The 56,878-nt window shown below is 49.3% G+C and carries 53 protein-coding genes and 1 tRNA gene (1 of these 54 cut by a window edge); 25 read left to right on the forward strand and 29 right to left on the reverse strand.

The genetic code is table 11. The features are described 5' to 3' along the window. The 4 genes from ACOJTG_RS11890 to ACOJTG_RS11905 form a co-directional block, all read left to right on the forward strand. A partial coding sequence (locus ACOJTG_RS11890; RefSeq protein ID WP_420154066.1) for a sigma factor-like helix-turn-helix DNA-binding protein occupies window positions 1-154 on the forward strand: 154 nt, incomplete at its 5' end. Between the two features lie 85 nt (window positions 155-239). Beyond that, entirely contained in the window at window positions 240-1,298 is a 1,059-nt protein-coding gene (locus ACOJTG_RS11895; RefSeq protein WP_420154006.1) for a FecR family protein, read from the forward strand. A gap of 293 nt (window positions 1,299-1,591) precedes the next feature. Then, entirely contained in the window at window positions 1,592-4,936 is a 3,345-nt protein-coding gene (locus tag ACOJTG_RS11900; protein ID WP_420154007.1) for a TonB-dependent receptor, read from the forward strand. 10 nt (window positions 4,937-4,946) lie between these two features. Further along, window positions 4,947-6,620: a RagB/SusD family nutrient uptake outer membrane protein gene (locus ACOJTG_RS11905; protein WP_420154008.1), complete on the forward strand. Its 1,674-nt coding sequence runs from the start codon at window positions 4,947-4,949 to the stop codon at window positions 6,618-6,620. An 81-nt stretch (window positions 6,621-6,701) separates the two neighbouring features. Here the strand turns inward: ACOJTG_RS11905 and ACOJTG_RS11910 are convergent, their stop codons facing one another. The 8 genes from ACOJTG_RS11910 to ACOJTG_RS11945 all read right to left on the reverse strand — a co-directional run bounded on the left by ACOJTG_RS11910 (window position 6,702) and on the right by ACOJTG_RS11945 (window position 15,373). Beyond that, window positions 6,702-7,859, reverse strand: coding sequence for a zinc-dependent alcohol dehydrogenase (locus tag ACOJTG_RS11910; protein WP_420154009.1), 1,158 nt, complete (start codon window positions 7,857-7,859; stop codon window positions 6,702-6,704). A gap of 134 nt (window positions 7,860-7,993) precedes the next feature. Next, window positions 7,994-9,574 carry a hypothetical protein gene (locus tag ACOJTG_RS11915; protein WP_420154010.1) on the reverse strand — a complete coding sequence of 527 codons (1,581 nt, stop codon included), beginning with the start codon at window positions 9,572-9,574 and terminating at the stop codon, window positions 7,994-7,996. After that, window positions 9,567-10,337, reverse strand: coding sequence for a class I SAM-dependent DNA methyltransferase (locus tag ACOJTG_RS11920; protein WP_420154011.1), 771 nt, complete (start codon window positions 10,335-10,337; stop codon window positions 9,567-9,569). The genes ACOJTG_RS11915 and ACOJTG_RS11920 overlap by 8 nt, the downstream gene beginning before the upstream one ends. Then, the gene (locus ACOJTG_RS11925) at window positions 10,334-11,263 is read right to left on the reverse strand and encodes a glycosyltransferase family 2 protein (RefSeq protein ID WP_420154012.1); all 930 of its coding nucleotides are present in this window, start codon (window positions 11,261-11,263) and stop codon (window positions 10,334-10,336) included. The genes ACOJTG_RS11920 and ACOJTG_RS11925 overlap by 4 nt, the downstream gene beginning before the upstream one ends. A gap of 154 nt (window positions 11,264-11,417) precedes the next feature. Beyond that, entirely contained in the window at window positions 11,418-12,527 is a 1,110-nt protein-coding gene (locus ACOJTG_RS11930) for a DegT/DnrJ/EryC1/StrS family aminotransferase (protein ID WP_420154013.1), read from the reverse strand. Beyond that, the gene (locus ACOJTG_RS11935) at window positions 12,524-12,892 is read right to left on the reverse strand and encodes a sugar 3,4-ketoisomerase (RefSeq protein ID WP_420154014.1); all 369 of its coding nucleotides are present in this window, start codon (window positions 12,890-12,892) and stop codon (window positions 12,524-12,526) included. Before ACOJTG_RS11935 ends, ACOJTG_RS11930 begins: the two co-directional genes overlap by 4 nt. A 451-nt stretch (window positions 12,893-13,343) precedes the next feature. Then, entirely contained in the window at window positions 13,344-13,955 is a 612-nt protein-coding gene (locus tag ACOJTG_RS11940; protein WP_420154015.1) for a class I SAM-dependent methyltransferase, read from the reverse strand. A 422-nt stretch (window positions 13,956-14,377) separates the two neighbouring features. After that, window positions 14,378-15,373, reverse strand: coding sequence for an SMP-30/gluconolactonase/LRE family protein (locus ACOJTG_RS11945; protein ID WP_420154016.1), 996 nt, complete (start codon window positions 15,371-15,373; stop codon window positions 14,378-14,380). 88 nt (window positions 15,374-15,461) lie between these two features. Between ACOJTG_RS11945 and ACOJTG_RS11950 the strand changes: the two genes are divergently transcribed. Next, window positions 15,462-16,052, forward strand: coding sequence for an alpha-ketoglutarate-dependent dioxygenase AlkB family protein (locus tag ACOJTG_RS11950; protein WP_420154017.1), 591 nt, complete (start codon window positions 15,462-15,464; stop codon window positions 16,050-16,052). A 2-nt stretch (window positions 16,053-16,054) separates the two neighbouring features. On the opposite strand, the gene ACOJTG_RS11955 is transcribed toward ACOJTG_RS11950, so the two are convergent. Continuing rightward, window positions 16,055-17,137, reverse strand: coding sequence for a catalase family protein (locus ACOJTG_RS11955; protein WP_420154018.1), 1,083 nt, complete (start codon window positions 17,135-17,137; stop codon window positions 16,055-16,057). A 210-nt stretch (window positions 17,138-17,347) separates the two neighbouring features. On the opposite strand from ACOJTG_RS11955, the gene ACOJTG_RS11960 reads away from it, so the two are divergent. Genes ACOJTG_RS11960 through ACOJTG_RS11970 form a run of 3 tightly spaced genes read left to right on the forward strand, consistent with a single transcriptional unit; the run spans window position 17,348 to window position 20,305 of the window. Then, the gene (locus tag ACOJTG_RS11960) at window positions 17,348-18,421 is read left to right on the forward strand and encodes an AI-2E family transporter (RefSeq protein ID WP_420154019.1); all 1,074 of its coding nucleotides are present in this window, start codon (window positions 17,348-17,350) and stop codon (window positions 18,419-18,421) included. Between the two features lie 45 nt (window positions 18,422-18,466). Beyond that, window positions 18,467-19,411, forward strand: coding sequence for a glycosyltransferase family 2 protein (locus ACOJTG_RS11965; protein WP_420154020.1), 945 nt, complete (start codon window positions 18,467-18,469; stop codon window positions 19,409-19,411). A gap of 12 nt (window positions 19,412-19,423) precedes the next feature. Then, window positions 19,424-20,305 carry a glycosyltransferase family 2 protein gene (locus tag ACOJTG_RS11970; RefSeq protein WP_420154021.1) on the forward strand — a complete coding sequence of 294 codons (882 nt, stop codon included), beginning with the start codon at window positions 19,424-19,426 and terminating at the stop codon, window positions 20,303-20,305. 40 nt (window positions 20,306-20,345) lie between these two features. Here ACOJTG_RS11970 and ACOJTG_RS11975 read toward each other — a convergent pair. Together ACOJTG_RS11975 and ACOJTG_RS11980 are read right to left on the reverse strand one after the other, a co-directional pair. Beyond that, a tRNA-Val gene (locus tag ACOJTG_RS11975) sits at window positions 20,346-20,420 on the reverse strand. 128 nt (window positions 20,421-20,548) lie between these two features. Next, the gene (locus ACOJTG_RS11980) at window positions 20,549-21,235 is read right to left on the reverse strand and encodes a M15 family metallopeptidase (protein ID WP_420154022.1); all 687 of its coding nucleotides are present in this window, start codon (window positions 21,233-21,235) and stop codon (window positions 20,549-20,551) included. 133 nt (window positions 21,236-21,368) lie between these two features. Between ACOJTG_RS11980 and ACOJTG_RS11985 the strand changes: the two genes are divergently transcribed. Beyond that, entirely contained in the window at window positions 21,369-22,604 is a 1,236-nt protein-coding gene (locus ACOJTG_RS11985) for a nucleoside recognition domain-containing protein (protein WP_104714116.1), read from the forward strand. A 44-nt stretch (window positions 22,605-22,648) separates the two neighbouring features. Here ACOJTG_RS11985 and ACOJTG_RS11990 read toward each other — a convergent pair whose 3' ends face one another. From ACOJTG_RS11990 to ACOJTG_RS12015, 6 genes are all read right to left on the reverse strand, one after another. Then, window positions 22,649-23,233 carry an N-(5'-phosphoribosyl)anthranilate isomerase gene (locus ACOJTG_RS11990; protein WP_420154023.1) on the reverse strand — a complete coding sequence of 195 codons (585 nt, stop codon included), beginning with the start codon at window positions 23,231-23,233 and terminating at the stop codon, window positions 22,649-22,651. 111 nt (window positions 23,234-23,344) lie between these two features. Further along, entirely contained in the window at window positions 23,345-23,707 is a 363-nt protein-coding gene (locus ACOJTG_RS11995) for a hypothetical protein (RefSeq protein WP_420154024.1), read from the reverse strand. A gap of 94 nt (window positions 23,708-23,801) precedes the next feature. Next, a complete protein-coding gene (locus ACOJTG_RS12000; RefSeq protein WP_420154025.1) occupies window positions 23,802-24,005 on the reverse strand; it encodes a hypothetical protein in 204 nt (67 codons plus the stop codon). A 52-nt stretch (window positions 24,006-24,057) separates the two neighbouring features. Then, window positions 24,058-24,408 carry a dihydroneopterin aldolase gene (folB, locus tag ACOJTG_RS12005; RefSeq protein WP_420154026.1) on the reverse strand — a complete coding sequence of 117 codons (351 nt, stop codon included), beginning with the start codon at window positions 24,406-24,408 and terminating at the stop codon, window positions 24,058-24,060. Window positions 24,409-24,443: 35 nt separating this feature from the next. Then, a complete protein-coding gene (locus ACOJTG_RS12010; RefSeq protein WP_420154027.1) occupies window positions 24,444-25,184 on the reverse strand; it encodes a DivIVA domain-containing protein in 741 nt (246 codons plus the stop codon). Window positions 25,185-25,314: 130 nt separating this feature from the next. Beyond that, window positions 25,315-26,229 (reverse strand): WD40 repeat domain-containing protein, encoded by a 915-nt coding sequence (locus ACOJTG_RS12015; protein WP_420154028.1) that lies wholly within the window; start codon window positions 26,227-26,229, stop codon window positions 25,315-25,317. 106 nt (window positions 26,230-26,335) lie between these two features. On the opposite strand from ACOJTG_RS12015, the gene ACOJTG_RS12020 reads away from it, so the two are divergent. After that, window positions 26,336-26,992 carry a 4'-phosphopantetheinyl transferase family protein gene (locus ACOJTG_RS12020; RefSeq protein ID WP_420154029.1) on the forward strand — a complete coding sequence of 219 codons (657 nt, stop codon included), beginning with the start codon at window positions 26,336-26,338 and terminating at the stop codon, window positions 26,990-26,992. Between the two features lie 461 nt (window positions 26,993-27,453). On the opposite strand, the gene ACOJTG_RS12025 is transcribed toward ACOJTG_RS12020, so the two are convergent. Next, window positions 27,454-28,317, reverse strand: a complete 864-nt coding sequence (locus ACOJTG_RS12025; RefSeq protein ID WP_420154030.1) for a transglutaminase-like domain-containing protein — start codon at window positions 28,315-28,317, stop codon at window positions 27,454-27,456. 256 nt (window positions 28,318-28,573) lie between these two features. Between ACOJTG_RS12025 and galE the strand changes: the two genes are divergently transcribed. The 5 genes from galE to ACOJTG_RS12050 all read left to right on the forward strand — a co-directional run bounded on the left by galE (window position 28,574) and on the right by ACOJTG_RS12050 (window position 34,109). Beyond that, the gene (galE, locus tag ACOJTG_RS12030) at window positions 28,574-29,584 is read left to right on the forward strand and encodes a UDP-glucose 4-epimerase GalE (protein WP_420154031.1); all 1,011 of its coding nucleotides are present in this window, start codon (window positions 28,574-28,576) and stop codon (window positions 29,582-29,584) included. 34 nt (window positions 29,585-29,618) lie between these two features. Next, entirely contained in the window at window positions 29,619-30,677 is a 1,059-nt protein-coding gene (rfbB, locus tag ACOJTG_RS12035; RefSeq protein WP_420154032.1) for a dTDP-glucose 4,6-dehydratase, read from the forward strand. A gap of 102 nt (window positions 30,678-30,779) precedes the next feature. After that, complete coding sequence (rfbA, locus tag ACOJTG_RS12040) at window positions 30,780-31,640, forward strand: glucose-1-phosphate thymidylyltransferase RfbA (RefSeq protein ID WP_420154033.1); 861 nt, start codon at window positions 30,780-30,782, stop codon at window positions 31,638-31,640. A 50-nt stretch (window positions 31,641-31,690) separates the two neighbouring features. Then, entirely contained in the window at window positions 31,691-32,875 is a 1,185-nt protein-coding gene (locus ACOJTG_RS12045; protein WP_420154034.1) for a helix-turn-helix domain-containing protein, read from the forward strand. A 61-nt stretch (window positions 32,876-32,936) separates the two neighbouring features. After that, window positions 32,937-34,109: an acyltransferase family protein gene (locus ACOJTG_RS12050; RefSeq protein ID WP_420154035.1), complete on the forward strand. Its 1,173-nt coding sequence runs from the start codon at window positions 32,937-32,939 to the stop codon at window positions 34,107-34,109. A gap of 74 nt (window positions 34,110-34,183) precedes the next feature. Here the strand turns inward: ACOJTG_RS12050 and ACOJTG_RS12055 are convergent, their stop codons facing one another. Together ACOJTG_RS12055 and ACOJTG_RS12060 are read right to left on the reverse strand one after the other, a co-directional pair. Beyond that, window positions 34,184-34,462, reverse strand: coding sequence for a hypothetical protein (locus ACOJTG_RS12055; protein ID WP_420154036.1), 279 nt, complete (start codon window positions 34,460-34,462; stop codon window positions 34,184-34,186). Window positions 34,463-34,656: 194 nt separating this feature from the next. Further along, on the reverse strand, window positions 34,657-35,067 hold the full coding sequence (locus ACOJTG_RS12060; RefSeq protein WP_420154037.1) for a hypothetical protein: 411 nt from the start codon (window positions 35,065-35,067) through the stop codon (window positions 34,657-34,659). 473 nt (window positions 35,068-35,540) lie between these two features. Between ACOJTG_RS12060 and ACOJTG_RS12065 the strand changes: the two genes are divergently transcribed. Further along, the gene (locus ACOJTG_RS12065; protein WP_094808220.1) at window positions 35,541-35,984 is read left to right on the forward strand and encodes a peptidylprolyl isomerase; all 444 of its coding nucleotides are present in this window, start codon (window positions 35,541-35,543) and stop codon (window positions 35,982-35,984) included. Between the two features lie 62 nt (window positions 35,985-36,046). Here ACOJTG_RS12065 and ACOJTG_RS12070 read toward each other — a convergent pair whose 3' ends face one another. The 5 genes from ACOJTG_RS12070 to ACOJTG_RS12090 all read right to left on the reverse strand — a co-directional run bounded on the left by ACOJTG_RS12070 (window position 36,047) and on the right by ACOJTG_RS12090 (window position 44,559). After that, window positions 36,047-38,890: a prolyl oligopeptidase family serine peptidase gene (locus tag ACOJTG_RS12070; protein WP_420154038.1), complete on the reverse strand. Its 2,844-nt coding sequence runs from the start codon at window positions 38,888-38,890 to the stop codon at window positions 36,047-36,049. Window positions 38,891-39,153: 263 nt separating this feature from the next. After that, window positions 39,154-40,845: a S8 family serine peptidase gene (locus ACOJTG_RS12075; RefSeq protein WP_420154039.1), complete on the reverse strand. Its 1,692-nt coding sequence runs from the start codon at window positions 40,843-40,845 to the stop codon at window positions 39,154-39,156. Beyond that, the gene (locus ACOJTG_RS12080; protein ID WP_420154040.1) at window positions 40,832-41,512 is read right to left on the reverse strand and encodes a hypothetical protein; all 681 of its coding nucleotides are present in this window, start codon (window positions 41,510-41,512) and stop codon (window positions 40,832-40,834) included. The genes ACOJTG_RS12075 and ACOJTG_RS12080 overlap by 14 nt, the downstream gene beginning before the upstream one ends. Window positions 41,513-41,690: 178 nt before the next feature. Next, window positions 41,691-43,223 (reverse strand): glutamine-hydrolyzing GMP synthase, encoded by a 1,533-nt coding sequence (guaA, locus tag ACOJTG_RS12085; RefSeq protein WP_420154041.1) that lies wholly within the window; start codon window positions 43,221-43,223, stop codon window positions 41,691-41,693. A gap of 151 nt (window positions 43,224-43,374) precedes the next feature. Beyond that, window positions 43,375-44,559, reverse strand: a complete 1,185-nt coding sequence (locus ACOJTG_RS12090; RefSeq protein ID WP_420154042.1) for an exo-beta-N-acetylmuramidase NamZ domain-containing protein — start codon at window positions 44,557-44,559, stop codon at window positions 43,375-43,377. Between the two features lie 175 nt (window positions 44,560-44,734). Between ACOJTG_RS12090 and ACOJTG_RS12095 the strand changes: the two genes are divergently transcribed. The 4 genes from ACOJTG_RS12095 to ACOJTG_RS12110 all read left to right on the forward strand — a co-directional run bounded on the left by ACOJTG_RS12095 (window position 44,735) and on the right by ACOJTG_RS12110 (window position 49,051). Then, window positions 44,735-45,961, forward strand: a complete 1,227-nt coding sequence (locus ACOJTG_RS12095; protein ID WP_420154043.1) for an ABC transporter permease — start codon at window positions 44,735-44,737, stop codon at window positions 45,959-45,961. Window positions 45,962-46,376: 415 nt separating this feature from the next. After that, window positions 46,377-47,558, forward strand: coding sequence for a DUF5690 family protein (locus tag ACOJTG_RS12100; RefSeq protein WP_420154044.1), 1,182 nt, complete (start codon window positions 46,377-46,379; stop codon window positions 47,556-47,558). A gap of 50 nt (window positions 47,559-47,608) precedes the next feature. Next, complete coding sequence (locus ACOJTG_RS12105) at window positions 47,609-48,190, forward strand: helix-turn-helix domain-containing protein (RefSeq protein WP_420154045.1); 582 nt, start codon at window positions 47,609-47,611, stop codon at window positions 48,188-48,190. Window positions 48,191-48,508: 318 nt separating this feature from the next. Then, window positions 48,509-49,051, forward strand: coding sequence for an HD domain-containing protein (locus tag ACOJTG_RS12110; RefSeq protein ID WP_420154046.1), 543 nt, complete (start codon window positions 48,509-48,511; stop codon window positions 49,049-49,051). On the opposite strand, the gene ACOJTG_RS12115 is transcribed toward ACOJTG_RS12110, so the two are convergent. Further along, window positions 49,039-49,647, reverse strand: a complete 609-nt coding sequence (locus tag ACOJTG_RS12115) for a Crp/Fnr family transcriptional regulator (RefSeq protein WP_420154047.1) — start codon at window positions 49,645-49,647, stop codon at window positions 49,039-49,041. The genes ACOJTG_RS12110 and ACOJTG_RS12115 overlap by 13 nt on opposite strands. A gap of 149 nt (window positions 49,648-49,796) precedes the next feature. Then, window positions 49,797-50,642: an SDR family NAD(P)-dependent oxidoreductase gene (locus ACOJTG_RS12120; RefSeq protein ID WP_420154048.1), complete on the reverse strand. Its 846-nt coding sequence runs from the start codon at window positions 50,640-50,642 to the stop codon at window positions 49,797-49,799. A gap of 497 nt (window positions 50,643-51,139) precedes the next feature. Here ACOJTG_RS12120 and ACOJTG_RS12125 point away from each other — a divergent pair, with 497 nt between their 5' ends. The 3 genes from ACOJTG_RS12125 to ACOJTG_RS12135 all read left to right on the forward strand — a co-directional run bounded on the left by ACOJTG_RS12125 (window position 51,140) and on the right by ACOJTG_RS12135 (window position 52,897). Further along, complete coding sequence (locus ACOJTG_RS12125; protein WP_420154049.1) at window positions 51,140-51,535, forward strand: PspC domain-containing protein; 396 nt, start codon at window positions 51,140-51,142, stop codon at window positions 51,533-51,535. A 36-nt stretch (window positions 51,536-51,571) separates the two neighbouring features. Continuing rightward, on the forward strand, window positions 51,572-51,859 hold the full coding sequence (locus ACOJTG_RS12130) for a LiaI-LiaF-like domain-containing protein (RefSeq protein ID WP_420154050.1): 288 nt from the start codon (window positions 51,572-51,574) through the stop codon (window positions 51,857-51,859). 72 nt (window positions 51,860-51,931) lie between these two features. Next, window positions 51,932-52,897, forward strand: a complete 966-nt coding sequence (locus tag ACOJTG_RS12135; protein ID WP_420154051.1) for a LiaI-LiaF-like domain-containing protein — start codon at window positions 51,932-51,934, stop codon at window positions 52,895-52,897. Between the two features lie 229 nt (window positions 52,898-53,126). On the opposite strand, the gene mnmA is transcribed toward ACOJTG_RS12135, so the two are convergent. Together mnmA and ACOJTG_RS12145 are read right to left on the reverse strand one after the other, a co-directional pair. Further along, window positions 53,127-54,239: a tRNA 2-thiouridine(34) synthase MnmA gene (gene mnmA / locus ACOJTG_RS12140; protein ID WP_104713258.1), complete on the reverse strand. Its 1,113-nt coding sequence runs from the start codon at window positions 54,237-54,239 to the stop codon at window positions 53,127-53,129. A 160-nt stretch (window positions 54,240-54,399) separates the two neighbouring features. Next, window positions 54,400-55,389, reverse strand: coding sequence for an isopenicillin N synthase family dioxygenase (locus tag ACOJTG_RS12145; protein ID WP_420154052.1), 990 nt, complete (start codon window positions 55,387-55,389; stop codon window positions 54,400-54,402). A gap of 224 nt (window positions 55,390-55,613) precedes the next feature. Between ACOJTG_RS12145 and ACOJTG_RS12150 the strand changes: the two genes are divergently transcribed. Both ACOJTG_RS12150 and ACOJTG_RS12155 read left to right on the forward strand, forming a co-directional pair. Beyond that, window positions 55,614-56,471 (forward strand): helix-turn-helix domain-containing protein, encoded by an 858-nt coding sequence (locus ACOJTG_RS12150; protein WP_420154053.1) that lies wholly within the window; start codon window positions 55,614-55,616, stop codon window positions 56,469-56,471. Window positions 56,472-56,574: 103 nt separating this feature from the next. Continuing rightward, window positions 56,575-56,878, forward strand: partial view of a DUF983 domain-containing protein gene (locus ACOJTG_RS12155; protein WP_420154054.1) — the 5' portion only. Its footprint extends 101 nt past the window's final position; the window shows 304 of its 405 coding nt (coding positions 1-304); it begins with the start codon at window positions 56,575-56,577; the stop codon falls past the right edge of the window.

The raw sequence follows: 56,878 nt of genomic DNA on the forward strand, positions 1-56,878 counted from the left end.
CGAAGGCCTCGATAACGAAGAAATCGCTCAGATCATGGGAATCGAGCGGCAATCGGCGGCCAATACCCTGCATCGGGCCTTGTATCAACTAAAAAATCAGATTCCTATGTTAGTGAGAATCATGCTCTTACCTTTTTTTACTTCGTTTGCTTAAAAAAAGTCAATCCATTTTGAGTAAGATCGCCAAGGCTTGTACTATTTCCTTATAAAACGGGGTTTTACCTAGCCTGCTGCTCGTTATGGTTGATTATGTACACTATCAGGTTGAAGATTTTATCGGAGATGAGGCCTTTCGTCGATGGGTACTAAAACCGACCGTAGCGGATAACCTTTTTTGGGAAAACTGGCTGCAAACGCATCCGCAGCGAGCGGACTTCGTCTGGACGGCCCGGCAATTCATCGAAGCCCTGCGGGAAGCTCAGGAAAACCTCTCCAACAGCGATTTCGAACAACAGATAAACCGGATTACTGATGCTCGTCTCTCCCGTGAAGCCAAAACCTTACCCACTCAACCTCATTTTTGGAAGAAAATTCGCGTAGCCGCTGCCGTTGTATTGGTTGCGGGTATGGGAAGCCTGTTGTATTACGTTTACCAGCCCTTGTTTCGTACGACCCACGTTGAAGCGACGAAGACGACGGAGTTGCGTACAATTACCAATCGCACTTCGTCGCCTCAGTTGCTGACTTTGATGGATGGCAGCCGGGTTAAACTCGAACCCGGCAGTCAGGTCCGGTTCCCGAAAACGTTTGATGAAAAGCAACGTAACGTCTATCTGGAAGGGGAGGCCTTCTTTGAAGTAACCCGCAATCCGGAGCAGCCATTCGTGGTTTATGCTCACGAGCTGGTGGCAAAAGTGTTAGGTACCAGCTTTACCATTCGTTCGTTCGAAAAAAACGTACAAGTGATGGTACGCACGGGGAAAGTGGCCGTATTTACCCGAACGACGCAGCAAAAGGCCAAGCCGGTCATTCTGACGCCCAATCAGCAGGTGGTATTCACGGAAAAGAAACCCGAGCTGAAGCGAACGCTGGTAGAGGCTCCGCAACCTACGCCGGAAGCCATTGGGCAGACGCTTTCATTTGACCAGACCCCCTTACCTCAGGTCTTCGATCAACTACAGAAAACCTATCAAATACCGATAACGTATAATCGTACCGTTTTCTCCGACTGTCAGCTGACGGCTGAGCTAGGCCAAGAACCGCTCTTCGAAAAACTGGATATGATTTGCCGGACCGTAAACGCCCATTACGAAGTTAGAGACGGCCAGATCTTTATTCAGGGAAAAAAGTGCCAGTAACGTTTGAATGACCCCAAAGAGTAGAGGCCGCTGCTGTAGTATATCATCCTTTTTCACTCACTTAACCATGACTCTATGCCCCTGTAGTACACTCACAAAACGTACCTTCTAACTACAAAAAAGGCGGAAGATGTACCACCATCTTCCGCCCGGAAAGTCCCAAATCTTTGCTCAGATCTACTCCGACCTCGCCGGCCGGAAACGGGGCTTGTTATACCAATTTTTTTTCAAACCAGTACAACCACAAATCTATGAAAAACAATAGGAAACCGAATAAGATTTTACTCAGAATCATGCGTTTATCTCTATGTCAGTTTCTATTAGTAATTCTGTGTACGACATTGGCCGCCGCGTTTGACGGCAACGGACAGGAACTACTAAATAAACGAATCACCCTGAACATTAGTAATGAAGAAGTTAGTGCGGCTCTGCGACAGATCGGTAAGCAGGCGGCGGTACAGTTCATGTACAGTCCGCAGGTCATTCAGGCCACCCGAAAGGTGAGCTTACAGGCTCAGAACGAGCGGCTTTCCCATATTTTGGAAACGCTGTTCGGAAATGCTTCGCAGATTCGGTACAAGGTAAAAGGGTCCACCATTATTCTGCACATGGCTCAGCAGGAAGCCCTGACTACGCAAGAAAACAGTGTACTACTGGCGGCGAATGGCGTACAGGACCTGACCATTATCGGAACTGTAACCGACGAAACCAATACCGGTATGCCCGGCGTGAACGTTGCCATCAAAAACACGAATCGGGGGATTACCACCGACGCCAGTGGTAACTACGCCATCAACGTACCCGACCGCGAAGCAGTGCTCGTCTTCAGTTACATCGGTTACGAAAAGCAGGAATGGCCCGTTACGGGTCGCTCGAAACTCAACGTACAGCTCAAGCCCAATACCAACAGCCTCAACGAAGTGGTTGTTGTCGCCTACGGTCAGCAGAAAAAAGCGACCGTTACGGGTGCCGTAGCTTCGATCGGGACGAAAGAACTGGTACAGAGCCCCGTATCTAACCTGACCAACGCTCTGGCGGGTCGTTTGCCGGGTTTGATTACGACCCAACGCAGCGGCGAACCCGGCGTCGATGGCAGTACGCTCTACATCCGGGGTGTAAATACGCTCAACAACGCCACACCAATTGTGATGGTGGATGGGGTCGAACGGAGCATGGATTACCTGGATCCGAACGACATTGAAAGCCTGACTATTTTGAAGGATGCCGCAGCTACCGCCGTGCTGGGGATGCGGGGTGCCAACGGAGCTGTACTCGTCACTACGAAGCGAGGCAGCTCCGGGGCTCCGCAGGTGAGTTTTCGTTCGTCCATCGGGGTACAGGAGGCGACTCGTTTGCCTAAGTATCTCGGCTCGTACGATTACGCAACTCTGTACAACGAAGCCCTGCGAAATGACGGTCAGCAGCCCGCCTTTACCGACCAGCAACTGGAAGGGTACCGCAACGGTACCTTGCCCAACACGGATTTCTACAAGTTTCTGATGCAGCCTTCTCGCGTAGCTCAGGCTAACCTGAACGTGAGCGGGGGAGGTAGTACGGCTCGGTATTTTATCTCGGCGGGATATAACTTTCAGGAAGGAAATTACCGGCATACCAAGGAAAACCAGGAAGGCTATAACGGTAACAACATCATGAAACGCTACAACCTGCGGGCCAATGTAGACGTGGATATTACGTCCACGTTGTCGGCTCGGCTGGATTTAGCGGGGATTCTTACGGACCGTACCGACGGAAACAACTCGGCCGGAGACATCATGAACCTGGCTAACCGGATGCCGCCCATTTACCCGATTTTCAATCCCGATGGTTCGATGTTTGGCAACGGTACGTTTACGCAGAACATTTACGGAGAACTCTCGCAGAAAGGTTACCGCCACTGGTACAACAACACGGTACAAGGCACCTTTGCTCTAACCCGGAAACTTGATTTTATCACGAAAAACCTCAGTGCAAAGGCTTCGTTCTCGTATGACAATACCAATACGCCCAACTCTTCGTTCACGCGTAATTATGCTCTGTTTGAGCCAATTTATAATGCTCAGGGACAAATAACCAGCTACAAGCAGTTCGGCCAGGATACGCGGATTGACCCCAACGGTAGCTTTGGTGGGGGTGATGCCGTACGGAATACCTACTTCGAGGCGACGCTGAACTGGAACCGTCAATTTAAAGACCATGACCTGACGGGCATGTTACTCTGGAATCGCCGCTTGCAGGAGTATCGCTCGCAGATTCCGTACGCTTATCAGTCACTTCTTTTCCGGGGCACGTACAACTACAAGCAGAAATACCTGCTAGAAGTGAGTGCTTCCTATCAGGGTTCGGAGAACTTCCCCCGCGAGAGCCGTTATGGTTTGTTTCCCTCGATCTCTGGTGGCTGGGTAATTTCCGAAGAAGGTTTCCTCAAAGAACACCTGCGGGCGGATGACTTCTTTAAAATCCGGGCTTCGTACGGCGAAGTAGGGAATGATCGTTCCAGCGGGGATCGGTATCCATCGGCGGCTCAGCGATTCCTCTGGTTTACGTCCTGGGGTGGTGGTGGCGACGGCGATGCGTACTACTTCGGTACGAATGCCGCCCGGGCCAACGGCTGGTACCAGCAGGCCATCGGAAACCCCGGTGTAACCTGGGAACGCGGTCGGCAGTTGAACGTCGGTCTGGAATCCCGCTTCTGGGGTGGTCGTCTGGGTTTTACACTCGATTTGTTCCGTCAGCGGCGTAGCAATATTCTCATCAGCCGGAGTACGCTTTCCGATGTGTTTGGTCAGGATATTAAAGCTCAGAACATCGGTATTGTCGATAACAAAGGCTTCGAGTTTGAGCTGACCCATGATAATAAAATCGGTCGGGTGCATTACTTCATTAAGCCCAACGTCACTTTCGCCCGCAACAAAATTGTGTATCAGGATGAAGTGGCCCGGCCGTATCCCTGGATGCGACGTACGGGACGCCCCGTCGGTACGAAATTCGGTCTGATTGCCGAGGGTTTCTTCCAGAATGAAGAAGATGTGAAAAGCAGCCCCTTCCAAAACTTTTCAACTTATGGTCCCGGTGATTTAAAGTACCGCAAGTTGACGGGCGACGAGTACGACCGCGTCCAGACCAGCTTCGATGAAACGGCCATTGGCTACGCCCGCACGCCCGAAATTATCTTCGGTAGCTCCATTGGCGTGGATTACGAGGGCTTCGATGTGTCAGTATTGTTGCAGGGAGCAGCTCACACCGACGTCATGCTCAACAATGAAGCCGTGTATGAATTCTTCCAGAGTGGAAAAGTAAAACCCTTCCACCTAGGTCGCTGGACCCCTGAAACGGCTGCAACGGCTACGTATCCCCGCTTACACGCTTCTACCAACGGTAACAACCACCGAGGCTCCACGTTCTGGATCCGAAGTGCGGACTATCTGCGTATCAAAAACCTGGAAGTGGGCTACCGACTGCCTAAAAAATGGCTGGCACCGATTGGGCTTTCGTACTTCCGGGTGTACGTCAATGGGATGAACCTGTATACCTGGGATAAACTCAAGGATTTTCAGGTGGATCCTGAAATTGGTGATGGTAACGGAGCCATGTACCCCATTCAAAAAATCTGGAACCTCGGTATTGATTTAAGATTCTAAGCCTACTGCTATGAAACATACGCGTATTCTTGCTTTATTTCTGGCTCTGCAACTGGCCACGGGTTGTAAGAGCGACTTTCTGGACCGGGCCGCTGTAACCCAGCAGCAGGACGAAGATATTTTCACCAGCTTCGTCATGACCGATCAGGTTGTCAATAATCTCTACCGCCGCATCCGCGGACCGTATACGTATCTGGGTGGTTACTCAATGTCTTCGGGTACCGACGAATCCAAGGACGCTTCGACCTGGATGGGTTCCATGAGTTTCAACAATGGCTCCTGGTCTGGTAACAATAACCCGATCGGTAATACCTGGCGGGAAAACTACGTAGCCATTCGGCAGGCTAATACATTGCTGGAGGGGATTGAAAAGTACAAAACACCGGATGATGCCAATAATCCCGGCTTTTTGCAAAACCGAATCGGTGAAGTATACTTCCTGCGGGCCTACTATTTGGCCGATCTGATGCGGCAGTTTGGAGGCGTACTGATCGTGAATCGGGTACTGGAACAGACGGACATGGAAGGTCTGAACCAACCCCGCAGTTCGTACGATGCCTGTTTGCAGCAGGTGCTGGCCGACTGTGATGAAGCCTACAAACGCGTGGAAGCTACGTATCCTTCCAATCAGGTCGGACGGGTAACCAAAGGAACCTGTCTGGCCCTGAAAGCCCGGATGCTGTTGTACTCGGCGAGTCCACTGTGGGCCATTGCCGGAAAGACGGGTTTCCGACCCGATATCAGCAGTAATGCGACCGCTTCGGATCCCGAAAAATGGAAAAAAGCCGCCGATGCCGCCAAGGCCGTCATTGACCTTAATTATACGCTGGAACCTACGCTAAAGGATCGGCAGGAGATGTACAAAAGCCGTACGTTGCAGAGTAATGAAGTAATTTGGGTGCGGATGCGTGAATCGAATCAGGATTACGACCGCTATCTGTTCCCATACGGCAGCAACGGTTGGTCGGGGGCATCGCCTACGCAAAACCTGGTGGATGATTACGAAATGGCCAACGGATTACCCATTAGTGATCCGACCTCCGGCTACGACCCAGCTCGCCCTTACGAGAACCGCGAACCTCGCTTCTATGCCGACATTACCTACAACGGATCAACCTGGAAAGGACGTAAAATTGAAACCTACGCGGGTGGAAAAGACGAGCAAAGTACTGCAACCGATCGCACCCGAACGGGGTATAGCAACCGCAAACTGGCCGATGAAAACATCACCATTGGGCAGGGGCAGGGCCGGGATGTACACGGTATTATTTTCCGTCTGGCTGAATTTTACCTGAACTACGCCGAGGCTCTGAACGAGTACGATCCAGGAAACGCCGATATTTTGAAGTACGTAAATCTGATCCGGAAACGGGCGGGAGCGAAGGAATTGACTGCTGGACTCACGCAGGCCCAGATGCGGCAACGCATCCGGAATGAACGACGGATTGAGCTGGCTTTCGAGAATCACCGTTTCTGGGATGTACGCCGCTGGAAAATTGCGGAAAACACCGAGAAAACCATTTACGGCATGAAGCCTGTAGTGGATGCCAACGCTCCCGGCGGGTTCCGGTACGAACGATTTAAGGTAGAAGATCGTCTCTGGCGAAATGCCATGTACGTGTTACCGATTACCACCGACGAAACCCTGCGAAATCCGAATCTGGTGCAGAACGAAGGCTGGTAATTCAAAAGTTAACCTTCAATGTATCGAAAGGGCCGGTAGCGTACTGCTATCGGCCCTTGGTGTTAACACCCATAAAAACGCTTAGGGTTTTAGTACCACTTTCACGCAATCATCTTCTTTATTTTTGAAGATGTCATACGCGTGGGAAGCTTCCGAAAGCGGCAGGACGTGCGAGATAATGTCGTCCAGTACGACGCGATCCTGTTCCACCAGCTGGAATAATTCATCGATGTAATTCTGTACTGGAGCCTGACCAAATCGCATGGAAAGGCCTTTGTCGACCAGACTGTGAATCGGGAAATTATCGTAAGGCGTACCATATACACCGACTACCGAAACAATGCCGCCCCGCCGTACGGCCTTAATGCAAAGTTCGATAACTTTAATGGAACCCTTCTCGAAATTGATCACCGCTTTCATTTTATCGAGGAACGAACGCTCGGCTTCAACCCCCACGGCATCTACGCAAACGTCGGCTCCCCGGCCATTGGTCATTTGGCGGATGGCTTCCACAACGTCTACTTCGTGCGGATTAAGCGTCTCGACTTTGTTTACTTTCTTAGCCCGTTCGAGTCGGTAATTCACCGGATCGATCGCAATCACCCGTCCCGCTCCCCGAATCCAGGCGGCTTTCTGAGCCATAAGCCCTACCGGACCCGAACCGAAAATGGCTACGGTTTCGCCCCCTTTCAGATTTCCCCAGTCAATGGCCGACCAGCCCGTTGGGAAAATATCCGTAAGGAATAAAACCTGCTCGTCCCGCAGCAGATCGGGGACTTTTCGCAGGCCGTAATCGGCGAAAGGCACGCGTACGTACTCCGCCTGTCCCCCGGGATAACCGCCGTATAAATCCGTATAGCCGAATAGAGCACCGCCGCGACCTTCCATCAGGCCGCCCTCGGGACCGTAATGCTCGGGATTGGAATTTTCGCAGTGGGGTTGCAGGCCGTGATTACAGAAATAGCAGTGACCGCAGGCAATGGGAAAGGGAACTACGACGCGATCGCCTTTTTTTAAGTTACTAACACCCGAGCCTACTTCCTCAATAATACCCATAAACTCGTGACCCATGATCTGATCTTTGAGTTGCGGGAAAAATCCATCGTAAATATGCAGATCCGAGCCACAAATGGCCGTTGAAGTGACTTTAATAAGAGCATCGCGGGGATGTTCGATAACGGGATCATCAACGTTATCGACACTGATATCGCCGACTTTGTGAAACACAGCAGCTTTCATAAAGAAGTGTTTAGAGTGAATGACGTATGGATTGTTGAAGGGTGAACGATCCTTCAAAAGAACGTACCAGTCTAAAAACAAAACTTCCCGAACGAATGAACCTTCGGGAAGCGGAATGAAAGAGCCGTTGAAAGCTAGGGATGCAGGCGTTTGTACACCCGTACCCCTTCGATGTCCTGAATCAATCGGTAATGCGAAGCAATATACCGGGCCACTTCAGGGGTGGCTTCGTGCCGTTCGGCGGTAGTACCGTAAAAAGTAAGAGCCGTACCACAGACGTCCACAAAAATCGCCGGTTGGTTTTCTTCCAAATCGTGAATGAAATCTTTGACCCGAACGTCGTGCAGCGGACTGGGCCAGAAAATACCAATGGTATACGGATACCGATAACCCATGGGCCGTTGAGCGTACACGTACAGGCGATCGAACCAACCCCAGAGTACCATCCGTTCTTCGGGTTTACTATTCGCCCGAATGACCGAAGCCACGCGTTGGGTCAGTGGTTCATTCGCCGTAGGCTGTACCGGTCCGCGTTGATTGAGATTATAACCCGCCTGAAATCCAGCGGCCAGTAAGACGATGCTCAGTACCGTTTTCTGCGTACGAATGGGTAAATCCCGGGCCCAGATGCCAAGAGCAACCGGTACCAGAAAAGGGACGTACAGGGCGTAATGGTGAAAATTATTGCCTGACTGCAACATCGCGTAGTAGGTGGTCAGTAACAGAACCAGAGCGAGCCAGTCGTACGTAGTTTTTGTTTTTCGCAGGAAATGGACGAACAACCCGGCTGTTGCGAGCAGGAGACCGGCCGCGTACCAACGCATATCCGGGCTGGCCAGGGTCAGGTACAGAAAGCGTACGGGCGTGAAGCGTTCCCAGGTGGTCAGTTTCGAAAACTCGTCCGTATAGCTGTAGTAGAAATAATATAGGAAGTAGTGATTCCAGAACGTTTCTAGCTGGCCTAAGCCTGCGTAGTACGCCACAAAGCCCAGCGTAGGCAACAAACCGCCAAGGCCCAACAGAACTACGGCCATCCACTGGCGGGACCGCAACCAGGTAAAGCCTGCAAAAGCGGCAACGACCAGTCCCATGGGAGCATTCTGAAATTTGGCGTAAGGCAGTAATCCCAGGAGCACCCCCACTACCAGGGCACCCCAGGTTACTGGGCGTTCGGCCCAGTAAAAAAAGCCCCAGAGAGCCAGGGCCAGCAACCACATACTGGCGACTTCCGAGTTGTAGGCTACGTGGTCGATGTAGCCCGTGGTACCAACAAAAGCCGCTAGTGCCGCCACGAAAATAAAAGCCCTTCCGGATTTCCAGCCGAGGGCTTTGAGTATTCCCGCCAAAGCCACCAGGGTAATGCACCATAAAATCACACTAAGCCATTCGGCTCCGCCGTAGGTGAGGGGTAGGCCCAGAAGACTCGCTAACCAGAGGGGAGCAACCGTGAAGGGCCGTCCGTCCGTATAATTTAGCCAGGTCCAGACCGGATCGGAAGCCCGTCGGATGGTGAGCGTACTCGTTAGCCAAGTACTGGTATCTACGTTAGGTTCGTACTGTACGATGTTTGAGCTACGACTAAGCAGTACCAGGCCGATGAGTACATAGAAAAGCCAGGGAGCATTTTCCGTCCGTTTCTGATTGCCCCAGACGTACAGCAAAACCAGAAACCAGCTGACCAGCAGCAGTATTCGAATCCACACGGGTTCAGCCATGGGTTACTTCCATTACAGTATATACCGAACTACCCAGCGGAGCCAGCGGTAAGAGCGTTTCCTCCAGTTTCATGCAACCATTCAATAGCTGATTAACGGGAGCAGCGGGCAAGTGTACGTCCGAAGACAGCGTTTCTGCATTGACCCAGCCCCTTTTGAGTTGCAGGTTTTGCCAACTCCGAACGACCGCAATGGGAGGAAATAGCAGAAAACTCCAGTAGCCGCCTTTCCAGACGTGAAAACCCGCCTGCTGAGCGTATGCAGTTAATTCCGACAGGACAAATCGCTTGGAGATTTTCAGAGCTACCGCGTGCGTACCACCCAGCCAGGAGAAAGCATTATTGTTGGTAATGAATACACCACCGGGCCGGAGTCGCCGCCGGAATTCCTTCAAAATCTGAATAATTTGCGAATCGTTCAGATAACAGAATACATCGTTGCAGATAATGACATCGTACGTTCGGGTCGGGTGATAACTTTCAACCGCCAGCAGGTTATGGAAGGCGACTTCGAAGCCGCGTTCCCGCGAAAAAGCAACGGCATCTTCGGAAGCATCAAAGCCTTCCAGCCGCTGGTAACCTTGCTGACGCAGACTTTCGAGGAGCCCTCCCGTACCGCAGCCCGCGTCCAGAATAACTAGGTCTTTTCGTTCCCCGAAGCGTTGGGTGAGGGTATGAGCTACTCGCCGGTGGAGACTTCGATACCACCAGAGCGACTGCTCGGTGGCGTGCATCCGTTCGTATTCCTGACGTTTACCAATCATGAAAAAATTTCTTTCGGAAGGATCGTTTTTTTGACGACGAACTGGGGCAGTCCGTTTTGCGTCATGAATATTTTCCCGATGTATTCGCCCACTAAACCCAGCCCGATGAGTTGAATTCCCCCCAGAAAAATGACCGTGAGCCAGATCAGGTGGTCCGTTTCGGGTAAGTGTTTGCTTAAGAACGAAGTTGCCAGTTCGGTTAAACTACCCAGGATGCTCAGGAGAATTAAGACGAAGCCCGTGTTCGTAACGAGCCGAATGGGTCGGGGTGAATAGCAGAAGAGAATATTGAGAAACAGGGAAATGAGTTTCCGTAGGGTGTAACTGGAGCCGCCCTCGCGTTTATGGTGTTCAACGGCTACTTTGCCCACATTACGAGTCACGCGGAAAATAAGTCCGTCGAGGTACGGATACGGTCCTGTATAGCGAATCATCTCCCGTACGACCTCTTGCCGGATCAGTTTGAAACTCGACAAGTACAGATCGCGGGGTTTGTCGAGCAGTCGGGTCGTCATCTGATTAACGACCCAACTGCCCGTATTGCGAAAAAGCGAATGTTGCTTGGTCTGGTAATAGGAATATACGACGTCATACTGACCGCGTTCGGCTTCGGCGACGAGCTTGAGAATTTCGGAAGGCGGGTTTTGAAAATCATCGTCGACCATCACGCAGTAACGACCTGTGGCGTAATGCAGGCCACACATGACGGCGTTGAATTCGCCAAAATTGCGGCGAAGTGAAATGAACTTCACGTGCTGAAAACGTTCAGCCAGTTCCGTACAGATGGCTTCCGAATGGTCCGGACTTCCATCGTTCACCAGTACAATTTCCATCCGGTACGTCCGCAGGGTTGACAGAATCCGTTCGACCAGCGGGGCAATGGTTGTTTCACTCTTATACACCGGAATGATGACACTGATGTCCATGCGTAGAATTTTCAGTTTTGAGTTTCCTTTTCCAGTTTTGGTTTAATGTGTACCAAAAAAGTTACGCCGCTAAGAAACGCCGAAAGCCCAATAGTTAATAGACCTTCAACGGTAGCCTTTCCCACTGAAAACAGTAGACTGAAAATCGAAAATATTATACCTCATTCGCTACCACTAAGCTGTAGGCGTTCACCGCTTGAATAATTTGGTCCACTTCCTGGTCCGTCAGGGTGGGGTACAGGGGTAAACTCACGACTTCACGATGTAATTGTTCCGTTAGCGGCAGCGAAAGGTGGTGGTATTCGGCGTAAGCCGCTTGCTGGTGCGGGGCCACGGGATAGTGAATGGCGGTTTGAATCCCTTGTTCAGCCAGATACGCCATGAATTCCTCCCGTTGCCGGGCCCGTACTACAAATAAATGCCAAACGTCCTGATCGTAGGTTTGAGCCGGGGGCAATTGTAAAAGGGAACTATGGATTTCCGTTAAAAACCGATGAGCAATGTGCCGTCTCCGTGTGTTGTCAGCCTCCAGGTGTGGTAACTTTACTCGCAACAAGGCCGCCTGTATTTCATCCAGACGACTATTGGTTCCCTGTAGCTCATTGTAGTATTTTATCTCCGAGCCGTAATTGCGGAGTAGTCCAACGCGACGGGCCAGCTCAGCGTCATTCGTCGTGACGGCTCCTGCGTCACCCAGGGCTCCCAGGTTCTTGGTCGGATAAAAACTAAAAGCCGCCGCATCACCCAAATTTCCCGCCTTCTGACCTTGATAGAGAGCTCCGTGAGCCTGTGCCGCATCTTCCACAATCTTCAGATTATACCGACGGGCTAGCTCCCAGATGGGCTTCATGTCACAGCATTTGCCGTACAAATGTACTACCAAAATCGCCCGTGTTTTTTCAGTGATCTGGGCTTCAACGGCTTGGGGGTCAATGTTATAGGTAGCAGTATCCGGCTCCACAAAGCGGGGAATAAAGCCAGCATTAGTAATGCTCAGTACGGAAGCCACGTAGGTATGAGCGGGGACAATCACTTCACTACCTGCGGGGAGTTCCAAGGCTTTGAAAATCAGTGTCAGCGCATCCAGTCCATTGCCAACCCCCAAACAGTGAGAGGTGCCACAGTAGGCTGCCCACTCCGTTTCAAAGGCCGCTAGTTCCTTTCCCAGAATGTACCATCCAGAAGTAAGCACGCGTTGAGCCGCGGCTAACAGCTCCGTTTCGTAAGGTCGGTTTTCCCGACCCAAGTCCAAATGGGCAATCATGGTTTTTCGTAGAAATAGTCGTCTAAATCGTAATAATAATTAGAAAGTACTAATAAAACGGAACCTTTCGAAAACTGATCCATCATCAGCCAGTCGGCGGGTTCAACGACTAAACATTTTTGGGGGGAGTTTAAGTCATACTGCGTGGTTCCTGATTGATTCGTAATTTCAATCCGACAGCTACCGTTCAAGCAAACTAAAGCCTGATGGGACTGCAAATGGCCGTGCTTGGCCCGTTGGCGATCCGAAGGAACACCGTACACAAAAAAGGCCCGTTTGATATCTCCTGGTAATATTTTTTCAAATACTCCCAGATAACCGATCTCGGCGGTACCGAATGTCTCCAGCTCTAATAGAGTGGCCATGAAACGAACTTATAAAGTTATAGAGATGTGAATAGAGTGCTTGGGGTAATCGTAGCGGCGGGACGTTCCTCAATAGTTGCCATTTATACTGCAAAATGAAAACAGCATGCATGTTTGCTTGACTATAAAAAATAGCGTCTTACCCTTAGGAAAGACAAGAGAAGTTTGGACTGAGTTATTCACCGGAATTAATTCTTTGGTCGCTTGTTTGAATCGAAAAGTAGCAATAAAATGTCATTTAGTCGAGCGGAATTAGAATTCTATTAAAAAGATTAAATGACTTGTGCGGAAAAAACAAGGCAAAAGAATTTCTGAAACGACCCATCAGAACCGGACGTTGGAGTAAGTTCGATAAAAAGTGTCCCCGTAAGGATGGTTTTAGACGAGTGACCTGAAAGCTCAGTTTTCTAGTACAAACAGGCCGGAAATAGGGACCGTTTCCTTCAAAGTTTTATTTAGGCTCTATTTTAAAAAGCGTCGATGTGTCAATGGTGGAATCTTCGACCGTCGTCGCTTCCGTATACCCGATAAGCTTGAAAGGCATGTAATCGATGTATTCCTGAAGGGTAGTGAAATACTCTCGGCCAAAACGCTGCGTACCCTTGTAAAATACCTGATTATTAAGCAGGTATTTGCCCGCGTAATTTTTGTAAAGCAGCTCAATAATTTCGTCCAGATCCTGAAGGATATACCAGCCAATTTCAGCCAGTAGTATGGCATCAACGGGCAAGGGTTCCTGAAGCACTTTTACGATGTCACCCGTGCGAAAATCCAGCGTAGGAAACTGCTGGCGAGCTTTAGTAATAGCCGTTTCGCTGATATCATACGCCATCGGGATAATACCCGTTTCTTGGTGAATCCAATTACTGTAATACCCTAAACCACAGCCAAATTCAATGAGTGAGTCAATGCCAAAGCGTTTCAAATTGAGAATAGCACATTGACGGCCGTAGGGATTGGGCTGACTGGACTGCCTCCAGGGATCATCGAATCGCTGGTACATCTCTTCAAATTTGCCAATAAATTCTCCGTTGTGAATAACATACTCATGATAAGTGTTCATAGTGGTTCGGTCTGACATTAAATCAGTTGAGAATATACGTGTTTTGGTATTCGGGTAAGGAAACGGGCGGAGCTGTCAGAGGAGCGAAGAATTGCTCCAGGAAAAGTAGAGACAGCCTAATTCAAAGAAAGTCTGATCGGCGGGGAAATCCAACGGTAAACCTATAAAATTTTATTGATTACCAGTTAGTTACTTGCTTTCAAGGAAGGGTTTGGGTAGATATACTTAGGATACTAAGGAGTCCAAGTCTATAAAACGGGAATAAAAGTAGTTGTACGCGGCAGCTCTATAAACCCTTTTATTGAATAAGGGGCTCTTAAAATCAGGGATTTAAAGGATAGTTTACGATGATTTAGAAGCCAGAAATAGGGTCTCATTCGTAGAGTACCGTTTTAAACTATACGTTATAAACACTTACGCTCTTACTGCTCTTTTGTAAGTGTTTTGATACGACATAGGTAGTTTTCTGCGGTTATGTACAGATATCCGTCCGGACTAAAGGAACAATTGGACGTAGCAGTACTCAGCTCCAGACGGCCCAGAAGCTTGCCTTGGGGACTCAAAATCAATAAGCCGCCGCCCCCCGTGGTGTACACATTTCCATGAACATCCGTACACAAACCGTCCGGAGCCCGGGATAAGCCCTGGCGATTCAGTGCGGTAAGATCGTAGAAGATTCGGCCCTTACCCAGGGAGCCGTCGGGCTGAACGGGGTAGGCCATCACGTACGGCTGCGTATCATCCGACTGACCGATGTACAGGGTTTTTTCATCGGGGGATAAAGCCACGCCGTTCGGCCGTTTTAAATCGTTGATAACTTGCGTAACGGTACCCGTAGGATCGATTCGGTATACCCCGAAGGCTTCAATTTCGCGGGTTTTATCCTTTTCTTTCTGAGGAAGGCCATACGGCGGGTCGGTAAAATAGTAAGCTCCGGAAGAATGCTGACAAACATCGTTAGGCGAATTCAGGCGTTTGCTCTGCCACTGATCGGCCAGGGTACGCTTTCCGCCACCCGATAGAGGCATAACCGACAGGCGTCGATCCCCGTGCTCGCAGGCAACTAGTTCGCCTTTACTATTGAGAATCAATCCATTGGATCCGGGTTCGTCCCCGTAGCTACCAGTTCCCGTATAACCGGCTGGTTTTAAAAAGGTACTCAGGCCTTCGGTAGGGTGCCACTTAAAAATGGTGTTTTGCTTCGTATCCGAAAAGAGGAGGTATCCGCCTTTGCGTACCCAGACGGGCCCTTCGGTCCATTGAAAACCGGACGCCAGCACTTCGATGGTGGCATGGGCCGGAAGAATGGTCTCCAGAGCCGGGTCAAGGCGTACCACTTTTCCCAGCGTCGGATAAACCTGAGCCGATAACGCATAGGCCCAGCAAAGGGTACTGAAAAGCAGAAGCAATCGTTTCATAAAAGAAGATTCAGAGGTTTTCAAAGATAAACATCTTTCGCAAGTTTCGGATTGAGTACCCAAGCAAGCGTTAGTAGTTTTGATGCGAATGAATACAAACCAGCTCCCCAATTTGTTACCCTTTCAGGGCGAAGCCTTTTTCTACGAATCGTTTTTTTCAAGCGAAGAAAGCGATGCCCTGTTTCAGCAGTTGTACCACGAAATTCCCTGGAAACAGGAGCCCATCCGGATATTCGGTAAGGAAGTCATGCAGCCGCGTCTAACGGCCTGGGCGGGCGATCCAGACAAGGCGTATACGTACTCGGGCATTACCATGCAACCTACCGCCTGGACGCCAGCCCTGCGGTTCATTAAAGATCGTATTGACCCAGATGATCGTTTTACCAATGTACTGCTGAACCTATACCGTGACGGGCAGGACGCCATGGGCTGGCACCGTGATAATGAAAAAATGCTCGGTACCCGTCCAGTAGTTGCTTCCGTGAGTCTGGGAGGCAGTCGGATCTTTCAGTTTCGGCATTACACCGACAAAAAGCTGATTCGTTCCGTAGAATTAACCCACGGCAGTTTGCTTCTGATGCAGGGCGAAACGCAGCACTACTGGGAACATCGCATTCCGCGTACGAATCAACCCACCGAGCCCCGCATCAATCTGACCTTCCGGACGCTATACCTCTAAATTTATTCGGGCAAATCCTCGATACGACGGGGTTCCAGGCGGGGCTGGGCGTTCATGTGGTGACGGTACTGCGATGATACCTCATAGGCTTTACGGCGTATTCGCATAATGTTACCCAGCGGCCGATGTTCGGGCAGGCAGTGAAACGGATTGAAGGAGAGTACGTCGTCAGCATAGACACGGCGGGCGGGACTATAAGCGTCCTGAGCAGGAATGACCAGCCGGGCGACGGGCTGATACGGGCTCTGCTGCTGGGGCCATTCTACCGATCCATCTTCCACGGGCATCGTTTGAAGATCAGTACAGAGCTGTACCTGAATTTCGTATGCCGCCGACTGCTTTTTGAAAAACTTTACGACCGCATCCCGAATGGCTGAATCATGGTTGCTCGTATCGATTTCTTCGCCGGTCAGTAGTTTGACCGAAGTGGATAACGGCGTTGCCCGTACTTTCGCTACGTAATCTCCGTAGCGAAGGGCAGCCATACTGAAAAAGGTTTCGCCCAAAATGTGTTTGACCTGCACGCCCGCAATCTCCTTTTGAATACCCAAAGCATCCAGTACTTTATTGGCTGTTCGACCCGCCTGAGCAATCAGTTTTTGCATTTGCTCGGGATTTTTTGCCTCGCGTTCCAGCGTTTTCTGCTGATTTAGGTATTGATAAATTGTACCAAAAGGAATGACGGGATTATTCACCAGCAGAAAATCCTGCGTGACGGCATCGGCCTCTTCCGGAAGAAATTTTGGACCTTCTACTCCCACAAGCTTGAGAGCCATGCCTTGCGGAGCCCCAACGCCGTCGGGCTGAATACTGCCCGGAGCCGTCGAAAATCGGACAATAACCGGATACGTTCGCGGTTCCCGGAACACGCCTTGAGCCAGTGGTTCCGGCAGATTCGGGTAGACGTGCAACTCTGCCTTGAGAATACCATGACTTTTGGCGTGAGCATCGCGGATGGCGTGACGGTATTTGTCGAACATCAGGCGATTGATCCGAGCCATTGATTCGACAATTTCATTGGAAATTTCTTCTTCCCGGGGTTGAATTACTTCAATTTCGTCGGAGTAAGGTACGTACGTATGCATGGAGGTACAGAGCTGGTTAAAGCTTTAAGGGTACTAAAAAATCCTGCCTACCAAAGAAAGAAGTACTAGCGACCGAAGCAGTTCATCCGGACTCATTATTGGAAACGGAATACAGGGAAGGAACATTTTTTTTGAAAATTCAAAGCATAAAGGCCCGCTTTCGGATGTCCCACTGGCTTTTATCCCGAAACTTTCCTGAAAAAAGTACGTATGCAACCTACAACCACTTCTAACACGGCTGTACAACAGCCTGAGTACACCTTTATCCAACGCGTATGCATTGCCGTGGGCATCACGCTCATCTTCGTTCTGGGTACGCTGTTGCTCGGCTTTAGTTTTGATATTTTATTGCTGATTATCGCTTCCTTGCTGGTGGCTCTGCCGCTCCGGGCAGCCGCCCGCTGGTTGAGCAAAAAAACCAACTGGAAAGAGGGCATTTGTATGGTGCTCGTTTCCTTGACGGTACTGGGTGCCATCGTTGGTATCTTTTGGATTTTATCCTCGGCCATAGGCGATCAGGTGAGTACCCTGAAAGAAGATGCTCCCGAAGCCATTGCCAACTTTCAGAAACAAGTTTCCCGGAATAAACTAGGGAAGCAAATTTTATCCAGTATCCCGACGACCGACGAACTCATGCAGCGTCGCGAAAAATGGATGTCGCAGGCTTCAGGCGTGCTCTCGTCTACCTTTGGTACCATTGCCGACCTGTACGTTATCATTTTCCTGGGCATTTTCATTGCGGTACAACCCCGGCTCTATCATAAGGGTATTGTATTGATGATTCCCCAGAAATCCCGGAAGCGAGCCAGTGAAGTACTCAATAAAGTAGCCGACACGCTGGTCCACTGGCTAATGGGGCAGTTGATCTCGATGACCTTTGTAGGAATTTTAACCTTTCTGGGTTTATGGATTTTGGGCGTGCCGTTGGCGGGAGCCTTGGGTCTGTTTGCAGCCATAACGGCTTTTATTCCGAACATCGGACCGATCATGGCACTGGTACCGGCCGTACTTTTTGCTCTAATGGATAGTCCGGAGCAGGCATTTTACGTAGTGCTTTTGTACGTAGGCGTTCAGGCCATTGAAAGTAGTCTGCTGACGCCATTAGTACAAAAAAAGATGATTAACATCCCGCCTGCCTTGGTACTGATCGCTCAGTTGATTGTGGGTGTTTTCTCGGGGATCCTGGGCATGATCCTGGCTACACCGATTATGGCCGTAGTACTGGTGCTGGTGAAGATGCTGTACATTCAGGATACGCTGAAGGATGATTCCGTAGAGGTATGATTTCGGCATTGAATTGCGTTACTTTGAGGGCATCAATCTACCGCTGTGTCTGGTCAATCTTCTTTAGCAATCGTCATTCCCGCCTACAAAGCGTTGTATCTGGCTGAAACGCTGGCGAGTATCGCAGCTCAGACTAATCAGGATTTTACCCTGTACGTAGGCGATGATGGCAGTCCGCACGACCTGAAATCTATTTGTGATATCTACGCGACTCAACTAAAACTGGTGTACCATCGGTTCCCGGAAAATCTGGGAGCCAAACAGCTGGTGCAGCACTGGAAACGCTGCGTAGAACTGGTACAGCAGGAAGAATGGATCTGGCTTTTCGCGGATGACGATCTGATGGAAAAAGACTGCGTAGACGTGTTCTACCAAAGTTTACTGCAAACCCAGCAACAGTACGACATTTACCGTTTCAATTCACGGGTAGTGAATGATCAGAATCAGATCATTCGGGAACATGCGGACAGCCCAGTTGTAGAAAACGCCATGCAGCTGGCCTGGCATCTTTTGCGGGACGAACGGGGTAACGTCATGCCCGATCAGATCGTGCGTCGTGCTACGTACAAAGCTTTAGGTGGTTACGTCGATTTCCCTTACGCCCAGGCTTCGGACTGGGCAACGGCTATTCATTTCGCTCATCCGAAAGGATTGTACAGTATGCCCGGACCGAAAATTCGCTGGCGGTACAGCGGTTCTAGTATTTCTTCCACCGCCCATCATCAGGCGAAAGAAATCATTTTTGGGCACCTGGATTTTATCGAATGGATTACCCGGTACTTCAACGAAGCGGACGCCAGTCGCTACGGCCTTTCCCGCGAGCAGATCACGGAAGAAGCCTGGCGAAATCTTAAACGCGTGATGCGGGATCACTACCGGGGAATCCCGGTTAGCTATGTACTGCCCGTCGCCCGACGGCTGCAACGAACCTTTCACTGGGGCATACTAGTGACCCTCGTCCGGGCGTTTCGGATGACCCGAACGAAATAAATCAACAGGTTTATGACCGCCTTCTTCCCTACAATCACCATCGTTACTCCTTCGTACAACCAGGGAGCATTCATTGAAGAAACCATCGTTTCCGTACTCGACCAACAGTATCCAAACTTGGAATACCTGATTATCGACGGCGGTAGTACGGATGAAAGCGTGGAGATTATCCGCCGCTACAGTAAATACCTGTCGTTTTGGGAGAGTACGCCCGATCGTGGACAAAGCCACGCCATCAACAAAGGCTTTGTCCGGAGTACGGGAGCCATTCTGGGCTGGCTCAACAGCGATGATCTGTACATGCCCGGTACGCTGGTTCAGATTCATACGTATTTGCAGGAAGCGGACCTGGTATTCGGCAATTGCTGGCATCTCCAGGAAAAACAAAGCGAGACGGAATCGCTTCGGAGTGACGTGACTGAGAAAATGCAGCGGGTATCGCTGGCCAATGAAGACTACATCATTCAACCCTCGACCTTCTGGACGCGGCGAGCTTGGGAGCAAACGGGCCCCTTGCGGGAAGATTTACACTTTGCCTTTGACTGGGAATGGTTTTTGCGGGCCGAGCAGCAAAAATTGAAGTTTCAGTACGTGGAAGATTGTTGGTCCGTGTACCGACTCCATGAATCGCATAAAACGGGTACGGGCGGCTCAGTCCGGCAGGAGGAAATTCTTCACATCTACGAGCAGTACGCTCCGCATCTGGCCGTGCTGTATGGCATGCTTCGGGAGGAAGACCTGGCCTTACGAGATTTTACCACGCATTGGAAAGCAAAAGTGCATACCCTGTTGCACGGAACATCAAGTCGGGCGGCTCTGCTGAAAGCCCTGCATCCGGAAAAATACGAAGCGTATACGGAAGCCGAAGTCGAAGGCTGTTGGTGTATGCTGTAACAACAAAAAAGCCTCGCTTTTCGGCGAGGCTTTAAAAGGGTGGGTGATGAGGGATTCGAACCCCCGACCCTCTGCTTGTAAGGCAGATGCTCTGAACCAGCTGAGCTAATCACCCTTTTTTTATTTCTGTTTCCCTGTCGTTTGGGGCTGCAAACATACGGAATGAAAACGGCCTTACGCAACTATCTGCCCAAAAAAAGTTTAAAAAAATGTATACTTCTCTGAAAATCAGAAGCAAAAATTTTACTCCACAATCGTGTATTTGGCTTTCGCTTGGGCCAAACTCATCGCGTTGAAGTGCCACCATTCGCTGGTGATCCCCATGAAGCCGCCGGCAGTCATAGCCTGCCGTAGAATCTCCCGGTTCGCCACGTGCGTTTTGGTAATCTTGCCCTGCTGGAGCATTTCGGCTTCTTTGCGGGGATAGGCTTCACTGCCGAAGAAATCGAACGGCGTACCCATGTCGAGAGCCTTCCCATCGGCGGTAGCTACCGTCAGATCCACCGCACAACCGTAGTTATGAATGGAGCCACGCGTCGGGTGAGCGACGTAATTGGTGCGATACTTGGGAGCATACTGCGGTAGGGCTTCCCAGAGTTTCCATTGTACCTTCCGAGAACGAACCCCGTCGTAAACCAGCAAGCGTAGTTCAGGATGATGCTTCTTCAGGTACTCGTGAGCTTTTTTGAGTTTTTCGGCGGTTTCCTTCTGGAGAAAACATCGCGTAATGCAGCCGTACACGTCTTTGTGAACGAAATTATCGGTGGTTGAATACTTCAGATCCACTAACAAACTGGGATCGACCTGCTTCACATCCACCAGACCCGCTTTTTCGAGACTTATTTCATCGTCACAGGCAGCCGGGCGATCTGTATACGAAGTACAGAAAAGCAGGGTCAGCGAAAGGGCAAAAGACTTTAGAACCATCATACAATCCGGTTGGGAATACACGTGAAGGTATACCCAATTGCCGACCTTTTTGTTTTTCTTTTTCCGGGAAGGTACCATTTTTAGCCATTTTGAGCGAAATTCAGGGCTCAACTGTTTCTGCATTACTTCCCTCATGGCTCTTAATTACCTCTGGATTGGCTTTTTCCTGGTGGCGTTTGTGGTGGCCCTCTTCAAGTTAATCTTCTTCGGCGATACTGAAATTTTCAAGCTTCTGGTCGATGGCATGTTCGAGTCGGCGGAAGTGGCCGTTATGAAAATTGCCTTACCGCTGGCGGGCGTCATGACCTTTTTTCTGGGGATTCTGAAAGTGGGCGAAGAGGCGGGCGTGATTGGCTTTCTCGCCCGACGCATTGGACCGTTTTTCAATAAACTCTTTCCCGAAGTACCTAAGGATCATCCGGCTCACGGACAAATGATCATGAACTTTTCGGCCAATATGCTCGGGCTGGATAATGCGGCCACGCCCTTTGGACTGAAAGCCATGCAGAGCTTGCAGGAGCTGAATCCGAATAAAGAGGTCGCGACCAATGCCCAAATCATGTTCATGACCCTGCACTCGGCGGGTCCGGTGCTGATCCCCCTGAGCGTAATGGCCCAGCGGGCCGTGTACGGAGCCGCCGATGCCTCGGACATTTTCATTCCCTGTCTCATTGCCACCTACGTTGCTACGCTGGTGGGATTACTGTTTGTGGCGTTCCGTCAGAAAATCAATCTGCTGGATCGTACCATTCTGACCTGGCTGGGTGGCCTGACCCTGGCGATTGTGGCCCTGCTGGCCTACCTGACTACCTTATCCAAAGAAGGCATTGAAACGTTCTCCAAAGTATTCAGTAATGTGGTGCTGTTTGGCTTTGTCCTGTCTTTTCTGGGGATCGCTTTTCGTAAAAAAGTAGACGTATTTTCCAGCTTCATCGAGGGAGCCAAAGGGGGCTTTGAAACCTCCGTACGCATTATTCCGTACCTGGTGGGCATGCTGGTGGCCATTGGTGTCCTGCGAAATTCCGGAGCCTTAGGCTACGTAGTGGATGGTTTTCGATGGGGGTTCAGTTTCCTGCCGATTCGCACGGAATGGGTGGATGCCCTGCCCACGGCTCTGATGCACCCCTTAAGCGGGAGCGGTTCGCGGGCGATGATGATTGATACGATGAAAACCTTTGGAGCGGATTCGTTCGTCGGGCGACTGGCCTGTATATTCCAGGGTTCAGCCGATACCATCCTGTACGTAATTGCCCTGTACTTCGGTTCCGTAAATGTGAAGAATACCCGCTATACGCTTTGGGCCGGGCTGGTAGCCGATCTGGCCGGAATTGTGGCAGCTATTGCGGTGGGATACCTGTTCTTTGGTTAAAAAGAAGCTTCCCGAAGGTACGCCTTCGGGAAGCAGATACGATCTCAATCTTCGTCGAGACGTTCGAGAATGTCCATCATTTCGCCGAATTCCTTGTAACCGGGGCGGGTTTCTTCGCCACCGAAGAGGGCAATACCTTTGATGGGAATCTGATCGAGTACTTCGAGTACGTTCATTTCGTTCAAACCAAAACCCAGCAGGGTGGGGTACTTGAACGCAAACTGATCGAGATAGCCCAGCGTAGGAGTATCGAGGTGAATAAACGGATCGGAATGTTCAATCAGGTAATAATCGGCTCCATTGAGTTCGGTTGGTAAGCCTTCCGCCAGATCGAGTTTCAGGATAATGGGAAGTCCCAGCGTTTTCGCTTCGGCTACCAGTTCAGGATGACTGATCTGCAAAACATCCGGCTTATACGCCTCGACCAGCGACTGAATCGTAGCCAAATCGGTAGTCTCGGTTTCCCCCACAATGGATACACCCGCCAGCCAGCCTCTGATTTCGCTGAATTTTTCCAGTGCAATGGTGTCCATGGAAAACCCCAGCCATTCGACGTACATCCCCGCACAGTAACGGGCATCGGATAAGTTAGTGATATTGGAAATTTTAACGAGCGTACGTAAGGCCATAAGTGCAATGAGTAGACGTATCGTCTTAGTTTTTGGCAAAACTAGCGGTTTTCGACCAAAGCCGGCTACAAAAACAACAGCCAGCGATCCGCTGGCTGTGAAAGACGATCGTTAGAGTTTGTCCCCCTCAAACTGTTGACCCTGTACCAACATTCGGTATTTAGTTACTTTTTTATCGGCATCCCGGACAAAAACAATGGTGGCCTCGTAGCCTGGTACGGTAAAGGTATCGGCTGCATTCGGTGAAGCGAGCAATTCTCCCTTGCCCTGACCAATAGCTTCGGCCATTAGTTTTCCGTCTTCGATGGTAACAATGAACGATTCAAACACTCCCTCAACGCCCTTGTATTTCCCCGCGTATTCTTTCCACTGCGTACTGTCAGCCTGAATAGGGGTTTGAATTTGAGCAACTTGGGGGATGGATTTGGCTTCTGCTGAATACGCCAGGGCCAGGACAATAAGTAAAGCTTTCATCGGAATAGTGGTTTTGTTTGACCAAAGCTATTCAACAAAAAGAAACCCGCAAAACTGCGGGTCATGAGAACTAAAGCATTGGCAAACTGGACTACTAATGTTGAATTTTCGGGTGCGGAATAACTCGCCAGCCGGGTGTATTTTCGGCGTGTCGGGCTACGATTTCAGCAGCCACATCTTCCAGAATCTCCGCGTTAGAAGTGAAGTACAGGCTTTTGTGCCGTTGCTCATCAAAGCTGATTTCAAAATATTCGTTGTGAAAAGCTTCTTCTTTCGGGTCTACCAGTTTGTAGTCCATTCTTATGATCGTTTGGTTGATGGATAACTACCCGTACTAAATTCATGCCAGTTTAGCCTTCCAGCGTAACCCGGGAACGCTCGCATACGCCGCCTACGGGCGGATTGTACTTGGAGACCGAAACCGCAATTTTCTCCACATGCGGGTACTTTTCACGGATGCCCTGAATGATCTGATAAGCAATATGTTCAAGCAACTTATGCGAATGTCGCATGGTAACGGATACGATTTCGTAGACCTTGGCGTAGTTAACGGTCTCACTCAACTTATCGTGAATGGCCGCCTGCTGAAAGTCAACAGTAATGATCACATCGATGGAGTACCGATTTCCAATTTTTTGTTCTTCTTCGTAAAAACCGTGGTACGAAAAGAATTCCAGACCTTCTAAGGCAATTGTTCCCATGAAAAAAAGGGGAGCGTTTCCGCTCCCGTGCATTGTTAAATTTTATCGAAGAACGAACCTTCTTGGTTGTGTTCCGCCTGAACGGGTTCCTGAGGAACTTCTACCGGCGTTGGTTCCGGGGCGGCTGTCTCCTCTGCAACCGTAGGTAGTATTTCTTCCTGAATCTCTACCGGGGGTAATTCGGCTAGGGGCTGCGTAGCCGGAATACTCGCGAGTACGTTGTTCAGTTCCGCGGCTTTTTCTTCAAACGGAATCTGGTGCGAGCGTTCTTCAAATCGCTGGGCTCGTTCGAGCGTCTCGCCGGCGTATTCTTTAATCTGCGAAAGCAGCGTTTGTTTGTATTTATCGATGGCCTTGATGTCACGTTCAAGTCCCTTCAATTCATTAACGGCCTCTTCGATGATGTACCGTGCTTTGTTTTCGGCATTCATCAAAAGCATATTAGCTTCTTTACGAGCGTTGCTGAGGGCTTCTTCGGCCTGCTGATGGGCTTCCACCACTTTTTTCTGTGACTCTTCCTGAGCTTTTACCGCCATTTCCTGACTGGTCGTCTGAGCCGTCTGAAGGGTCTTGTACAGGGTATTTTCAAGGGCCTTCAGTTTACTGAAATCACTTTCGGTACGTTCGATACGTTCGTGCAAAAGGCGATTTTCGTCCATCAGACGTTCCCATTCCTGCGAAAGCGTGGACAAAAACGCATCTACTGCATCTTTATCATAACCCCGGAATACGCGTTCGAACGATTGTTTGCGAATATCAAGTGGTGTAATTTTCATGTTGGTATCAGGGAGAAACCCTACGGGAAAAGAGCTTCCGGGTCGGGTTTGTGAAGGTTTCTACATTCAAATTTATCCAATCCCATCACATTTCGGCCTGAAATAGGATCTTATTTCCAAAAAACAGATTTTAAGGCTGTTCGGTTACTTTCCAAATCGAAAGCAGTCGATCATCCGAGGCCGAGATGAGTCCGGCTTCGACGGGTAGCCACAACGCCCGGTTAATCGAGGTACGGTGACCGGCAAAGCGGGCCCAATCCAATACTTTCAGCAGACGAAGGCTGGCCGCATCCCAGATTTTTAGCGTTTTATCCATACTGGCAGTGATAATTTTCTGATGATTCGGACTATACGTGAGGTGATTAATAGCGAACAAATGAGCCACTACGTCCTGATGTAATTGGTAGGGGTCCGCGACCGCCCAGGTTTTCAAATGAGCATCGCGACCCCCCGAATGCAGCCAGCGACCGTCGGGAGAATAACGAACCGTAAAGACGGATTGCGTGTGAGCGGCGATGATAAATTTCAGCGATAGCGTGTTTAAATCAAAAATTTTGATGGTATTATCGCTATAACCCACGGCAAATTCCTGACTCAAGGGATTGACGTCGATGCTTCGGGCGGAGGCATTACTAGCCTTCAGATGCTTGCGTACCTGAAAAAGCTCCCGGTCCAATACCGTCACTGTACCATCGCCCTGAGCCACCAGAGCCAGGTTTTCGAACAGGCAAATATCGAAAATGGGCGAGGCCGTCAGTTGAATCGAATCCCGCTCTATTTTGCTCTGCGGATCAATCCGGTGAATACCATTAAAATTTTGTCCTACCCACAGCAAACCTGTTTGGTCATCCATCTTCAAGGCGTACACCGAAGCAGGGATTCGGGCAACCAGTTCGCCCAGATCGGGTCGGGCCAGATCCCAGCGAATGACCAGACCATCACTACCGGAGGAAAAAAACTGGCCCGGTTCCGGTGCGGCCTCCAGGGCGTAAATCGCATCCCGGTGACCCGCAAACGTATCTATTTTTTCAATGTGTAATCGCATAGCTCGTTAGGTACTCCGCACCCCAAAGGGTGAACCTCGAAACGAACGGTTGTGTACCAAGTCCTTGAGGATTTTCTATTTTTGCCCTAAAATTAAGCATAATCGAATGCCATTGGTTTGGATACGGCCTTTTGAGGGGCGGGGGAGGGTTGCTCTCTGGGAAATTACGGAAGATTTGGAGGATTTGCAAAGAGCCTTCCGGGGAAGTCCGGCAGATGTAGCAGCGTACGCGGCAATTCATCATCCGCAAAAGCAAAGGGAATTTCTGGCCAGCCGGATTCTAATTCAAACGTTGATTGAATCGGTGGGTGAAACGTACCACGGAATTCGGAAGGATTCATACGATAAACCTTTCCTGGAGAATACAGACAGTCATTTCTCCCTTTCGCACTCCCTGCGGTTTGCCGCAGTTGTGTGGCATCCAGCGGCTCGGGTGGGGCTGGATATTGAACCAGTCAGCGAGAAATTATCCGTAGTCGCCCGCAAATTTTTGAGTGAAAACGAATGGGATCACGCGGACCATCGGCTGGAACGGTTGGCCGTATACTGGACCGCGAAAGAAGCGTTGTACAAACTTTACGGCGAGAAAAAACTGAGTTTTAAAGGAAATATTCCCATCGAACCCTTCGCCGACGAAGCCGAACGCATTCACGGCTGGATTCGTACGCCTGAGCAAAGCATCCGTTACGAGTTATCGGTGATACGCGTTGAGGATTGCATGCTAACGGTGGCAGCGGAAGGGGAGGAGAGTGTAGGGGGGTGAGTTTTCCGTTTTCCGTTTTGGTAGGAAAAGCCGGTAAAGGTAGCCGGACGGGTTGTCCGTAGTATTTACTACAGACGCAAAAATTGGGTAGGCTGTGCCTACCGGGCGGGACGATTCCCCGCATTTCATACGGGGCTATGGATGTTGAACCCCTTCAGGGTTAGGGGGTCGGCATACAAGCTTGACTAAACTAGGGGAGACGGGGCCGTTTAACCCCGGAGGGGTTCAATGGTCATAGCCATGGGTATAACCCATGGACGTTTTCGCATTTCCTTTTTATCCTGCACTATTCCCCGCATTGCATACGGGGCTAATCACATTGGTACCCTTTGGGGGTGACGAACCTGGACTTAAGAAGCAGTTTTGGGGAAAAGCATACGGAGCTAATTATGTTAAAGGCCTTCGGGATTGGGCATCACCAATCCCGAAGGCCTTTATCTATAGATCAGAGCCAAGGTACCCTAGTTATCAAACGAAGGCGAATCGGATTCCAAAAGCATTTTAAGGAGCGTATTGATTTCCTGAGCCCGGTCATCGTCACCCGTTTTCTCAAAAGCCAGGGTCAGATTGCGTAGTACTCGCTTGACAATATCCGTGTTACTACAGGCTTCGTAGAAAATGGGATTGGGGGCCAGGTTCAGTTGGGCAATGTAATTGTCGATGTCTTTCTTTTGAAACACCAACCCTTTATTGAATACATTGATGTAAAACTGCGTATCGTCATTCACCTTGTAGGTGAGTACGAACAGATTAGGAAGATTTACCCCGTACAAGGGCATACCTAATCGACGACCTACCAGCATATACAGCACACACAAACTAATGGGGTTTCCCTTATGCGTTTCCAGTACTACGTTCAGCATGGAGTTGGCCGCCGAGTGAAAGTTCTTCGTATTCGCCCCAAATTTCAGCTTCTTGAAAAAAACGTAATTCAAGGTATCGACCTGCGACGCAGGATGCATACCGTGCCGAAATTCCAGCCAGGCATCGTAATAAATCTGGTCAATTTCCTGCTGAAGTTTTTCTAGGGAAAGATCCGGGTACTGATAGGTCGCTACCAGCCAAAGCCCTTCCAGCAAATCGGTGCCGCCACTGTTTTTCCAGGCTCGCAGGCGTTCGGTAAGCGTGCGAAACTGTAAGTCGTGAATGAGATCCTCGATGCGTTTCTGGACGAGCGGATTGAAACCGGAATTTTCCCAGTGATCTTCCAGAAAGGGAATAACGGTATCCCCTAACGAGCGAATTTTTTGCTCAATCAATGAGGAAACCTCCCGGTCGTCGTCTTCAAGCAGGGAGACTAAGGCTTTTAGTTCACGGCTATCCATACAGAAAAAGTTGATTTTAGCTTTAACCTACACTAATTTTAGAAAACTACCAAATAGCTAAACCATGAATTGAAGGGAAGCATTCCGCCTAAAGTAAAGAGAATGGTGCGAAAGAATAAAAAAATAGGAGGATGCTGGGAACTATTCATAAAAAAGACAATAGACCGTATAAAAATGATCCTCGGAACCAGTACCTTCGGCCCGCGTATTTTTTCTATTTTTGGGGCTTAATTGAAAGATTTCTAACCCTTACTTCATGAATATCCTAGTCACCGGCGGAGCCGGATTCATTGGTTCCCATACTGTTGTAGAGCTGATCGGAGCCGGATTTGAACCTATCATTCTGGATGATTTCTCTAATTCCCAAGAAAAAGTACTCGATCGACTCGAATCGATTCTGGGAAGAAAAGTGAAATACTACAACGCTAATTGTAACGATGCGGCGTTGCTGACTAAGATTTTTAAGGAAGATAACATTGAGGGGGTTATCCACTTTGCGGCTAGCAAGGCCGTTGGTGAATCCGTTGAAAAACCCCTGTTATACTATCGGAACAACATCGCGGCTCTGGTCACCTTGCTGGAAGCAATGATTGCCAATGGGGTGTCGAACTTTGTATTTTCCTCCTCCTGTACGGTATATGGTCAGCCCGAAGTAATTCCGGTAACGGAAGAAACGCCCGTATTACCTGCCGCCTCTCCGTACGGAAATACCAAGCAGGTAGGTGAAGAAATCATTCGCGATACGGTAGCGGCTAAACCGGGTCTGAAAGCTCTGGCTCTGCGGTACTTCAACCCCGTAGGTGCTCACGAATCGGCCCTGATTGGCGAATTGCCCATCGGCGTACCGGCGAACTTGGTGCCTTACGTAACGCAAACCGCTGCGGGCATTCGTCAAAAACTGATGGTATTTGGTAAGGATTACGATACCCCCGATGGAACCTGTATTCGTGACTTCATTCACGTAGTGGATCTGGCCAAAGCTCACGTGAAGGCCCTGGAATTGCTGGTGAACGAAGCAGAAACAAATTATTACGACTTTTTTAACATCGGTACGGGCACGGGTACGAGCGTTCAGGAGTTGATCGATACGTTTGAACGCGTAACCAACGTGAAGCTCAATTACGAATTTGCCCCCCGCCGGGCCGGAGATATTATGGAGATTTACGCCGACGTGAGTAAATCGACCGAAAAACTGGGCTGGAAAGCCGAAAAAACACTGGATGAAGCGTTAGCAGACGCGTGGCGTTGGCAATTAACTTTAAAGTAATCGAATCCAATCTTCATCCTACATTGAAATCCCTATGAAGAAGTTATTAATTACGGGCGGAGCGGGCTTCATCGGTTCGCATGTGGTGCGTCGGTTTGTAACCGAGTACAAGGACGTCTATCAGGTTTTTAACCTGGATGCGTTGACTTACGCCGGCAACCTGGCCAACCTCAAAGACCTGGCCTCAGCTCCCAACTATACCTTTGTCAAAGGTGACATCCGCGATGCTGAATTCCTGGATCAGCTCTTTTCGGAGCACGACTTTCACGGCGTGATTCACCTGGCGGCCGAAAGCCACGTCGACCGCTCGATCACCGATCCCATGGCCTTCGTTTTGACCAACGTCATCGGTACAGTGAATCTGTTGAACGCGGCCAAGAAAGCCTGGAAAGACGACTATTCGCGGCATTTGTTCTACCACGTTTCCACCGACGAAGTCTACGGGGAGCTACACAACCCCGAAGAGTTTTTCCTGGAGACAACCCCTTACGATCCGCGTTCGCCGTATTCGGCTTCCAAGGCTTCTTCGGATCACTTCGTACGGGCCTACGGTAATACCTACGGCATTCCTTTCGTCTTGACCAACTGCTCGAATAACTACGGTCCTAATCACTTTCCCGAGAAGCTGATTCCGTTGATGATTCACAACATCCTGCATAACAAACCCCTACCCGTTTACGGCAAGGGGGAAAACGTGCGGGATTGGCTGTTCGTCAAGGATCACGCTCGGGCCATTGATGTGGTCTTCCATCAGGGCAAGCCGGGTGAAACCTACAACATCGGCGGCTTTAACGAATGGAAAAACATTGATCTGGTGCACCTGCTGTGCGAGATCATGGATGACCAGTTGGGTCGCCCCGCGGGTACTTCCAAAGGGCTCATCACGTATGTGACGGACCGGGCGGGCCATGACCTTCGCTACGCCATCGACGCTCATAAAATCATGCATGAGCTGGGCTGGCAGCCTTCGGTGACCTTCGAAGAAGGACTGGCTCAGACGGTAGCCTGGTATCTCTCCAATACGGAGTGGCTGGAAGAAGTTACCTCAGGTAGCTACCAGAAGTACTACGACAGCATGTACGCTCAGCGATAAGCTAGCTGGGCAATCCCTCATCGCATGAGGGAATACAAGCAAACTACCGAAGTGCTTACTTATTCCCTCATGCGATCCTTCACACATTGACTTCCTAAACAGATGAAAGGAATTATTTTGGCCGGCGGCTCGGGCACGCGGTTGCACCCCCTGACGCTGGCGGTCTCCAAACAATTGATGCCGGTGTACGACAAGCCGATGATCTACTATCCGCTGTCGATTCTGATGCTGGCGGGTATTCGCGAGATCCTCATTATTTCCACGCCCCACGATCTGCCGCACTTTGAGAAGCTCTTGGGCGATGGGAGCCGGCTGGGCTGTGAGTTTAGCTACGCCGTGCAGCCGAGTCCGGATGGACTGGCTCAGGCCTTCATCATCGGTGAAGCGTTTATTGGCAATGATAAAGTAGCCCTGATTCTGGGGGATAACATTTTCTACGGCTCGGGTCTGTCGAAGCTTTTGCAGGCCAACAACGATCCCGAGGGTGGGGTAGTATATGCCTATCAGGTGCACGATCCCGAGCGGTACGGGGTGGTGGAATTCGACGAGGACTTCAACGTGCTCAGCATCGAAGAAAAGCCCGAGCAGCCCAAGTCCAACTACGCCGTACCGGGCTTGTACTTCTATGATAACGACGTCGTGGCGATTGCCAAGGCCATTGAGCCGAGTCCGCGGGGTGAATTGGAGATTACCGACATCAACCGGGTGTACCTGGAAAGAGGCCAGCTGAAAGTAGGCGTACTGGACCGGGGCACGGCCTGGCTGGATACGGGCACGTTTCAGTCGTTGATGCAGGCGGGACAGTTTGTGGAGGTGATTGAAGAGCGGCAGGGTCTGAAGATCGGCTGTATTGAAGAGGTGGCCTACCGTATGGGCTTCATCGACAAGCAGCAGTTGGAGGCCGTGGCTAAGCCCCTCGTCAAGAGTGGCTACGGCAAGTACCTCCTTAACTTGGTGAAGTAATTCAGGTTTTCGTATTTTAGTAGCCCGCCTCATCCAGGCGGGCTTTTTCTATGCCCCAACTGAGTCCCCGTATCGATTGGTTTGCAATCCTGATTTTGCTTGGCATCATTCAGGGATGCTTTCTGACGTATTTTTTTCTTACCCACAGTAAAGGAAAACAGTTGCCCAACCGTTTTCTAGGCTTTGCTCTGGTTTGCATGACGCTCCTCATGGGCGACGTATGGCTGGGCTATACCAATTACATGGTGCAGGTATTAGGGCTGGTGGACTCAACCGAGCCGGCCAATCTGGCCTTGTTTCCTTGCCTTTACCTGTATTTCAGAATTAGTCTTCGGAAAAGCTGGGACGCTCGGGAAGTATGGCATTTTCTGCCGGCTGTCCTGTATTTCCTGTACATGGCCCTTCTGTACTACCCGCAACCGCTAAGCCTGAAGTACGGAGCTTTCTTAGGAGCGTTTCATCCAGAAATTCCACCCCCACCTTTTGAGTCGTACGGCGAACGCTGGATGTTCTGGCCTAAGTGGCACATCAATGAATTTACGGGAATCAGTATGCTGATTTACCTGGTACTCACCTGGCGAGAAGTGGTATTGGCTTTTCAACGCATACAGGTCCGTTTCTGGGGAAGTCAACCGACGGATTTGATCTGGTTCCGAAATTTGCAGATTCACCTGACCTTTATCACGATTATATACCTGATTACGCGTGCGACCTTTGAAAGCGACCTGGGCGATCACCTGGTGGTGGCTCACATGGCGTTTATCATCTACGTGACGAGCTTCAGTATTATTCGCCAGTCTGGTTTTTTCCGGGTGGAACCCGCCACGCCAACCGGGCAGGTGCGGAAGTACGAGAAATCTTCCCTAACACCCGAATTAGAAAATCGTACGCTGGAAAAACTACAGCAAGTCTTACGCGAAGAAAAACCTCAGTTAGATTCGACTTGCTCCTTACCCGGACTGGCTCAGCGGCTGGGTGTATCGACGCATCATCTTTCCCAGGTACTCAACGACACTTTGGAGCTTAGCTTTTTTGAACTGCTGGCTAAATACCGAATTGAAGAAGCCCGGCAATTACTGGCTGCTCCGGAAAATGCTCACCTAAAAATTGAGGAAATCGCCGAACGTGTGGGCTACAACTCAAAATCAGCCTTTAACGCCGCCTTTAAACGCGAAACCGGGCAAACCCCTTCCGTATTTCGGAGTGCGTCCTTATCGGCGGGTACGTCGTCCTGATGCGTACGGTCGTTGAACAGTACTGAAAACGAGCACTTTTGGGTATTCAAATCAAATACTCATGAAATCCACTCGTCGTTACGACCTTGACTGGCTTCGCGTACTAGCCTTCGGTTTACTTATCTTTTTTCATGCGGGAATGTTCTTCAATTACTGGGGGTGGCACGTCAAAAACAACGTTCAGACGCACCTCATTGAATATCCCATGCGGTTCTCGAGTGCCTGGCGGATGGCCTTATTATTCATGATCTCTGGGATGGGGGTATACTGGGCTTTAGGGCGACGATCCGCGGGAGAATTTATCGGCGAACGAACCAAACGGATCTTTCTGCCGCTGGTCTTTGGTATGTTCGTCATTGTACCACCGCAAATTTTTTACGAACGACTTCAGCAGGGAGCCAGCTTTTCATACAGCGAATTTTATAAGACAGTCTTCGATTTTCAGCCCTATCCCAAAGGCAGTTTCAGCTGGCATCACTTATGGTATCTGATCTATCTGTTCTCGTACTCACTCATTGGGCTCCCCATTCTACTGTATCTGCGTAAACCTGCGGGACAGCGAGTAACGGCTAAGCTGGCTTCATTTTTCAGTAACCCGATCTGGTTGTTGGTACTACCTACCGTCTGGCACTGGTTAGCGGATTTTTTATTAGAGGAACGTTTTCCCACCACGAATGCTCTGGTAAACGACTGGCGGCAACACTGGCATTACTTTACGCTTTTTCTGACGGGATATGTGTTTTGTACGCAGCAACAATTCTGGGATACGCTGGCTCGGTACCGTTTCTTAACGCTTGGGTTGATGGTAGTGACGACTACGATCTTATACGCCTTCTTCTGGATTGATCAGCCTAAGCTGGAAGGCTGGAATTATGAAGCCTATGCTCTTTTTCGAACTTTCAATGCCTGGACTTGCTTACTAACCATCTTTGGTAACGCCTACTGCTACCTCAACTTCAACAATCGATTCCTGGCCTACGCCAATGAAGCGGTTTATCCCTTCTATATTTTGCATCAAACGATCACAGTAGCTGCTGGTTACTATCTGGCTCCGCTGCTCATCGATTGGCCCGTAAAGTTTATTCTCTTGGCCGCAATTACGTTTTTCGGTTGCTGGATTTTATACCACTTTATCATTCGGCACTTTGCATTTACCCGGTTGGTATTTGGAATGAAGCCGAAGGTGACGCGTATCCCGGCAGTAATCGAAAGCCCTAATGCCAAAAGCGTATAATAGATCTGGTTATGGGTATACATGAAAGAGGAGAGCTTATCAAAGCTCTCCTCTTTCATGTATGCTAAGCTATACTACGATACGGTATCCTCAGCGGGTACCAAGTTATTGTCTTTACTAAACTGATCGGTTCGGTCTGAAAATTCGGTATGTACAGCCGTTACCGCGTCGAGTGTTTCGGACATTTTAGTAAACAAATCCGAAACGCCGTCCTCTAGCGTTTTATCGTTCAATTCAATATTTTCAACTTCAATTTGACCGATCTTTTTGAGTACAGCTGTTTGGCTATTGCGAAGGTCGTCTAACTCACGAACGATCTTTTCCATTAATTCAAACTTTGCCAGTTTGTCCATAAGGCATTTTCGTTGGTATGAGTCATACCTAGTTAAACCATCGTGCCAGCAATAGAGCTTGAGGACAAAAGATTGATTTCTAGTAATTTATGTTGTGGAGTTCCTTGTGAAAAGATAAAAATGTAGACAACTAACCTCAAAACGTACGAAAAATCGCCCACAAAAAAAGGCCGGGATTTAGCCCCGGCCTTTGGTTATTCATTTCCAACGTTAATATCATTGGTATCTTTCTTACTTCGACTAAGCTGATCGTTCGGATTAACAATTGAGGGTCGTCCCATCTTGTAATTCCTTGGCGACTGACTGGGATCCGTAGTAGCGTATCCCGTAACTGGAGGAGCCGGAATATTCAGTTTACCGTTGGTATTGTAAGGACGCTGGACTTTATAGTTTGCCGTCGATTGTAATCCGATGTTCTCACGTACTGAGCCATCCCGTTGGATGCTCACCCCTGACTCGGCATTCTGTATTTGTCTAGCTACAGCTGCTTTATTGGCGTGCTTATAGTTATGCGTAGAATAGCCGTGGTCTAAACGGGGTTTGGTCTGGGCAAAAGCTACGCTGACCAGTCCGGCCAGAATAGCGGTCATTATATAGCGTTTCATGACTTGTTGCAGTTAAAACTAATTCAATGGTACTGAAAAAAAGATGTACCATTTTCGAGGATGGCCTCTAAACAAAGATAGTAAATTAATTAGAATTTTCACAGTAATTTCCAGATAATATAGGATTATACCGCGAAAAAGAAACGTTTGTTTTTGTATGCGTTACAAGGATTTACTTTGGATTTTGTTCATTCGAACTTCAATTTTGAACTGATTTTACGCGAAAAATGAAATTTTCGTAAAAAACAAGTTTCATAAATCCTTTTACAAAGAGATCTAAAAAATTTAATTCAGATTTAAGTTTTAGTGAATTCTAATACAATTCTAACCACTTTCTAATCTGTAACGAGCTGATAATGAGGAAATATGTCCCTTGGGGCGGGCTGAAAATTCTACGATTTGCAGCAAGGTTTGCGAAGTTTTGGAAAAGTTAATTGCCTACCTTCGCAGTCTCAACTAATCAGTACGAAGCAATGGTAAAAGCCGAAATGCTTACCGATAAGGGTACAATGGTGATTGAACTCTTCGAAAAAGAGACGCCCATTACGGTAAAAAACTTTATCGATTTATCAGAAAAAGGATTCTATAACGGTGTAAAATTCCACCGCGTAATCCCTAATTTCATGGTTCAGGGTGGCGATCCTACCGGTACCGGTGCGGGTGGTCCGGGTTATACGATTCCCTGCGAAACGAAAGCCGAACGTCAGCGTCACGATCGTGGCGTCTTGTCAATGGCTCACCGGGGCCCCAATACGGGCGGTAGCCAGTTTTTCATCTGCCACAACCGTTCGAACACGGCTCACCTCGATGGCGTGCACACGGCTTTTGGTCAGGTGATTGAAGGATTGGACATCGTGGATGACATCCGTCAGGGAGATACGATTCAGTCCGTGAAGATTGTTCGTGACGACGCGTAAGGCGTAGCATACGACCTAAAGCAAAAGACCGAATGGTGTGAAGCCATTCGGTCTTTTCTTTTTTAACGCGTCGCCTTTGCTGAAGGCAGTGCCGCTGCGGGTTCCAGTCGCTGATTCACCCCTTTTTCAATCATGGGTAACCCTTCGACCATCCATTGCGGAGCTGGAGCATCCTTCAGGTAGTGATCCAAGTATTGCCACATGCGGATAGTCCAGTCTTTCTGGTTTTTACGCACGCGAAGACCGTGCTTCTCCGTGTTGTAGTTGAGCATCCAGGCGGGTTTACCCAGACGTTTCAGACCCACGTACAGCTCAATGCCCTGATACCAGGGTACTGCGTCGTCTTCATCGTTGTGCAGGATCAGAGCCGGCGTTTGTACGTTGGGTAAATAAAACAGCGGCGAGTTATCGAGGTACTGCTGCGGTTTTTCCCAAAGCGTACCACCGATGCGGCTTTGCGTATGCTCGTACTGAGCCTGACGACTCAGGCCCGTTCCCCAGCGGATACCGCCGTAGGCACTTGTCATGTTGGCGACGGGAGCACCCGGTACGGCCGTCTTGAACAGATTCGTTTTCGTAATCAGATACGCCGTCTGGTAGCCGCCCCAGCTATGGCCTACGATGCCCAGCCGCGTACGATCTACCCAGGGATTTTCCAGTAACTTCAATACACCGGGAATAATACAGCTGTAAGCACTCGGACCGGGATAGCCATCCTGATACACGATGTCCGGTACGAATACGATATACCCGTTGGAAACCGAGTACGCATAGTTGTTACGGGCACTCGCGGTCGGAGCGGGCGTTACGAAGTTGTGGATGTTATCCGATTCCTTTTCGTAGAAATACGTAATCATGGGGTACTTCTTCGTCGAATCGAAATCGTCGGGTTTGTAGAGCAATCCCTGTAGCGTTACGCCATCGCCCGATACCCAGCTCACCATTTCCACCGTACCCCAGCGATAGGCTTTCGTCTGCTCGCCCAGGTTGGAGATCTTCCGAATATTTTTGAAGGACAGGTCCGTGGCCATCAGGTCCGGATAATCCCGGAACGTAGTTTTCGTGAAAAGCAGATCATTCGTATTCTTCGCCTTGGTTACCATCGGACTGGCCGCGAAATCGCCTTGGTGTAGTACTGTCAGCGTTGAGCCCGACCATTGAGCGTAACCACTCGCTTTCGTCGTATGATCGAAGAGGTGAACTAACTGCGGTTTGGAAGGGTCAACCAGACCGCGATCTTCGGGATCAAGGTTGATGAAGCGATAGGTTTGCTTTACTTCCCGACCCTTGGTCAGTCGCGTCAGGCTAGTGGGATTCGCCGGATCTACCGTCCAAACATCGTACTTGTCGTAGATGTACAGCAGAGCATCACCTTTCGTCCAGCCGGTCGAGCCGTATCCCCGGGGGAAATCCGGATGATCGTCGTCTTCGTCCGCGAATTTCCGGTCTTTGGTCAACTGAACAGTCTTGCCCGTAGCAATTCTGTGAGCAAACCAAGCCGTATCCGACAGGGAGAACCAGTACGCATACTTGCCTTCGGGCGACATGCGGATGTTAGCCCGAATGTTTTCACCAATCAGTTTCTTTGAACCATCTTTCGTAGAAACTACGTACGCATCGTTACGACTATTCCAGTCCCAGTGTTCGTGCGAGTACTTCAAATCCGAAAGAGCTACCACATAATCAGCGTTGCCATCAGCGACGGGCAGAATTTCGTCCATCTCCGTCATAGCCAGTTGCCGTAAGGCGTTCGTAGCCGGATCGTAAACGGCAGTGTACGAACGTTTCTTATCGCGTTCGGCGGTTACTTTCTGCTGCGGTTGCAGGGTACGGTCTTTCGGTCCCCACACTTCTACGTTTACCACTTCTTCGGGTAACATCGTTGTATCGGCTACGGCAGGAACGGGAGCGGTACCGAAGAACAGTTTCGAGCCGTTTTTGGCAAAAGCCAGCGGAGCATCGCCACTCACCAGCCAGCCTTTCGGACCGGGTTGATTGGCCTGATCCGCTACTTTGAGAGCCTGAGCCTGACCGGATTTCCAGTAGTACAACTGATGGTAATGCACCAACGATTTGGTGTTGGTATCGGGATCGGTTACGAAGGCGAGTTGGTCGCCGACTTCGTCGAAGCTGAGTTTCTTGGTCTTGCCTTTCGCTTCGAATATTTTCTGCGAAGAGCCGTTGGCCAGATCGATTACGTAAACACCGGGGAGCTTTACCGTACTGTCGTTGCCCGTAGTAACGTACGCCAGCCGTTTGCCATTTTTGCTGAAGGCATAATCCGTCACGAAGGAATAGGAAGTCTGCGTGCCCGATTTTAGGTTTTTCAGGACAAGCTGATATCCATTTTCTTCGGACTCCTTTTTAGCGGGTTTGCGATTGGTACGGCGGGCGGTCGTATCGCGTTTGGCCGCGGGTGTTTCCAGCTGATAGGCTACGAATCCACCCGCTTTTTCGGGGAGAGCAAAGGAGGAGACCTTCGGGATTTTGGTAAGTTCACTGGTTTTCAGTGAATAAATACCCAGCGAATCTTTGGGCATGTCTTCCCGCTTTTTCTTCTTCCGCTTGGCATCGCGTACGACTGCGGCTTGCGGCTTGATTTTAAAAACGGCTACTTCCGAGTCGTAGCTGACCCGAATGTCGGCGGCTCGCTGAACGGAGTCAATTTTGCTCTTTTTCAGTCCGTAAAAAATCGCGTTACCATCGCCCTCCTGAGGGTTGGCGGTGTAAATGGCCCAGTCGCCATCGTTGGAGAGCGTACGGTACGTAATGGATTTCCAGCCGTCGTACACGCTGTGCGTGAGGGCTTTTTTAGGTAGGGACGGAGGAGTCGGTTTCTTCCCTTTTTTCTGGCCGTAGGCCATGCTGGTAAGGACCAGCAAAGGCAAGAGTAAGAGTTTTTTCATAGTGAGAATGAAACGATTTCTTTGCAATGAAGATACACCAAAGCCAGCCGTGAACTTTCAAGTCAGCGACTTTTCAGGCAAATCTCAAGACCAAAGCTGTAGGGGGCGTTTTATAATCTGGAATGGGTACTACTTTATACTCGAATAATGAAGTAAGTCGAATAATGGCTGTGTAATCATTTCCAATTGCTTATTCATGAAAGAAGCCGTAAAAGTCATGCTTTTACGGCTTCTGGGTGTACTAGAGATAGATGCTGGATGTCCTACCATTTCAGCCAGCGGGCCGTGTAGTTCTCCGCGTCCCGTGAGAATCGCAACAGGTACATACCCGAAGGCATCGGAAGCGATCCAATGGCAAGTTCAGCCCGGCGACCGGAAACTTGTCCTTCCCAGAAAATGCGTCCCTGCGTATCCAGTAAGGTTACGGCGTACGTACGGTTTTGCTCGTTAAATGGCAACTCGGCGATGGGATTGCGGGAGCCACTCGTGGGATTAGGTACAATGCGTACGCCTTCTTTCTTGCGGAACGCCTGTACGGCCTGCTCCGCTCTCAGGTAGTTGGGTACACCGTAGCCCAGAAAGTTGTCCGGTTCTTCGTTCTTGTGAGCCGATTGCTTGAGTAAGGAAATCACTTCCATGTTGGTCAGATACGGATACGCCTGCCAGAAACTAGTCGCCATACCCGCCAGCAGGGGCGAGGCATACGAAGTTCCACCGCCCGAAGCCAACTGTCCGTTGAGGGCATTGATGACTACATTACCGGAGCCCATGGCCGATAAATCGGGCTTCATGCGTCCATCCGCCGTTGGCCCGATGGAACTAAAGTTGGCCCGAGCCATGCGTGAGTCAACGGCTCCTACGGTAATGATGGAATCCGCATCCGCGGGTACGGTGATGTAACGCCAGGCATCGCTGCCTTCGTTACCCGCCGCAACCACTACCAGAATACCCGTTTCAGCAGCCCATTTAGCGGCCCGGGTCGAAAGAGCCTTCTGGCCGTTCAGATCCTGATAGGTATAGCTGGTAGCCGGATTGTCGAACGTCGAATAGCCTAAAGAAGAGTTGATCACGTCTACCCCCACGCTATCAGCGTATTCAGCAGCGGCTAGCCAAAAAGCTTCTTCCTGCCGTTTTTCGCCGGAATTGTCTTCCGTGTGAAGCAACAGATACGAGGCTTTATAAGCGGTACCAATTAATTGGCCCGGCAGGTAAGCCGCCATCAGGGAGAGTACACTGTTGCCGTGCGTACCCTGATCGTATACGTTGGCGTTATTCGCTACGAAATCGTAGGTGCCTAGAATCCGGTTTTCGTCAAACAGGTGTTTGAACGCCGCCTGTGTATTGACGCTCAGAAAGCCATTATCGATCACGCCTACCCACATGCCTTCGCCGTGGAAACCCCGGGCGTGCATCGAGTCCACTCGCATCTGACCAATTTGAGCTTGAGAATACCCATAATCCAGAGCTTTGGGATTTTTTGGGGTAGAAGCAAGGGGAGACGCTTCCAGCGGTTGCAGGTGAGCCGACCAGGCTTTGCTGCCGCTACGAATGCCCGGCGTCGTGGTGACGGGTACTGCACTCAAAGGAACGTTACCATCATTACCGGCCACGAAAGGCAGGGTTTTGATCTCTTCCAGTTGCTGAGGAGTACATTCAACGAGTACGCCATTGGCCCAACGGGTTTTGTACCAGACTTTCGCTCCTTTTTCCCGAACGGCCTGAATGTAGGTTGGATTAGGCGGCAGGTCGCGTTCAGAAACAACCAGATTTTGTTTGAAACGACGCTCAATGGAACGTTTGGATAGAAACTCTTGCGGGCGATTGACGTCGTAGGGTGAATTGGTTTTGTCCTTGAATACGACCAGATACTTGGCCGTCGTTTGGGCCTGAACCGAGAAAAATGCACACGCTAACAGTGCCGATAAACCAGCCCGAAGCCCTCTATTCTTTACCATAACTAGATATTTGCTGAATGAAGCGAGTTCCAAAATCAATTTTATTCTGACCAAAGCAATCGCCGGACTGGCAGTAATACAGTTCCGTACGTTCCCGGTAAATCAGTCCGACTCCTTTGGCGTATATTTCTTTACGATTTACGAAATCAATGGCTGATACTTTGTTCTCCTGTACGACCGTCAGCGTTTTAGAAAAATCGTTTGTGCCGATTTTTAGTGGTTCGTCCAGTTGAGTCACCTCGTATTCGTCCGGGTCATTACTATTCAAAACGTTGCCGTTCCAGGTTTGTTTAACATAGATCGGGAACCAGAGTTTTACGTAGGGTACGTTGTTTTCCGTGCGAATGGCCTGATTCAGGGTTCGACGAGCCGTCCATACGGAATCAATGGCCCAGGTCTGCTGCTGGTTAGTACGGCGGTAGCGTTCGAGGCGGAAGGAGGGTTCGCCGTCTAATCCCGTAAAGGCGTCCGCTACGAGTTCTTTAATCTGATACTGTGACCGTACCGAATCCTGAGCCAGGGCGTACTGCGTTTGAGTGACATCGTAAATAATAAAATTGCCTTTTTCGAGTGGGAAGTAATCGTAAGCGGTTGCCGGTTCGGTTTCGGCGGGCTTACAAGACCAGACACTCAACGCAAGGAATAAGACAGCGTATAACTTTTTCATACAGAGGGATGGAGATAGAGTAATTAGGTGGGTATTGAACGATGATTAAAACGAAAATTAAAGGTACTGTTTTCTTGTAACGTTAAAAAAGTTTGAAAGCATGTATACGAGCTACACGTTTCAAACTTTTTAACAAAAACGAAAAGCCGGAGCAAAGCCTCCGGCTTTCGTAGTATGATTACTCCCACTCAATAGTGGCCGGGGGTTTTGAAGAAATGTCGTATACGACGCGGTTTACGCCTTTCACCCGGTTGATGATTTCGTTGGAAACTTCCGCCAGAAACTCGTAAGGCAAGTGTACCCAGTCGGCAGTCATCCCGTCTACGGAGGCCACGGCCCGCAGAGCCACGACGCGTTCGTAGGTACGCTCATCGCCCATGACGCCAACGGACTGGATGGGAAGCAGAATAGCTCCGGCTTGCCATACCTGATTGTAGAGGCCTTTTTCCCGGAGTTTGCCAATGAAAATGGCGTCTACTTCCTGGAGAATGGCTACTTTCTCAGCAGTAATATCACCCAAAATCCGAATGGCCAGACCCGGTCCGGGGAAGGGGTGGCGACCCAAAATGGATTCCACGATACCCAGCTCACGGCCCACGCGACGTACTTCATCCTTAAACAGGGTACGCAGCGGTTCGATGACCTGAAGTTTCATGAAATCGGGCAAGCCACCTACGTTGTGGTGTGATTTAATCGTAGCGGAGGGACCTTTCACGGATACCGATTCAATCACGTCGGGGTAGATCGTACCCTGACCTAACCAGCTTACGTCGGTTAGCAGGTGAGCTTCCTGATCGAATACTTCGATAAAAGAACGGCCAATGGCTTTGCGTTTATCTTCGGGGTCGGTTAGGCCAAACAGAGCGGTGTAGAACTGCTCTTTGGCGTTTACGCCTTTGATGTTCAGGCCCATATCCTGGTAGGAATGCAGTACCTGCTCGAATTCGTCTTTCCGCAGCAGACCGTTATCTACGAAGATACAGTACAGGTTCGGTCCGATGGCCCGGTGAATCAGCATGGCTGCTACCGTAGAATCGACGCCACCGGAAAGAGCCATGACTACTTTGTCGTTGCCCAGTTTTTCCTTGAGTTGCTCGACTACTTCATCTACGAAGTTAGCGGGCGTCCATTCCTGCTTGCAACCGCAGATGTCCACCAGGAAGTTTTTCAGTACTTCCTTGCCTTCCAGCGAGTGGGTCACCTCGGGGTGAAACTGAATGCCGTAGGTTTCTTCGCCTTCAATTTTAAAAGCGGCTACGCGTACGGTTTCCGTGGAGCCAATGATGGTAAAGTTGTCGGGAATCGTTACGATGGTATCACCGTGGGACATCCATACCTGTGACTCGGGCGTCAGGTTTTGCAACAGTACCGAACGGTTGGCATCGTCCGAGTGCAGCATGGCCCGTCCGTATTCTCGGATTTTAGAAGGAGCTACTTCGCCACCGGAGGTTTGAGCCAGCAGCTGGGCTCCGTAGCAAACACCTAGCAAAGGCAACTGACCGCGGAACTGCGACAAGTCCGGATGTGGAGAGTCGGCGTCGCGTACCGAACAGGGACTACCGGAAAGGATAACCCCTTTCACAGAAGCGTCGAGTTCGGGAAAATGATTATACGGATGAATTTCGCAATACACGTTTAACTCGCGAACCCGGCGGGCGATGAGCTGCGTATACTGCGAGCCAAAATCGAGAATAAGAATTTTTTCAGTCATGTGTGTACCGACAATTGGTCAGTAAGGAATCGATAAAAAAAGAGTTCTGCGTTTGGGAGGGGTTTAAGGTTGGAAGTTTGAAATATAAGGTCTAAAACTTGATCTCAACCTTCAAACCCTATCAAACATTAAACCCCTTCTCAAACGACTATCAAGGGTATCGTAAGTACTTTTTTCGAAGGGTTTTGTATTGACTCAACGCTGGCTCCCAGCTCTTCCGAATGTCGGATTCGCTCAGGCCCGCTTCCATTTGTTTCCGCAACTGGTCGGTACCCGCCAACTGATCAAAGGCTTTCGGACGGTTGATAAACTTGCTTTTATCCGGAGCTTTTGCATAAAAGTCCAGTACGTATTTCAGTGTAAACCCTTCTTTCCAGGCATCGACTTTCCGAAGATCCAGGCCGTAGCAACGCACGCCTTCGTTGGGTGGATTCATGGCTCCGGGTTTGTCTACCGGGGTAAATTCGTACGTACCATACTTCGGCGAAGGACCGCCAATGACCTGAAATTGTGTATCCGTACCCCGGCCTAAACTGATTTCCGTACCCTCGAACAAACAGATGGAAGGGTACAGCAGAATACTTTGCTGATTGGGCAGATTGGGTGATGGAGCGACGGGTAGAGTATAGGGCGTTTGATGGGTATAATTCTGACAGAGAACCGTCACGAGCTTGCATTTCACCCCGTTTTTCATCCAGCCTTCCTGATTGATCATCTCGGCTAGTTCAGCCACCGTGCAACCGTGGGAAATAGGTACGGGATTAAGTCCGACAAAGGAAGCAAACTTGCGGTCCAGTACGGGGCCATCCACTACGTGACCATTGGGATTCGGCCGATCCAGAATCAGTACCGTTTTGCCCTGTTCCGCTGCCGCTTCCATGACATAGTGCATGGTAGAGGTATACGTATAAAAACGGGCTCCGACATCCTGAATGTCAAACAGAAGAATATCGAGATCCTTGATTTGGTCGGGTGTGGGTTTCTTATTCGAGCCGTAGAGGGATACGACGGGTAAGCCGGTTTTCTGATCTAAGCCACTCGATACGAGTTCGCCCGCATCGGCCTTGCCGCGAAAGCCATGTTCGGGACCAAAGATGGTCTTAATCTGTACGCCCAGAGCCAACAAAGAATCGGCGAGGTGGGTTTTATTGGGAAATATGGAGGTATGATTGACTACCAGTCCTACCTTTTTTCCTTTCAGCAAGGGCAAATACTCATTGGTTCGCTCGATACCGAGCGTAACCTTGGAAGCAGACTGGGCGTGTAAAATGGGCCGCGAACAGGCGACCACCAGTAAGAAAAGGGCCAGTAAACAGGGGATACGGAAAGAAACCATGTGCAAATTTCGGGGGAAAGAGCGGAAAAACCAACGCTAAGTTTGGAAAAGCACGGGAACCGCTACTTTTGTAGTCAGGAAAAAAGGAGAAAACGATCAAATCTGAATCGTAAACCTGGTTTTCATTGGTTTTGAACATACCTGCATAAGCATCCAGTAACTAATACTATTTTCGTTGAACTTTCCACGTTTTCTCGCTGCCCGTTTACGCCGCCGTACCGAACAACGCTTGTTTTCGGCGACTGTAACCCGTATTGGCATTGCCAGTATCGCAATTGGGCTGGCGGTGATGATTCTGGCTTTTGCGGTACTCTTTGGCTTTAAAGGGACCATTCAGGAAAAACTCTTTAGTCTGTCGGCTCACCTGAAAGTTACCCGGTATACGCTGAATCAGTCGTACGAAGAAACGGCGATGCCCCGCAATTCCCGGATCAGTGAACAGTACAAAAGCCTGTCGGCTGTACGCCACCTGCAAGTGGTAGCTCACAAAGCGGGAATTCTGAAAACGCCGGATGATCTTCAGGGCGTACTTTTTAAAGGAGTAGGGTCTGATTACGACTGGAATGTTTTTCAGCAGAATCTGGTGGAAGGTGCTTTGCCTGCGTTTCAGAAAGATACCTCCGATTCGAAACAGGTGATGATCAGCCGGACGATTGCCAAGCAGTTACAACTCAAACCCGGCGATGGCGTAATCATTTATTTCCTTCAAAATCCGCCTCGGCCCCGTAAACTTACCGTTACGGGGATCTATGAAACGGGGCTGGAGGAATTGGATAAGCAGCTCATTCTGGGTGATATACGCCTCGTACAGAAGCTCAATCGTTGGGGGCCGGATACGGTAGGTGGGTACGAAGTGTTTGTAAAGGATTTTACGCAGTTACCGACGGCGGAGGCCCAAATCGCCAAATTACTCGAACCCGAACAGGATCTGCGAAGTGTAGTCGACGAATACCGGCCCCTGTTCGACTGGTTAAGCCTGCTGGATCGTAACCTCAGCGTATTCCTAACTCTGATTTTATTCGTGGCCAGCTTTAATATGGTATCGGTACTGTTAGTACTCATCATGGAGCGTATTCCAATGATTGGCTTGCTAAAGGCCCTGGGTAGTCCTAGCTGGCAGATTCGTAAGGTATTTTTGTGGCAGGGAATTTCGATGATTCTAAAGGGACTTCTGATTGGCAATGGCTTGGGTATTGGCCTGTGTCTGATTCAGCAACGCTACCGTCTTTTTCCGCTCGACCCGGAAAACTATTACATGAGTTACGTCCCCATCGAAATGAACTGGGGCGTAGTACTGGCTTTAAACCTAGCCGTACTCGGATTAGTCACGCTCGTGCTGCTCTTACCTACCTTTATTATTACCCGCATGCGGCCAGTCGAAGCGATTCGCTTTTCGAAGTAAGGGTAATCTATTAAACCTATTTTTCAGTAATTCATCATAGATATCAAAGGTGTTTCGTCAATATTTTACGTGAAATGAATTTTATTGATGCCATATGAGCCAGTGGTACGGAGAAATAATCTCCTTTTAATAAAACATGTTGTTTTATTCTTGAGTTAAATTAATTAGCTCAAAAAGAGCTATACTTACTGCTCTATTACCCCACCTGAACTATTTAAGTCCCAACGAACGCATTATTTTCAGTTCAACTTAAACTGTTTTAGTTATACTGAAACAATAATGCGAAGTTACGTTCGCCAATCACGGGAATTGATGTATGGGTATTAGAGATTTTTTTACACAGCCATTAAAAATTACCAATTCCTTCTTCTTAACCCTTTGGTTAACCGTAGCTGCTTTTGGTACGTACTTCTGCATGTTTGCCTTTCGAAAGCCGTTTACTGCGGGTACGTTCGAATCCATGCAATGGGGAGGAATCGATTATAAAATCATTCTGGTCGTTGCCCAGATTCTAGGGTACGCAACGGCCAAAGGCATGGGTATAAAAATCATCTCCGAGACTCGCCCGGAGCAACGATCTTCCCGTATTTTACTAGTGATTGGAGCGGCCGAATTAGCTCTGATCCTGTTTGGCTTACTACCGCCCCCGTACAATTGGTTCTTATTGTTTTTCAATGGCCTCGCTTTAGGACTGGTGTATGGCCTGGTCTTTAGCTTTCTGGAGGGCCGCCGCCTAACCGATCTGCTTGGAGCGGGGCTCTGTTTAAGTTTCATTGTCGCTTCCGGTGTGGTAAAGTCCGTCGGTGTCTGGGTACTCAACTGGGGGATATCCGAATACTGGATGCCCGCGGTTGTAGGCTTGGCTTTTTCGCCCTTTCTGGTACTCTTTGTCTGGATGTTACAGGTTGCCCCGCCGCCAACCCAAGCCGACATTGCTGCCCGAAAACCTCGCTTACCTATGACTGCGGAAGACCGTCGGCGTTTCTTTAACGCACTGGCTCCGGGTCTGATTTCACTAATCCTTATTTACGTCATTATCTCCATGCTGCGGGATATTCGCGACAACTTTGCCGTTGAAATTTGGCGGGAACTGGGCATCCGCACGCCCCGTATTTTTTCCGTAACCGAAAGTTGGGTAGGGGTAATTGTGACGCTACTGGTAGGCGTGCTGTTTGTGATTTCCAATAACCGTAAGGCATTCTGGGCTAACCTAGTCTTCATTGCACTGGGCATAGTTTTGATTCCGTTCGCTTCCTGGTTATACCTCCAGGGACAAATTCAACCGCTGGAATGGATGATTGGCGTAGGACTAGGTATTTATCTGGTATACGTTCCCTTTAATGGAATGCTTTTTGAACGCCTCATTGCCATCCGGGGTGAAAAAGCGAATGTAGGCTTCCTCTTTTATTCGGCTGATTTCGCTGGGTACCTGGGAAGCGTAGGCATTCTAGTATTTAAAAACTTCAGTCATACGGACATTTCCTGGCTCAAGTTTTACCTCAGTATTACCTACCTTCTTCCGCTAATTGCAGGGCTTTTACTGGTAATCTCCGCCATTTATTTTGCCAAAAAGCTCAAAAAATCCTCAAATTTTTAAATTATCAATAACCAAAACAACGCTACTCGCTCTGAAGCGTTGTCCACTGCATGAACGAAGAGATTTTAATTCAAATCAGTAGCCAACTTAAAGGAAAGCGGAAAAGTCAGGGTATTACTTTACAAGAGCTTGCTAATCGGGCTCAGGTAAGTAAGGCATTAATTTCCCAAATTGAGAATAATCGTACGATTCCTTCTCTACTCGTACTTATCAATTTGATTCGTTCATTGGGAATAGATTTGAACGTATTTTTTGAAGAATTGGTACAGGGATCAGGAAATGGAAAACTTTCGGTCCGACGCAAAGAGGAGTATCAGACCTTCTACCAAGAAGATGCTCCGCACATTACCTATCGTCGCATTTTGACGAAAACAATTTCGCCCTTAGCCGTGGACTTTGTACTGGCGGAAGTAAAACCACAAGCTCAGCAAAATACGGCTACAACCAGCGATGCGTACGAGTTTAACTACGTGATAAAGGGAGAAGTAGAGTGTATCATTGGCGAAGAAACCCATGCGTTAAAAGAAGGGGATTCGCTATTCTTTGACGGTCGAGTACCGCATAAATCGTCCAATCAAACCAACGAAGACAGTCTCCTTTTAATCGTCTATTTTTTCACTGAAAAAATGTAAACCCGAGCCGTTCGAAGGTAAGAAGGGTTAAAATACTGAAAACATTGCATCCTGATTTGTCGTGGGGGTCGTATAGATGCCTACCGCTAGATCGTACCTCAAAGGAAAACTATCAATTTGTTCACGGCTACTTAAAATTGACGTAATGCTGGCGGTGTAAGTTTGTTCCAAACAAGAGCGATTTATCCAGCCCGAAACGCATTATGGTTAAGTGAATGAAACGATTGAAGAAAAGCGGCAGAACCTTGTACTGCCGCTTTTTGTGTATTTGGATAAGCCGCCTCTACGCATGACAGATAGCTTAATCCTTAGTATACTATGAAAAATTTTGAAATGCAGGCAACCGTCGATGCTCTGTTAGGTTTGTACCAATCATTCAATGAAGTGGTTGACGAACGTTTGCTGGAACATTCCATCCAAACGGCTCAATTGGCCGAAGAAGAAGGCTACGACGATGAAGTAGTACTGGCCGCCTTTTTCCACGACATCGGCCAGTTATTGGCTGCGGGTCACCCGTATCAGGCTTACGGTCGTATTGGCTCGGAGTACCTGCGAGCCAATGGTTTCTCGGAAAAAGTGACTCAGGTGGTGGTGATGCACACTGAAGCCGAACGCTATTTGTGTTGGAAATTTCCGGAACGCGTACGGCAGCTGGACGAATACCGCTTACAGCGATTGTATACGCAGGGTGGAATCATGCCCGAACGGGAGGCCAAAGCCTACGAAAAAAATCCGTACTTCTACCTGAGCCTGAAAGTAAAGGAATGGGACGACGAAGCTCCCCTACGCAGCCGTCCTGTACTGGATTTGGAACCTTACCGCCTAATGGCTTTACAACACTTACAGCGTCAGGTAGGTTGAAGACTACGGCCAATACGCGATTTCAGTCGGCTCAATGTTTCCTGGGAAAGCCCCAGGTAGGAGGCGACGTGTTTGTTAGAAAACCGCTCAATTAGCGAAGGGTGCATGCGTAGTAACCAGCGATAGCGATCCGCGGCATCCAGGCATAGAAAGGTTTCAAATCGTCGGGTACTGATAATGTAAGCCGTTTCGAGGATATAACGGTACACCGCATCCCAGCCGGGTACGGTAGCATGCAGGTGATAAAAATCTTCGTAGCTAATGAATAGTAGGTCCGAGTTTTCTAGTACCTGATTCGTTTCCAGAGAAGGTTCCTGTGTCAAAAAGCTTTGCAGGGCCGTACCGAAGGTATTTTCCAGAGCAAAATACCGTGTGGCTTCGGCTCCGTCGGGTTGCGTGTAGAACAGGCGAAAACTGCCCCGACTCACAAAGTACAGATGCCGGCAAACTTCACCCGAAGTCAATAAAAATTCGTAGCGAGCGGCCTTTTTTAGGCGGAAATAACTGAAAATGGTCGATAAGCTTTCTTCCGAGAAATCAGTTTTATCTAACAAATACGTCCGCAATACGGTATAGGCAGCATGGGAATCACTCATATCGTTTCGTCAGTCAGAGTAGTGCTTCCCTTCAATAAGCCAGTAGTCTGGGCTGAAAGGTCAGACTAAAGTACGGGCTAAGGGGCATTCCTGGAAAAGGAATGCGACGAATGTACGTAGAAGCCTTATGAGCCCGCCCGGAACGGGGATCAGGACAACCAGCGAATACCGGCAGCCTGTTCGCTGAGTTTCCATAGCAACTGCCCATTAAAAGCATTGGCGTCGGCGTTGAGAATACGCGTAGGGCGTGATTTGCTAAAGTATCCTCCGTTGTATGATTCGGGTAAAGCAGCCGTCGACAGGTATACCGCCGTTCGGGCTCCTTCCTCGGGCGTAATCATGAACGGGCGTAATAGGCCAAAGCCGACTTTCCAGCTACCCAGAAAATTTTGACCAAACTGCGAATTGACGACGCCGGGGTGAAGAGCATAGGCCGTAATGGACTGTCCCTCGAGCCGCCGGGCTAGTTCCTGCGTAAAGAGAATATTCGCCAGCTTGCCATCACCGTAGGTAGTCCAGATGTTCAAGCCCGTATTGTTTTTCATAAAAAAACGACGGGCTTTGCCCAAGGCATGGGCTGCCGAGGAAACATTGATGATTCGAGCTTCACTGCTGGCTTGCAATAAATCAACTAACTCAAAGGTGAGTACAAAGTGACCCAGATGATTCGCAATAAAGCTCTTTTCGTAGCCTTCGGGTGTGTATTCAATGGATGCAGGAGCATAGCCTGCATTGTTGATCAGCCGGTCAATGTGGTCGTAGCGTTGGTGAATAGCTTCGGCTGCCTGACGTAAAGAGGTCAGGTTGGTGAGGTCAGCGAAGAACAGTTCGATACGAGCCTGTGGGGACTGCTGAAGTACCTGCTGACGGGCCCATTCGCCCTTCTCACGCGAACGTACCAGAAATATCAGATCAAAATTCTGACGAGCTAGAGCCTGAGCAGTGGCCAGTCCAAGGCCAGAGTTGGCTCCGGTAATGAGAGCAGTGTAGGGCATAATACAAAGGTTCAATAACCGATTCGTTAAAAAAAGACGGCCAGTGTAAGATACAGTTAAAAAGAAACCCATCCGATTGGATGGGTTCGTGTTTGTGAGTTGGATAGCTATTTGAATCGGAAATAGTCTTACTCTAAACCAGCAATGCCAGAGGGAGTATCGTCATGATTGACTCATGACTTTTATGTACACAAGCGAAATTCGAAAAGGCAGAAGGTTGATCTCACAAAATTGATACCGTAGACTCGCTTTTCTTTACGTAGAAATACCTGTTTTATCAGGTAAGGACGAAAAAAAAGGCAGTAATCCTTCAAAAATCCCGGAGGTACTGGGTATAACCAAGTTCTATCCATAAAATAGTCCGTTGATCCACGGAAAGAAACCATCCGGCCCGATTGACTTCCGTTGAACCAATTCAATTGCCACCTTTGAATCAACAAAGCGAACAATGAACCGCTTTTTCAACGTTTATCATTCACTACTAACGATATAAAGTCATGAACCGTTTAGAACGCATTCCTTCGCATAAAATGATTGGTGGGGTAGCCGCTGGTCTGGCTGCTTACTTAAATGTCGATGTAGCTCTGGTACGGGTACTATTTGTACTGGGTGCCATTTTCACGCACGCTCCTTTCGTCATTGCCTATATCATCCTGTGGATCGCCCTTCCCAAACGAATCGAGGGAGCGTATGCCGTAGAAGCCGAAGTGAACCCTTCGCAGCCCCGTACGCATAATTCGAAAGCCTGGGGTATTGCCGCGATTTTGTTTGGCTCCCTGTTTCTACTGGACGAGTTTACCTGGTTCGACTGGGACAAAGCCTGGCCTCTGTCATTAATTGCTGTTGGTCTGGTACTGATTTTCAAAGATCAGATTAAGGAAAGAATTGCCTAGTACCAGCGTTACACTTACCCATAACCAAACACACGCATGACACCTTCTCGCGTACTCGTAGGTCTGGCTTTCATCGCCTACGGCATTATCAAACTGGCCGAGGAACTGGGGTGGTTTTATATCCACTGGCATTCCGTACGGCGATACTGGCCCGTGGCATTGATTATACTGGGAATCTGGCTCTTGGTTCGGAAAAAAGAGGAACCGCCTTACGATCCGCCGCACACTACAGGGTCCTTTCCAGCCGATCCAGCTGCACCGCAACCCCCGCAACCCCCGCAACCCCCGCAACCGCCTCAGCCACCCGCTGAACCCTTTGCCTGATAACGTTTTTCCTTCAACTACGCTATTGCTGTCATCTCTCTTTAACGGGCACCGCTTAGGGGCCTTCATGCTATGAATGCTAAAAATCTATTACTCGGCGGATTTTTCGTACTACTGGGAATTTTGTTCCTGGGACGAAATCTGGGCTGGTTCGACTTTCATTTCGGTGAACTCTTCCGGCTCTGGCCCCTCTTGTTTGTGGTACTGGGCGTAAACATGATCTGGGGTAAATCGAACCGTAATGTCACGGTAGCGACCCTGATTTTACTGGCCATCTGCGTTCCCTTGTTCATTGCTACGAAAGTACGGGACCGGGTACGTGACAATATTCACTGGAATGGAAGCTGGGACGATGATGATCATGACGATGAATCAGAAGAATCGTACGAAAACCGCGATTCAGAACGGAGTGGTGGTAAGCAATACCTGGCCGAACCCATGACTGATAGTGTTAATGCGGCTAGTTTTCAGCTCGAAGGCGGAGCGGCGGAGTTTACCATGGGTACTACGGATAAACAGTTGGTAGAGGCCGATGGCGATCTGGATATGGGTAATCTGTCGCTGAAAAGCACGAGTGTGAACGGAGCCAGCGAAGTAGTACTAAGCATGAAGGGGCGTAAGAAGTGGAACTGGGACGAAGAACACTCGCATAACAATGTTGCCGTACGCCTTAATCCGCAACCGCTCTGGAATCTGGATATGAAAGTAGGGGCAGGAAAAGCCGATTTTGATCTGACGCCTTTTAAAATTAGTAAAGTAAGTCTGCACACCGGAGCCGCCGAAATGGATCTGAAACTGGGCGATAAAACCGATCAGACGGACGTGGAAGTAAATGCGGGTGTGGCGAGTGTAAAAATCAAGGTACCGCAATCCGTGGGTTGCCGGATCACTACCCGGGGTGCTTTGACGGAAAAAGATTTCAACGGATTTACGCGTCAGGGTGATGCTTACGAAACGCCTGGCTATGCGGGTGCCAAGAAAAAAATCAATATCCGCTTTGAAGGAGGTATTGCGGAGTGGAAAGTGGAAAGGTACTAGGGTTTTGAGCGGCGGCCGTTTAAAGGTTTTGTCAGGATAAACTCGTAAAGGTAAGCTCTGTTTTAGTGATTTCTTTGGTTCGTAGCAAGCTTTGCTACGGACCTTTTTACTTCATCAGGACAGTTTATCTAAAAGAAAAAACCACGAAATTTACAGTATTGAGACACCGATCAAACGATGTTTTGACTGCAAATTTCGTGGTTTTTTTATCTGTATAGGTACTAAAAACCTACCGTAGGGCTTTAGTAATCCAGCCGCCGCCTACCACGTCGTCGCCTTCGTAGAAAACGGCTGCCTGACCCGGAGCTACGCCGGTTACGGGTTCGTGGAAGCGTACTTCCATTTGCCCACCGGTTTGCGTAATGATGGCCGGTGTTCCCTCGTGTTTATACCGAATCTTCGTAATCGTCTCCAGAGGCTGCGTCAGTTCGGCGTATTTCTGCATATTCAGCTGACTGACCATCATGCCGGTCCGTTCCAGATCGCGGTCACGGCCTAATACCACTTCATTGCTGTCTTTCCGAATTTCAGTAACGAAAGCGGGATAACCCAGAGCAATACCCAGGCCTTTGCGTTGGCCAATGGTGTAGAACGGATAGCCTTCGTGCGTGCCCAGTACTTTTCCTTCCTGATCGACGAAGTTACCGCCGGCTACTTCCGCTTCCAGGGTAGGAATACGGCGTTTTAGAAAACCGCGGTAATCGTTATCCGGTACAAAGCAGATCTCGTAGCTTTCCGCCTTGCTGGCTAACTCAAAGAAACCGCGTTCTTTCGCCATTTCGCGGATTTCACTCTTACGGAAATTACCTAGAGGAAGTTTAGTACGGGCCAGACTGTCCTGCGATACTCCCCAGAGTACATAACTCTGATCTTTCCAGGTATCCAAACCCTTCGATACGATATGGCGACCGTGCGACGGACCGCCGTTTCCTTCCCGCAGGTTCGCATAGTGACCCGTGGCAATGAACTCGCAGTCGAGCTTATCAGCCCGCCGTAACAAAGCGTCCCACTTGATGTGCGTGTTGCACAAAACGCAGGGGTTAGGCGTACGCCCTTCCAGGTATTCACCCGTGAAATGGTCAATTACATAATCCCCAAATTCATTCCGAATGTCAAGGATATAGTGCGGGAAGCCCAGCTGTACAGCTACGTTACGGGCATCGTTGATGCTATCGAGGCTACAACAGCCCGTTTCTTTTTTCGTACCCCCGGAACTGGCGTAGTCCCAGGTTTTCATCGTCATACCGATGACTTCGTAACCTTGTTCGTGCAGCAGGACCGCTGCCAGTGAAGAATCAATGCCGCCACTCATGGCGACCAGAATCCGTCCGTGTTTGCTCATAATGAATCCGGCCAGGGTTCAAAGCCCTGCGATTAGTGATGTAGTGAAAGACACTACAATAAAAGTACTGGTAATGCCAAGGGAGTGCATTTCAACCCAAACCCTTGGTTGAAAGTTCAATGAAAAGTGCAGTAATGACAATTACTGCTCCTGAAACGTACTACTTTTTAAGGCCTAACTCCAGCAGGCGTTCGTCCAGAAATTCTCCGGCGGTCATGTCCGTATAGAGTTTAGGATGTTGTGTATCAATGCAGCTCTCCAGTGAAGTCAAATTCATCTCTGAGCGAGGGTGCATAAAAAAGGGAATCGAGAACCGGGACGTATTCATTTTTTCCCGCGAAGGATTGACTACCCGGTGAATCGTCGATTTCAGTTTATGATTGGTAAGGCGGTCGAGCATGTCACCCACATTAACGATGATCTGGTCGGGCAGGGCCGTAATACCAATCCATGCTCCGTCCCGACGTAGTACTTCGAGTCCTTCGGCACTGGCTCCCATCAGCAGCGTAATCAGGTTAATATCACCGTGAGCCGCGGCCCGTACCGCTCCGGGTTCCACTACATTGGGGTCGAGGGGGAAGTAATGCAGAGCCCGCAAAATGCTGTTGCCGTGCTTTACCTTATCCTCGAAGTAATCCTCGGGTAATTCCAGATACAGAGCAATGGCCCGCAGCAGCGTTTTTCCCGTTTGCTCGAACGTCTGATACGTTTGTACGGTATACTGTTCAAAAGCCGGTAGGTCTTCTGGAAATACATTTTTGGGATAATCCGCCCAAACCGAATCGCCGTCGTCGGTAGCAGGGTGGGGCTGGCCGACGTGGTAAAATTCTTTCAGATCGGCTACTTTAAAACCTTTAGCGGTTTCCTTTCCCTTGCCCACGTACCCCCGTTGCCCGGCAATACCCGGTACTTCGTATTTTCTTTTGTAGTCGTCAGCTTTAAAGAAGAATTCCTTTACTGCTGCGTATAGATGATCTTGCAACTCAGCCGTAAGACCGTGGTTTTTAATCGCAACGAAACCGATATTGTTAAACGCCCGGCCCAAATCAGCTACAAATTTGGCTTTTCGCTCGGCATCACCCGAGGTAAAATCAGCCAGATCCAGCGATGGGATTTCGTCTAAGAGAGCGTCATTCTGAAGACTTTCCATGGTATACTAGGGATAAAGTGTTGTACAAAAGTAAGCAAGTTTAGGCGTAGGTGCTGCGATTTTGCGTTTGTTGAATGAAAATGGATCGCTACCGGACAGGAGCTTATCAGAAGGCCGGCTCACCGTTAAATTCGCCCATTAAGCTTGCCTCTGGCGTTTTTATCCCGAACATTGCCCATGATATCGACCGTCCGGTTGATATCCCTATGCCTGAATTGAAACGTATGAGCACCGAATTCCCTACTTATAACATTCAAGCTTTCCAGCGGTACGAGCCCGATGTACCTTTTTTTATGACGCCGCTCGAAAAACTGGTGCGTGAATTCAAAGGCATCGACAAGTCGCATTCCCACACGTTTTATTTGCTAATGTGGATCAAGGAAGGGCATGGAACGCATACCATCGACTTTCGTACGTACGAGGTGGGACCTCACCAATTGTATTTCTTAACGCCGGGTCAGGTACACAGCTGGGAACTTTCACCGGATATTAAAGGCTATAATCTTTTTTTCGAGCCGAATTACTTTCGTAGCCGTTTTCCCAATCGTCTGTTTGCGTATCCTTTTTACCACTCCCACCAGCATCGACCCTTACTGGAAGTGACGGACGAAACATTTGTCTCCCTCTACGAGCTGATGTATCAGGAATATGCGGCGGCGGAAATCAATCGATCGGAGGTGTTTCTTTCGTACTTACACATTATCCTGGAGAAGGCGAACCGCGTGTATCAAAACCAGTGGCCGGGGGAATCGACCCACTACTACGACCGCATCCGGCAGTACGAAGAGTTACTGGAAGAACAGTTTCTGGACGTTCGGGAAGTAAAAACGTACGCTGAGCAATTACACATCAGTCCCAACCACCTCAATAATATTTGTAAAACACTACTGGGCAAAACGGCCAGCCAGTTGCTCTACGAACGAATTATCATTGAAGCGAAACGTTTACTGACGCATACGGCTTTGTCCATCAAGGAAATTGGCTATCTGTTGCATTTTGAAGATCCTTCGTACTTCGTTCGTTTCTTTCGAACCCATACGGGACAGACGCCACTGGATTTCCGAGAATCGCAAAATCGTTGATTTGTACCATTCTTGTCCGTATTCATACCTTACGTAAGAAGAAGGAAGAATGTATCTTTGTATCAGGAATCAGAAAGGGATTTTCTTCTGAACCTTCACGATCATGGCACTTAATTCGAAATTATACAGCATCGCTTTTAATAAATGTCCGAAATGCCACCAGGGAGATTTCTTCAAAACCAAGACTTCCTTCCAGCGTCATTTTGACGAAATTCACCACCATTGCCCGCATTGTAACGAAACGTTAGTACCCGAGCCCGGTTTTTACTGGGGAGCTTTGTACGTGAGCTACGCTCTGTACGTAGCCTGGTGTATGACGGCTTTTGTAGTCTATACGTACGTATTGAAATTGGACCTCGATTATTTCCTGGTCTTTCTGGTTCCGACTTTGATTTTGTTGATGCCCT

Source organism: Siphonobacter sp., assembly GCF_048595215.1.
Lineage (GTDB): Bacteria > Bacteroidota > Bacteroidia > Cytophagales > Spirosomataceae > Siphonobacter.

What these genes read in the sequence shown, in the direction of transcription:
- guaA (WP_420154041.1), bottom strand. Translation starts at nt 43,223, where the DNA reads ATGACTGAAAAAATTCTTATTCTCGATTTTGGCTCGCAGTATACGCAG.
- ACOJTG_RS11945 (WP_420154016.1), bottom strand. Translation starts at nt 15,373, where the DNA reads ATGAAACGATTGCTTCTGCTTTTCAGTACCCTTTGCTGGGCCTATGCG.
- ACOJTG_RS11905 (WP_420154008.1), top strand. Translation starts at nt 4,947, where the DNA reads ATGAAACATACGCGTATTCTTGCTTTATTTCTGGCTCTGCAACTGGCC.
- ACOJTG_RS11915 (WP_420154010.1), bottom strand. Translation starts at nt 9,574, where the DNA reads ATGGCTGAACCCGTGTGGATTCGAATACTGCTGCTGGTCAGCTGGTTT.
- ACOJTG_RS11895 (WP_420154006.1), top strand. Translation starts at nt 240, where the DNA reads ATGGTTGATTATGTACACTATCAGGTTGAAGATTTTATCGGAGATGAG.
- ACOJTG_RS11960 (WP_420154019.1), top strand. Translation starts at nt 17,348, where the DNA reads ATGCAACCTACAACCACTTCTAACACGGCTGTACAACAGCCTGAGTAC.
- ACOJTG_RS11940 (WP_420154015.1), bottom strand. Translation starts at nt 13,955, where the DNA reads ATGAACACTTATCATGAGTATGTTATTCACAACGGAGAATTTATTGGC.
- ACOJTG_RS11950 (WP_420154017.1), top strand. Translation starts at nt 15,462, where the DNA reads ATGAATACAAACCAGCTCCCCAATTTGTTACCCTTTCAGGGCGAAGCC.
- ACOJTG_RS12125 (WP_420154049.1), top strand. Translation starts at nt 51,140, where the DNA reads ATGAACCGTTTAGAACGCATTCCTTCGCATAAAATGATTGGTGGGGTA.
- folB (WP_420154026.1), bottom strand. Translation starts at nt 24,408, where the DNA reads ATGGGAACAATTGCCTTAGAAGGTCTGGAATTCTTTTCGTACCACGGT.
- rfbA (WP_420154033.1), top strand. Translation starts at nt 30,780, where the DNA reads ATGAAAGGAATTATTTTGGCCGGCGGCTCGGGCACGCGGTTGCACCCC.
- mnmA (WP_104713258.1), bottom strand. Translation starts at nt 54,239, where the DNA reads ATGAGCAAACACGGACGGATTCTGGTCGCCATGAGTGGCGGCATTGAT.
- ACOJTG_RS11935 (WP_420154014.1), bottom strand. Translation starts at nt 12,892, where the DNA reads ATGGCCACTCTATTAGAGCTGGAGACATTCGGTACCGCCGAGATCGGT.
- ACOJTG_RS12150 (WP_420154053.1), top strand. Translation starts at nt 55,614, where the DNA reads ATGAGCACCGAATTCCCTACTTATAACATTCAAGCTTTCCAGCGGTAC.
- ACOJTG_RS12100 (WP_420154044.1), top strand. Translation starts at nt 46,377, where the DNA reads ATGTTTGCCTTTCGAAAGCCGTTTACTGCGGGTACGTTCGAATCCATG.
- ACOJTG_RS12135 (WP_420154051.1), top strand. Translation starts at nt 51,932, where the DNA reads ATGAATGCTAAAAATCTATTACTCGGCGGATTTTTCGTACTACTGGGA.
- galE (WP_420154031.1), top strand. Translation starts at nt 28,574, where the DNA reads ATGAATATCCTAGTCACCGGCGGAGCCGGATTCATTGGTTCCCATACT.
- ACOJTG_RS12000 (WP_420154025.1), bottom strand. Translation starts at nt 24,005, where the DNA reads ATGGACTACAAACTGGTAGACCCGAAAGAAGAAGCTTTTCACAACGAA.
- ACOJTG_RS11910 (WP_420154009.1), bottom strand. Translation starts at nt 7,859, where the DNA reads ATGAAAGCTGCTGTGTTTCACAAAGTCGGCGATATCAGTGTCGATAAC.
- ACOJTG_RS11930 (WP_420154013.1), bottom strand. Translation starts at nt 12,527, where the DNA reads ATGATTGCCCATTTGGACTTGGGTCGGGAAAACCGACCTTACGAAACG.
- ACOJTG_RS12020 (WP_420154029.1), top strand. Translation starts at nt 26,336, where the DNA reads ATGCCATTGGTTTGGATACGGCCTTTTGAGGGGCGGGGGAGGGTTGCT.
- ACOJTG_RS12010 (WP_420154027.1), bottom strand. Translation starts at nt 25,184, where the DNA reads ATGAAAATTACACCACTTGATATTCGCAAACAATCGTTCGAACGCGTA.
- ACOJTG_RS12110 (WP_420154046.1), top strand. Translation starts at nt 48,509, where the DNA reads ATGAAAAATTTTGAAATGCAGGCAACCGTCGATGCTCTGTTAGGTTTG.
- ACOJTG_RS12045 (WP_420154034.1), top strand. Translation starts at nt 31,691, where the DNA reads ATGCCCCAACTGAGTCCCCGTATCGATTGGTTTGCAATCCTGATTTTG.
- rfbB (WP_420154032.1), top strand. Translation starts at nt 29,619, where the DNA reads ATGAAGAAGTTATTAATTACGGGCGGAGCGGGCTTCATCGGTTCGCAT.
- ACOJTG_RS12075 (WP_420154039.1), bottom strand. Translation starts at nt 40,845, where the DNA reads ATGGTAAAGAATAGAGGGCTTCGGGCTGGTTTATCGGCACTGTTAGCG.
- ACOJTG_RS11970 (WP_420154021.1), top strand. Translation starts at nt 19,424, where the DNA reads ATGACCGCCTTCTTCCCTACAATCACCATCGTTACTCCTTCGTACAAC.
- ACOJTG_RS12115 (WP_420154047.1), bottom strand. Translation starts at nt 49,647, where the DNA reads ATGAGTGATTCCCATGCTGCCTATACCGTATTGCGGACGTATTTGTTA.
- ACOJTG_RS12090 (WP_420154042.1), bottom strand. Translation starts at nt 44,559, where the DNA reads ATGGTTTCTTTCCGTATCCCCTGTTTACTGGCCCTTTTCTTACTGGTG.
- ACOJTG_RS12120 (WP_420154048.1), bottom strand. Translation starts at nt 50,642, where the DNA reads ATGCCCTACACTGCTCTCATTACCGGAGCCAACTCTGGCCTTGGACTG.
- ACOJTG_RS12055 (WP_420154036.1), bottom strand. Translation starts at nt 34,462, where the DNA reads ATGGACAAACTGGCAAAGTTTGAATTAATGGAAAAGATCGTTCGTGAG.
- ACOJTG_RS12025 (WP_420154030.1), bottom strand. Translation starts at nt 28,317, where the DNA reads ATGGATAGCCGTGAACTAAAAGCCTTAGTCTCCCTGCTTGAAGACGAC.
- ACOJTG_RS11990 (WP_420154023.1), bottom strand. Translation starts at nt 23,233, where the DNA reads ATGGCCTTACGTACGCTCGTTAAAATTTCCAATATCACTAACTTATCC.
- ACOJTG_RS12065 (WP_094808220.1), top strand. Translation starts at nt 35,541, where the DNA reads ATGGTAAAAGCCGAAATGCTTACCGATAAGGGTACAATGGTGATTGAA.
- ACOJTG_RS11900 (WP_420154007.1), top strand. Translation starts at nt 1,592, where the DNA reads ATGCGTTTATCTCTATGTCAGTTTCTATTAGTAATTCTGTGTACGACA.
- ACOJTG_RS11985 (WP_104714116.1), top strand. Translation starts at nt 21,369, where the DNA reads ATGGCTCTTAATTACCTCTGGATTGGCTTTTTCCTGGTGGCGTTTGTG.
- ACOJTG_RS11925 (WP_420154012.1), bottom strand. Translation starts at nt 11,263, where the DNA reads ATGGACATCAGTGTCATCATTCCGGTGTATAAGAGTGAAACAACCATT.
- ACOJTG_RS12015 (WP_420154028.1), bottom strand. Translation starts at nt 26,229, where the DNA reads ATGCGATTACACATTGAAAAAATAGATACGTTTGCGGGTCACCGGGAT.
- ACOJTG_RS11995 (WP_420154024.1), bottom strand. Translation starts at nt 23,707, where the DNA reads ATGAAAGCTTTACTTATTGTCCTGGCCCTGGCGTATTCAGCAGAAGCC.
- ACOJTG_RS11920 (WP_420154011.1), bottom strand. Translation starts at nt 10,337, where the DNA reads ATGATTGGTAAACGTCAGGAATACGAACGGATGCACGCCACCGAGCAG.
- ACOJTG_RS12070 (WP_420154038.1), bottom strand. Translation starts at nt 38,890, where the DNA reads ATGAAAAAACTCTTACTCTTGCCTTTGCTGGTCCTTACCAGCATGGCC.
- ACOJTG_RS11980 (WP_420154022.1), bottom strand. Translation starts at nt 21,235, where the DNA reads ATGATGGTTCTAAAGTCTTTTGCCCTTTCGCTGACCCTGCTTTTCTGT.
- ACOJTG_RS12050 (WP_420154035.1), top strand. Translation starts at nt 32,937, where the DNA reads ATGAAATCCACTCGTCGTTACGACCTTGACTGGCTTCGCGTACTAGCC.
- ACOJTG_RS12130 (WP_420154050.1), top strand. Translation starts at nt 51,572, where the DNA reads ATGACACCTTCTCGCGTACTCGTAGGTCTGGCTTTCATCGCCTACGGC.
- ACOJTG_RS12080 (WP_420154040.1), bottom strand. Translation starts at nt 41,512, where the DNA reads ATGAAAAAGTTATACGCTGTCTTATTCCTTGCGTTGAGTGTCTGGTCT.
- ACOJTG_RS11955 (WP_420154018.1), bottom strand. Translation starts at nt 17,137, where the DNA reads ATGCATACGTACGTACCTTACTCCGACGAAATTGAAGTAATTCAACCC.
- ACOJTG_RS12145 (WP_420154052.1), bottom strand. Translation starts at nt 55,389, where the DNA reads ATGGAAAGTCTTCAGAATGACGCTCTCTTAGACGAAATCCCATCGCTG.
- ACOJTG_RS12060 (WP_420154037.1), bottom strand. Translation starts at nt 35,067, where the DNA reads ATGAAACGCTATATAATGACCGCTATTCTGGCCGGACTGGTCAGCGTA.
- ACOJTG_RS12105 (WP_420154045.1), top strand. Translation starts at nt 47,609, where the DNA reads ATGAACGAAGAGATTTTAATTCAAATCAGTAGCCAACTTAAAGGAAAG.